This is a genomic window from Paenibacillus sp. J22P218 (assembly GCF_056269195.1).
The window spans coordinates 173,014-230,684 of sequence record NZ_JBWDNL010000005.1 but is presented as its reverse complement, the minus strand read 5'-3'; the positions used below and the strand labels follow the sequence as shown (position 1 = coordinate 230,684).

Genomic DNA, 57,671 nt, shown 5'->3' with positions numbered 1-57,671 from the left:
ACCGATCGGCAACAAATAAAGAAAGCCCTTCCGGGTCTTCTCTACCTCGTTTCCTACGTAATGGTAGCCTTCACCGGAGGTAACATAAACGATTTCTAGATAAGCATGATTATGCTCTCTCAGTTCGAAGCCTTCCTCGTAACGGTTCAGAAAGAGCGGGAAGTTCCCCAGAAAGTGTTCCGAGAAACCGGAAAAATAAGTAGGAGGTTTTTCAGCCCTTTTATTTTTATTTTCGGAGATAGGATTGTCATGATTACCCATGCTATTTGTCACTTCTCTCTGTTTTATGTTGAATTCGCCTATTATACAATCAATTGCAGAATAGCGAAAGGGGTTAGCGATTTATGAAGACGCAGACGCATGAACAAGGGGCAACGTGGATATGGTATCCCGGGGATTTTGAAATTCGGTTGCACGAGAAAATGTCCGTTGCGCGCAGGGCGCGCGGCGCTTCTTACCCAGCCTATTGGCGGCTGGACAGGCATTATTCTAACATAAGGTTCCGTTATGTATATGATCTCCCGCAGGAAGAGCGAATCGATATCGTGTCCGAAGGAACGTTCGCGCTCTACCTTGACGGGAAGGACAATTACCGGTCCAATCGATCCTCTTTTGTACTCCCGGCTGGACGGCACGAAATTTCAATTACCGTGTTCAACGATACCGAGGCTCCGTCATTATTCGTGAATGGCGACCATATACGAACGAACTCTTCTTGGGAGGTGACTTCCTATCAAAATGAATGGCTGTCTGCTGGTTCCTGGATATTCAATTCTCCGGACACTCCTCCATCTCAATTTCGATTGGCTTTGTCGGAGCAGAAACCGATTAGCTGCGAAGAGGTCGAAGGGCATTCATTGCTGGATTTCGGCAAAGAGACGTTCGGCTATCTCCAATTTCATAATCTGACGGGTACAGGAAAGGTGAAGCTCTCCTATGGAGAGTCACTAGCTGAAGCGTTATCGCCGGAGGAATGCGTGTTAATTGACGAGTTCGATGCAGCAGAGGCGATGACGCATGCGGAGAACGGAATACTTACGCTTGAGGAAGCAAGGGCATTCCGTTATGTTTGGATTCAAGCTGATGAAGATGTGATCTGGGAGAACGTTTCGATGCTCTATGAATATGTGCCGGTGACCTACCGGAGTTCCTTTGAAAGCTCTGATCCGAAGTTGAATGAAATATACGAGATGGCCCTATACACGCTGCATCTTAACACCCGAGAGTTCTTTCTCGATGGTATCAAACGCGACCGCTGGGTTTGGTCAGGTGATGCGTACCAGGCTTTCCTCATGAATTATTATAGCTTTTTTGACTTGGACGTAACGAAAAGGACGCTGGTAGGTTTAAGAGGTAAGGATCCATTGACGATGCACATCAATACGATATTGGATTATTCGTTCTACTGGTTCGTCTCCTTGTACGATTATTATCTTTACACGGGCGATTTTGAATTTATACGGCAAAACTATGACCGCGCCGTAACGCTGATGGACTTTTGCTTGAAACAGAGAAACGAAGAAGGATTAGTGGAAGGACGCCCGCAGGATTGGGTATTCGTGGATTGGGCGGACCTCACCAATACAGGGGCTGTCAGTACGGAGCAGATTCTGCTCGCTCGCGGGTTGGAAGCGATGAGTCATTTTGCAAAGCTTATTGGAGATGCTGCCGCAGCCGCTTCTTACGAGACTTTTGCGGCAGAAATGAAAGAAACGACGCTTCGTCTATTTTGGGATGAGGAGCTCGGAGGATTGCGGCATCATCGGGTAGACGGAGTGACCATGCCGACATTGACGAAGCATGCCAGCATGTTTGCGATGACTTATGGCTATTTGAACGAGGAGCAGACAAGCAGCGTCATTCGCAACGTCATGTTAAATCCGGACGTGCCGCGGATTCGAACGCCTTATATGAGGTTCCACGAGTTAGCCGTCATGTGCGAAAGTGGCGAACACGATTACGTGCGCAGGGAGATGCTGTCCTATTGGGGGGGCATGATCGAATTAGGCGCTACGACATTTTGGGAAGAGTACGATCCAGCCTTGTCCGACAACGAGCATTACAGCATGTACGGAATGCCGTATGGAAAGAGCCTATGTCACGCTTGGGGAGCCAGTCCCATCTATTTAATCGGAAAATATTTTCTTGGCGTTCGTCCGACCGCGCCTGGTTACGCCGAATTTATCGTGGAGCCGCATCTTGGCGGTCTGAAGTGGTATAAGGGGAAAGTACCAATCGCGAATGGAGAGGTCGAGATTGAAATGAATGAACAGCAAATTCGAGTTCGAGCTTCGAATGGTCAAGGTTTGCTGAGATATCTGAAGAATGAGCAAGCACAAGAGATCTCGATTCCTGCAGATGGAAGCTGGGTCCAAGTCGAGATTTAACGACTAATACCTCCATAAACATGTTTGAGGGCTCGGGCATACCAGTTCAGCTTTAAGAAAATAGAGTAGATGTTTGTTATTATGAAACGTTAATACCCTGGAGACTTTCGGTCAAAGGGGTATTTTGTCGTTTCTATTCATTTGTAGAATCGGAGTGGATTTGACGTGGAGAAGGTATCCATTTTCCATAAGCTTGTGCTTTGCTTTACTATCGTCATCACGCCTTTGATTATTGTCGGGGTGGTCATCAATAAGATGGGGGAAAATACCGTTCGCGAGAAAATAGTGGGCAGCATGGAGTCAAAGATCGAGTTTCAGTTGATGACGCTTGAAAGAGAAATCGAACACATTCAAAACTTACAATATCAATTCGTCAATAATGCAGACCTGCAGAGGCTCGGAGTTATCGGGCGGGAAACGGGGTTTGACTGGGTACAAGAAGTGTTGAGGGTACATCATGAGCTTCAGCTAATGGAAAATTCAAGTCCGTACATTCGGAATATTAGCGTCCACATACCCAAACTAGGTGAAACCTTGTCCACCCTTCATTACTCTCAACCGTTATTAGTGGATGAATACAACGCGATAAGGTTCTTGACTTCCGGTCGAACGGCACCAATATTTCATTGGAATAACCGATTGTTTCTGGTTCTAAGTTTCTCGAATCCGCCGTTGCCAGGTCGAGATCCCGTTTACATCGTAACCGTAGAGCTTGATAAGGACGAAATCGAGAAGCATTTGCTTGGCGCAATGAACGCCCCCAATGAACATGCGTTATTGTACAGCTTGGCGGATAACTGGACAATATCAGACTCGGGCAATGCCGAAGCAGAAAGCGTTAAGAGGTATTTAATAAACCAAAATGTACGGGATAATCAAAAATCTTATTACGAGGGTTTATCCGTCGATAAGATCAAACACGCACTGATCTTTAAGTCCTCATCCACGCTACAGATCGGTTTTGCGATCTATGTATCGGAGAAGCAAGCATTCGGCTCCTTAAATACGTACCGAGAATGGTTTTGGATTTTGGGCGGGCTTGCTTTGCTTGTTATCGTAGCTTTTTCCAGTTGGATTTATAAGGCCATTCATCAACCCATGACCAACTTAGTCCGTGCTTTCCGCCAGGTAGAGAAGGGAAAGACGGAGATTCAAGTTCACTACGATCACAAAGATGAATTCCGTTATTTATACGGCCAATTCAATAAGATGACTGCGAAATTGAATACCTTGATTCATGAAGTGTACGAACAAAAAATTCGTGTTCAGAGCGCAGAGTACAAGCATCTGCAGTCTCAAATTAATCCGCATTTTCTATACAATACTTACTTCACGCTTTACGGGTTGTCAACCATAGGCGATCTGGACAATGTCTCGCGGTTCGCCAAATTGATAGGCAGCTATCTTCAATTTATTACTCGACAAGGAAACGGCGAGGTTCCTATGAAAGAAGAGATCATTCACGCAAAAACCTATTTGGAGATCCAAAGCATGAGATTTGCCGGACGGATTGAAACCGAGTTTGCATCGTTCCCAGAGGAGCTTGCCGAATTAAACGTTCCCCGATTGATCGTTCAACCGATATTGGAAAATGTTTTCGACCATGGATTGGAAGACAAGATAAGCGACGGATTGGTTCAAGTTCGATTCTATGAGACTCGCAAACATTTCGTCATTTTGGTCGAGGATAATGGCGAGGCATTGACAGACCTCGAATTGGAAAATTTAAAGTCCTATATAACGAATGAGTCAGATGCACTCGAAATGACGGCATTGCGTAACGTACACCGTAGGTTGCGGCATAAATTTGGTCATGAAGGCGGCTTGCTCTTGTCCAGAAGCCGGCTCGGCGGATTAGCTGTAGAACTATGCATTCCCATTAAGGAGGTCGGTGATGATGTATAGAATTTTGATCGTGGATGACGAGAGGATGATCGTCGACGTTCTATATCAGTGGATCACGGAGATGACTGCTTCCTATGAATTTGAAGTCTTGAAAGCCTATTCTGCGGGAGAAGCATTGCGGTTAATAGAGTCTGATGGTGCAAATGTCGTCTTATCCGATATTCGAATGCCAGGCATGTCGGGTATTGAGATGCAGAAAGAAATCAGACAGAGCTGGCCGCATTGCAAAATCATTTTTTTAACAGGATATTCGGATTTCGATTACGTGCAAACGGCAGTCAGACAAGGCAGTACGGATTACGTGCTCAAGAGCGAGGGGAAAGAGCATGTCATTGAAGCGATCGAAAAAGCCATACATGAAATCGCGGAGGAATCCAAGCTCAAACATATATTAACTCGAGCGGAGGCTAATGTTAAACAGGCAATCCCTCTATTGCAGAGAGATTATTTCCTCCATTTGATTCATGGAAACTTCCCATCGGAGAACAAGAGAGCGGGAAGATTCCAAGAGTTGCAGATCTCTTTGCATCCGGATCAGCCCCTCTACATGTTGTTGGGGCGAGTGGATGACTGGCCTCCCCATATTTCAGCCTACGACGGGGATTTGTTGCTTTACGCGGTAACCAATATTTTTGAAGAGTATCTGTCGCCAGTGCTTCGTTACCATAACGTAATCGATGATAAAAAAACATTGGTATGGTTTATCCAGCCCCGATCCATGTCTCTATTAAATCCAAGTGAAGTATGGGAGAACACTTATATTCAATTACAAGGGATTCTTGAGAATGTACAAGCCTCCTGCAAACAGTACTTAGATTTGCCTTGTTCTTTTATCATTGGCAGCGCCCCTGTTCAATGGGAGGCGGTCTCCTTGAAATACGATGCGTTAAACGCTCTCTTCGGATTCGGCTTTGGCATGCGGAAGGAGGAGATATTGACCGATCAGATGCTAAGCGATTCGGATTCCCGCCGAATAAACAACAGTCTTGAAAACCCAAAAAGGCAAAAGATAAAAGAGCTTCAAATGCTGCGAATTTTTCTGGAAAACGGGCAAGGAGAGTCTTTCTCCGACTTGTTCCGGATTGCGATGTCGGATTTGGAGAACGGAGATAAGGATGTCGGTATTTTTCTTGAAGCTTATTATGTGATCCTCTCTATTCTGTTAGCTTACTTGAATCATTGGAATCTTCTGCCGAATCCAGCGTTCTCCATGCAGGTCAATAAACTGCTCCAATATCGAGTCGATCAATCATGGCCGGATATGAAGGAGCAGCTATTAGAGCTCGCAGAAATGATTTTCGCCAATAGAAAGCTTGAGCAGAATAGCAATACGAATGCGCTTATTAGTCGAATCAAAGGGTATATACGCGAGCATTTGGATCAAGATTTGTCCCTCACGAGATTATCGCAGATCGTGCATTTCAATTCCTCCTACTTATCACGGTTTTACAAACAGATGGAAGGAATCAACATCACGGATTATGTGGCGGAACAAAGAATGAAAAAAGCTAAAATTTTGCTGGAAAACACCGAGATGATGATCAATGAAATTGGTTCCTCCGTTGGTTTCGACGAAGCAAGATCTTTTACGAGATTTTTCAAAAAAATGGAAGGTTTAACCCCGCATGATTATCGAGAGCACGTACGAAGCAAGAAGTAAAATCGGGTCTAGTTGAGTAAAAAGATGTTCGTATCCCGTTAAAAAGGTCCAATCTATACTAGAAACGTAACCGATCAAAACGAGATTCAAGGGGGAAAAGCAATGGCAAAACCAGGGTTTAACAAAGCAGGCGGAGCGTTACTTTTGGCAGCGATGATTGCTGTCAGTGCAGGATGCAGCAATGGATCATCGAAAAATCCGGCAGCGACGAGTGAAGCAGGTGCAACGCAAACGCCTGCTCAGTCAAACAACGATGCATCGGGTCCCTTCGGAAAATACGATCCTCCGATCGAGTTGAGCAGGGTATTTATTTCCGGGAGCAACATGAAATTTCCGGAAGGCGATTCTATCGACAACAATGTTTGGACGCGCGGCTATGAGCAGGATCTGGGCATTAAGATGAAAGTATTATGGTCTGTCGATCAAACGCAGCGGGATCAAAAAATGAACGTGGCAATTGCTTCAGGCGAATTGCCCGATATTTTCGCTGTAAACGGAAAAGAACTTAAGCAACTTGTCGATGCGGGGGCACTCGAGGACTTGACATTGGCATATGAGGATTACGCGGCTCCCTTCACGAAGGAAACGTTCCAAAGAGACGGAGGAGCTTCGCTGAAGGCTGCCACGTTTGATGGTAAGCTTATGGCCATACCGCAGACGGGCCATAGCGGGGGTGGTTATGATTCCGTTCCGTTGCTTTGGATTCGTACGGATTGGCTGCAAAAATTGAACTTGCCGGAACCGAAAACGATGAAGGATCTTCAAACGGTTGCGAAAGCGTTCGTCGAACAAGATCCGGACGGAAACGGCAAGAAAGATACTTTCGGTATTGCCATCAATAAAACGCTGTTGAACGACGGGTTTGCTTCTTTCGACGGATTCTTCGACGGGTATCATGCCTATCCGCAAATTTGGGTAAAGGACGGCAGCGGTAAACTCGTTTATGGCAGTACTCAGCCCCAAGTCAAATCAGCTCTGCAAGCGCTTAGAGATTTATTTGCCGCCGGTGCCATCGATCCCGAATTCGCCGTGAAGCCAAGTGATAAGGTAGCTGAAACGGCCGCTTCAGGAAAAGTAGGGATTAATTTCGGATACTTCTGGAACGCCGCATATCCGCTTAATCAAACCATCGAGAAAGATCCTAACGCCGAATGGATGCCGTTCCCTCTCGTTTCGGTTGACGAAAAACCTGCACTTTCTCAATTAAATAGTCCGGTAACCGGCATGTACTATGTCGTCAAGAAGGGTGTGAAGCACCCAGAAGCGGTAGTGAAGCTGCTGAATTATTATCAAGAGAAGATATTTGGCGAAACCGGAAATATGCAAATGTATCATACGAGCGAGCAAGAGATCAATCTATTTGAAACGGCAGCCGTCATGGCCGATCCAATAAACAAGAATCTTAACGCATACCATAAAGTTGTAAAAGCATTGGGCGACAAAAACACTTCGGATATGAATAATGAAGAGTTGAATTACTACCAAAGAACGACCGAATATCTCGCAGGCAAAAAGGAAAGCTGGGGCTTGGCTCATATATTCGGCGAGAAGGGGACCTATGCCGTAATCGATGGCTATATTAAGAACAATCAAATTATTCCGAACGAATTCTATGGTCCTCCTACGCCGACGATGGTTGAGAAAGGCGCGACATTGTTGACGATGGAGACGACCACATTTACAAAGATCATTATGGGTGCCGCTCCAATCGAAGAGTTCGATAAGTTCGTCAGCGATTGGAACAAACTTGGCGGAGACGAGATGACAAATGAAGTCAACGCTTGGTATATGACCACGTCCCAATAATATTCAAACGTCGGGAGAGGGGAACTTCCCTCTCCTTTAACGGAAGGAGAGAACCGCATGAATGTACGAAAAAAAGAATTACAACTTCATTTGATGATCCTTCCTGCCGTTCTCCTTGTGCTTATTTATAGCTACGGTCCTATAAGCGGCACCTATATTGCCTTTCAAAAATTTACACCTCTAAACGGTATTTTTGGATCGGAATGGATTGGCCTAGATAATTTCAAATATGTAATGTCCATGCCTGACTTTGTTCAAGTACTCGAAAATACAATAATCATCGCATTTATGAAAATAACGGCTGGATTGATCATTCCTATTATTGCTGCACTTCTACTGAACGAAGTAAGATTAGCAATATTTAAGCGCACCGTTCAAACGTTAATTTATTTGCCGCATTTTATGTCTTGGGTTATTTTGGGGGGAATCATGATCGATATTCTTTCCCCGTCTGAAGGAATTGTAAACTCGGCTTTAAAGGTTTTTGGACTGAACCCTATCTTTTTCCTTGGAGATAATTCGTGGTTTAGATTCGCATTGGTTACTTCGGATGTATGGAAGGAATTTGGCTTTGGAACAATTGTCTATCTAGCGGCATTAACAACGATTAATCCGGCATTATATGAAGCGGCGCTCGTAGATGGGGCCGGCAGATGGAAGCAAACCTGGCACATCACGCTGCCCGGGATCGTCCCGATCGTCATTCTGATGGCAACGTTAAGTTTGGGAAATGTGTTGAACGCCGGATTTGATCAGGTATTCAACTTATATAGTCCTATCGTTTACGAGTCCGGAGATATATTGGACACTTATGTATATCGATTAGGTTTAGTGGACGCTCAGTACGGAGTGGCTACCGCAGTCGGGTTATTTAAATCCGTAATTTCTTTAATATTTATTACGGGCGCTTACGGACTTGCCTACCGCTTTGCGAATTACAGAATCTTTTAGAAGGGCGGTCAAGCAATGGTTAATCATTATTCGATAGGCAGAAGGATCTTTATTGGTTTCAATTATATCTTTCTCGCTGTTGTTTCTTTTCTCTGTGTTTTTCCCGTGATTCATATTTTGGCTGTTTCGTTAAGCTCGAGCGATGCGGTTTCGGCAGGAGAGGTTACGCTGTGGCCCGTAGATTTCTCGATTAGCTCTTATGACTTTGTGTTGCAGAAACCGGAGTTTCTTCGATCTTTGGGAGTGACAGTCAAACGCGTCATACTTGGGGTACCGATCAATATGGTGCTTTCCATTATGGCCGCTTATGTATTGTCAAAGAGACAGGATGAGTTTCGATATCGCACTTATTATGCATGGTTCTTCGTGCTTACGATATTGTTTAACGGCGGGCTTATCCCTACGTTCCTCGTTGTCAAATATACAGGGCTTCTAGATACCATTTGGTCTCTAATTTTACCTACTGCTGTCCCCGTATTTAATGTCATTCTGTTGCTTAATTTCTTTCGAGGACTTCCTAGAGAGCTGTCCGAGGCGGCATTCGTCGACGGAGCCGGACACTGGCAGACGTTGTGGCGCATTATCGTGCCGACATCCGTTCCTGCTCTAGCGACGATTTCATTGTTTTGCGTGGTTACGCATTGGAACCAATGGTTTGAAGGTTTGATCTTTATGAGATCGGCCGAACACTACCCGCTGCAAAGTTATCTGCAAACAATAGTCATTCAGCTAGACGTACGAGCGATGGGACAAACGGATTTCAAGATGTTGCAGGAGATCTCAGACCGGACTGTGAAAGCCGCTCAAATTTTTTTAGGGGCACTGCCTGTCCTACTTGTTTATCCATTTTTGCAACGCTTCTTCGTTCATGGAATGACGATGGGAAGCGTGAAGGAGTAACAAAAGCACAGATGAGTCGGAACGAAAATTTTAAGAGCAAAGCGATTCTCCATAGAAGCAGAATAATATTGAGGACTAATAGTACTTGTTTAACTAGAATCTATAATAATTCAAAAAGTGCTTAACGTTGCTAACGCCAGGTTAAGCACTTTTTTGGGGTTTTTCTATTACTCAAGTTTAGGATGACAGGTCTCGCTCATCGTTCCATTAAAAACTTATTTCCGAATGGGGAAGCATATTTTACGGACCGGCTGGATGCAAGAGAAAAGTATAAAGTTGTTTACTCGTAATAAATGGCATCATAAGGAAAATCAAGTTCCTTCATACGATATTCTTTTGGCGTCATGGACATATACTCGCGAAAAACTTTGGCGAAATAGCTGGACTGTCGAATCCGCACCGTTGGCCAGGATGCGTTATTTGAACTTATTATGTTTGGATAGCCGATTTGAACGTAAGAAGTCAGAAAGAATAGGAAGGAATAGAGAGAGGCACCGAGAGGTGCCTTTTTTCTATAAGGAGGGGGATAGACATGGAAGAATTTAATGTGTGCTGAAGCTGCAATATATAACAATTATTGATGGCTAGAAAAAAAAACGGATGGTAATCCAAAAAAATGACAGGCTTTTTCTTACAATGAAAGCGTTTATACTAGAAACGATATAATTTATTTCAAGACGTACCATTGAACCAGTCAACGTAAAATTGGATTTAAATTTACATATCACAGAGCAATAAGTTGATTGATTTCGAAAAAGGAGTGATGAAAATTGTCGGATCAAGTAAGTGTAGGTTTAATTGGATATGGGTTTTCCGGAAGAGTATTTCATGCGCCAGTTATTGAATCGGTTTCTGGACTCAGGCTTTCTAAAATTGTTGAGAGGAAAACTGAATTGTCGAAGAAACGTTATCCATGGGTCGAGGTAGTTCGGAGCGTAGAGGAGTTGTACAGTGATCCTACTGTAGATCTCATCGTTGTGACAACACCAAGCACAAATCACTATGAATTTGCACAAGATGCGCTGAGGGCTGGGAAACATGTAGTTGTTGAAAAGCCATTTACAGCAACAAGCCAAGAGGCAAAACAGTTAATTAAGCTTGCCGAAAGCCAAAGAAAGATTCTAAGTGTTTTTCATAATAGACGCTGGGACGGTGACTTTTTGACCATCAAAAATATTGTCCAGCAAGGATTGTTAGGTACGATTACGGAATGTGAGTTTCGCTGGGATGGTTTCGATCCAATTATGGCATCCGATAATTGGCGAGATAAATCTGGTCCTGCAACAGGTGTATTTTACGACTTAGGAAGCCACTTTATTGATCAAGCGATTCAGCTATTTGGTGTTCCGGCAACAATAAGGGGAGACATTCGCGTCACCCGATTAGGCGGAATAACAGATGACTATTTTGACGTGATTCTTGGGTATCAAAACAATTTGAAGGTTGTACTAAAATCGTCTCGGATGGTACGCGAACAGAGCCCAAGGTATGTGATCTATGGAAACAAGGGGACATTCGTTAAATATGGAACAGATCCTCAGGAGGCTGCGCTTATCGCGGGTAAATCTCCTAAAGAGTCGATTGATTGGGGAAGAGAATCCCCAGAATGGTGGGGGAAAATAAACTCTTCACTTGGTGATTTGCATATTAAAGGTACAGTCGAGACAATGCCGGGATCATATATATCCTACTATGAGAATGTATACAAGCATATCATGGGACAAGCTGAACTGGCCGTGAAGCCTGAGGAAGGATACTGGATAGTCCGTCTGATCGAGTTAGCTTACAAAAGCCATATAGAAGGATGTACGATCAGAATAGGGGATGAGTTGAATGACTAATACGAAAACAATATTCCCGTTTCGTGCTGCGTTGAATGCTTCGACATTATTTCCTTATAGACTTAATGTTATTGAACAGGCTAAGGTGACTTCTGAAGCTGGTTATGAAGGTATAGAGTTATGGGTAAAGGACATTGTCTCATATCTGGACGCTGGTGGGACGCTTAAAAAGCTTAAGGAAGAGTTGGATAGATTAGATCTCGAGTTTGTGAATGCGATTGCCTTTTTTAAATGGTGTGACAAAGATAAAGTGACGAGAGAGATTGGGTTAAGGCAGGCAGAACATGAGATGGAGCTGCTTGCATCTCTTGGATGTAGGGCAATCGCTGCACCTCCATTCGGTGATGTTAAGGGATTGGTATTCCCGGATCTCGCAGAATACTTTTCAGAGCTTTTGGAGGTTGCTAGTGGAATAGGCGTAGAACCTTATCTTGAGTTTTGGGGGCGCGCTGAATCATTGAACACACTAGGTCAAGCGAAAAGCTATATTGATTTCCTGCCTGGAAGCAAACTGCTGCTCGATACATTTCATATGTATACAGGTGGAAGTGATTTCGATCAAATTCGATCGTTAAAAGCAAATCAAATTGGCATTGTTCATGTGAACGATTATCCAAAGATTCCTTCGCGTGAGCGAATTCATGATGGTAATAGGCTGTTTCCAGGCGAAGGGATTGCTCCATCGGCCAAGCTAGCAAATGACCTTTACAGTATTGGATACCGGGATTATGTTTCTCTAGAGCTATTTAAAGATATTTATGAAAAACAAAGTGCCCTTGAGACAGCTAAGGCTGGTTTGGTTGCTATCAAAGCAGCATATAGCATTTAAATAAACAGAAGCCCCCTTACTGCGTTTGCATACATTCTGCAAAGACACTAGTTACATTGCCCCGCCTAAAATAAAGATAACGAATCTAAAGAATTGGAAATATACATCGTACATTTGTCAGCCGTATAGTAGAGCTAACAAGTGATTAACTAAATAACTTTAAGTAAGGTGAGGGAGCATGCCGGTTAAGCAATCATTAATCAACGAAGCGGAATTATTGAGGCCCGAATTGAATGAGTTATTGGTTCTGCCAAAACATGTGGTAGAAGTAGTTCGCAATGAAGAAGCATTTCAGGGCTGGAGCACCATAACGGTAAATGACATAGAAGAACTCTATTCAAGGACATTAGGAAAAAACGAGTCTATCACGGTTGATTTCGGTGATCATCTTGTAGGTTATGTATCCTTTGCGGTGGAGTCGCAAGGGAGCCCACCTGATGCACCGTTGAAACTTCGGTTAGTATTTGGAGAAATGCCATCTGAAATAGGGGAGCCATTTCAGGAATATGAAGGATGGCTAAGTAGTTCGTGGTTGCAAGAAGAAATATTATTAATAGACGTTTTGCCAGGAGTCGTACAATTACCTAGAAGGTATAGCTTTCGTTACGTAAAAATTGAAGTTATCGATTCTTCACGGAAATACCAAATTCGTTTCACCGATTTGCGGTGCACCACGGTAACCTCAGCTCGAGTTTCGAATGTCCTGTCATTAGATAATGATTTGCCTGATGATCTCAAAATCATGGATCGTATTGCAATTAAGACGTTGCAAGACTGTATGCAGACTGTTTACGAGGATGGTCCAAAGAGAGACAGGAGATTATGGGTTGGTGATTTACGCTTGCAAGCACAAGCCAATTACCTAACATTTCGAGACTGGAGACTGGTTAAACGCTGTTTGTACTTATTTGGAGGTATGACCCATTCTGATGGATTAGTGGGAGCATGTGTATTTGAAAAGCCAATGCCGCATGTGGACGATACTCGACTTCTTGATTATTCCATGTTATTTGTTGGCTGTTTACATGATTATTTCGTCGAGACATTGGATATGGATGCGCTAAGAGCACTATGGCCAATTGCTTTTAAGCAACTTGAGCTAGGTGTAGAGCAATTAGACTCAAATGGAATCATATTAGAGAATTCAGAGATATCGTATTTTATTGATTGGCAAGATAAATTAAACAAGCAGGCATCTGCTCAAGCCATATTGCTTTATACCCTAAAACTTAGTTTAAAGTTGGCACGCGCTTTAGGAAATATTGATGAAGAGCAATGGATTGTGAAATACATTGAGATTGTTGCTGAGGCGGCTTTAAAACAACTTTGGGACCCGGAGCTCGGATTGTTTATTAGTGGTTCCGATAGGCAAGTTTCTTGGGCTTCTCAGATATGGATGACGCTTGCTGAGGTAATGCCAAGTGGAAAATGTTCAGAGCTATTTGACAAGATGTTGCTGAATCCACCTGAGATTGGGATGAATACGCCATATATGTATCATCACTATATTGAGGCGTTGTTTGCTTGTGATAAAGAGGAAGAAGCATGGGAACAGCTTCGAGCGTATTGGGGAGAAATGGTCGCAGATGGTGCGGATACGTTCTGGGAATTATATAACCCACAAGATAAAAAACTCTCTCCGTATGGAAGCAATATCATTAATAGTTACTGCCACGCGTGGAGCTGTACTCCGACATACTTTATTCGTAAGTACTGGCCGAGGGGCAATAAATAACTGAAAGGATACTCCTGGAAGAGGAGTATCTTTTTCGTTTATGATTCCATTCTCACGAAAAATCTCACACAAAAGGCGGTGCTGAATAATGCGATTCATGATGAATTTATTCTTGTCGATGCGCATTTTCCCAAAGCTCCTGTTTACTTTTCTTATTATCGTTGGGCCGATTTACTATATCGGTCTTACGATGAATAAGCAAGGAGCAGAACATATAAGAACTGAAATTGGAAATTCTTTAGTGTCTCGAGTGAACCTTTATATGGAGATTCTAGATGTTGATTTTGACAAAACGATTCGTTTGATGCAGGAGTTTGTTAACGACGATGACCTATTAGATTTAAGTGCGGCTTGGGAGGTAATGTCGGATATCGAACGTACGGAAGCGACACTGAGAGTAGAACAACGTCTGAATTTATTGCAACAGTCCAGTACATTTGTAACCACAGCTTTTGCAATGATTCCGTCGATGAATCGAACGATAACTTCAGGCCCCTCTACTATTGAAGATTTAAATCAAGAACAATTCGAAGCATTATGGAAAAGAAAAAGTGTGTATAAGTCCCCTTTTTTAGAGTGGAATGGACGAATATTCATCAGTGTGCCATTTCCCGATGCTGGATCGGTTAAAACATCGTTATTTCTAGTTGTAGTCGAAGTTTCACGCACCAGGCTGGCTAGTGCGCTTGAAAAGTTTACGGACGAGGAAGGTGGCGCGGTGTTATCTGGCAGACGAATTTCATGGACAGTAGCTGGTGCGATCGGTGAGGGTAAGGCGCAAACTTTCGTCGAGCATTTTGAAAACATTGATAATGTAATGGCCACCGAAGCCCAGGTACGAACTATCGTTATTGAAGGTAAGCCTTATATGTTTGCACAGAAAGAGTCAGAACTTTTGGATGTGACGTTAAGCATGTATGTGCCTTCCCAAGAGATCGAGAAGCCGTTGCTCGATTATAATAGATGGCTCTTTATTTTGTCGGCAATATCTATTGGATTAGTTCTAACATTCTCATATAGCATTTATCGAATGATCCACAAACCACTGAAATCATTGATTTATGCTTTTCGTAGGCTTGAACAGGGCAATTTTAATGTCAGTTTGAAGTATTCCTTAAAAGATGAGTTTGGTTATTTATATGAGCAGTTTAATGCAACCGTAAGCCAGTTGAACATCCTCGTACACGAGGTTTATGAGCAACAATACCGAGCGAGACTCTCGGAGTTGCGCCACCTTCAGTCGCAAATCAATCCGCATTTTCTATACAATACTTATTTTCTGCTTTATCGAATGGCTCTAAGGAAAGACTTTGATAACGTTGTACCATTAACCAAGCATTTAGGGGATTATTTTCAATACATTACTCGAGACGGAATGGATGAAATTCCATTTGTCCATGAAGCCAACCATACAAAAACGTATATGGAAATTCAAGCGATTCGCTTCGAAGATCGTATTCAATCAGCCTTTGATGAGATACCGGAGAGTGCAGAGCAAATAATGGTACCAAGGCTGGTGCTCCAACCGATTATTGAAAATGCGTATAAGCACGCGTTAGAGAAGAAAGAAAAGGATGCGAGATTACATGTTAAATCGGAAATTAGAGATCAAGCATTAATTATAACCGTTCAGGATAATGGTGAGCAATTGACGGTTCAGATGCTTGATGAACTTCGATTGATGTTAGAGCAATCGGAGGAAGCAGCGGAAACGACAGGCCTTAAAAATGTTCATCGGCGACTTCGAATTAAATATGGCGAACGAGCCGGTCTTTTACTCCAACTTGGGAAAAACGGCGGGCTATGTGTGGAAATCATCATTCCTATAGAGGGGGAAACTTAATGTTAAAATTACTCATTGTTGATGATGAGCCATATACCGTAGATGGGTTGTTGGACATGTTAAGCGAGGTGGAGGACTTGTCACTCGATTTATACACGGCAACATCTGCAAAAGATGCGATAGATAGGTTGACGAGAACGCGAATTGATATTGTCATTAGTGACATCCAGATGCCCGGTATGGATGGGTTGGAATTGCAACAATGGATTGCTGGGCGTTGGCCGAGATGCAAAGTTATTTTTCTGACTGGTTACGGACAACTAGATTACGCGCAACGGGCGATTCGCGGGGGGAGCATCGATTATATTTTAAAAACCGAAGGGGATGAAGCGATAGTTAGGAGTGTGCAAACGGCAATCCAATCTATCCAAGAAGAATCAGCCAATGATCAGTATTTGCTTCGAGCAAAAAGCCAATTGCAACAAGTGCTTCCTGTATTAAGGAAGGAATGGTTTTTTGAATTGGTTGATAGTAAAGTGGATGCCCGAGTCCCTGGTCAAGCAAAGTTCGAACAATTGAGAAGTGAATTATCTGCTGCAGAATCTGTGTTGTTAGTTGGTGGGCGTGTTGATCGATGGAGCGACGGAGATGGATATCATCAGCAGGCTTTGCTTCTATACGCTATACAAAATATCGCGGAAGAGTATCTCTCTCATGTTCGCATGATGTCGGTAATGTTAGAAGGTTCGGATTTTATTTGGTTAATTCAACCTCAAACTTCTTCTATATCAGAAGTTGATTGGAAGGATACGATTGCATATGTATTGGCATCAATGGAGAGTATTCAAACTGCCAGCCGCACCATTCTTAAATTGCCTATCTCATTGATCTGTACTGGAACTCCTGAGGATTGGGATGTACTGGGTGCTGCCTATGATCGTTTGAAACAAACCATGATATTAGGGCTTGGTAGCGGAGAAGAGATGTTAATTTCTTATTGTAGCGGAGATATAAACACATTTGGTGCAGAAGGCTACCGACGAAGTATCGCCGATCTAGGCAGAAGCCTTGAGGCCAATCATGAAGAAGATTTCCGCCGGATCGCCGGACACTTATTTGAGCACATGCCGAACCGACTGGGGCTGTACGCCCAGATCTATTTCGGCATCGTAGTGTTACTACTGGAACAACTAAACAATCTTACAGACTTCAATGATCTGGTAGATGGAAGAATACGAAAACTGTTAGACATCGACGCGCATCGCTCGAAGGAGGAGGCTCTAAAGCTTCTTTTAGAGACAGCCGCCTTGTTGTTCGAGCGACGTAGATCGTTACAAGACGAAAGAACGAATCGAGTTATTCAAAAGTTGAATCTTCATATCAGAGAAAATTTGTTCAATGATTTATCGTTGGATGCGCTTGCTGATCTTGTTCATATGAATGCATCCTATTTGTCGAATTTATATAAGCAATGTACGGGTAAAAATGTATCGGATTATATTGCAGAACTTCGAATAGAAAAAGCGAAGGATATGTTGACCAATACGCCGCTAAAAATTCATGAGATAGCAGAAATAATGGGTTTTGGTGCCGCGCCTTATTTTACAAGGTACTTTAAACGACATGTTGGGATTTCACCGCAAGAATATCGTGGTTAATAAAGAAGTTGCAAAAAGAAGATAAGAAACCTAAAGACATGGAAATATACGTGAAGTGGCCTCCTATTTATACTGAAATTGTTAGAAGTATTACACATTCCAATAAGAAAAAGGGGAGGCAAAAAAATGAAAATGAGAATGAAAAAGGCAACATTCTTCGCAGCTTTGTTGAGTGTATGTTTAGCAGTTACCGCTTGCTCGGGCAACCCAGAGCCAGGAAACAGTTCAGGTAATCAGAAAGAGACACCTCAAAGTACGGACAAACCAATTGTAGAGGTTGATCCGTATTTTGGAAAGTATGATCCACCGATTGAGGTGACCTCCGTTCGGGTTATCGACACTCCAAAATTTGTTGAGGGTGAGGACCTTGATAATAATATTTGGACTCGCACCTTGTCTGAACGTTTGGGAATTAAGGTGAATAATCAGTGGGTTGTTAATGGGGAACAGGGTTCGGAAAAAATGAATGTTACCCTTGCTTCAGGCGATTTGCCGGACTTCTTTTCTGTTAGTACTTCACAGTTAAAACAACTGGTTGAAGCTGGAGAACTTATGGATCTATCAGAGTTGTATGAGAAACATGCGACTCCTCTAGTGAAAGGGTTCTTGGATGAAGCTACTAACTCGCTGGCTTCCGCCACATTTGATAGTAAGCTAATGGGTATTCCGCAGCCGGGGGGAACAATCGATGCAGCACCTGTATTGTGGATTCGGAAGGACTGGTTGGAAAAACTAAGCTTAAATGAGCCAAAATCAGTAGATGATGTTTTGGCGATTTCTGAGGCTTTTACGACAAAAGATCCAGATGGAAATGGTAAAAACGATACGTACGGGCTTGCACTGATGAAAAATTTATACGGTAACTTTGGCTCGATTGAAGGTTTCATGAGCAGTTACAATGCTTATCCACATACTTGGCTTAAAGCGGATGACGGGACAGTCGTGAATGGTAGCATTCAACCTGAGATGAAAACAGCGTTGACTGCGTTACAAGAATTGTACAAGAAAGGACAAATTGATCGCGAATTTGGCGTTAAGGACGAAGTCAAAGAAGGCGAGTTGGTGGCCTCCGGTAAATTAGGAATGACATACGGAGCGTTCTATTTATCTCTAGATGCTATGAAGGCTAGCAGGGCCAATGATCCTAATGCTGACTGGGTACCTTACCCTATCGTGAACACGGAAGGTAAGATCGCAAACTTAACTATCCCTTCCTTGGTTGTGAATAGTTATTATGTCATTCGTAAGGATGCCAAAAACCCGGAAGCATTGTTCAAGATGCTGAATTTGTACGCCGACATTCAATATAATTCTGAAACCGCTCCAGAAGTGAAACAAGCACACTGGGATATTAACGGTATTCAAACATGGGTGTATTATCCTTTCCGGATTGCTCCAGCTAGCCCGAATTATGGTTTTTATAAAGCCGTGGTGAAAGCCTTGGACGAAAAAGATACTTCAAAGTTAGATAATGAAGGACGAATCATATATGAGCACAGCTTAGCCATGGAAGAAGGTAGGGGGACAGTCGATGACTGGGCATACGATCGTGTCTTCGGACGGGAGAGCTCTTATGCGGTAATTGATCGCTATCTTCAAGAAAAAGTACTGATACCTGGTGTGTTTTATGGTATGGACACCCCTACGATGACACAAAGGAACTCAACATTGATCAAAATGGAAATTGAAGCATTTACAAAAATCATTCTAGGTGATTCTTTGGACACGTTCGACAAGTTCGTCAGCGACTGGAAAAAGGTCGGTGGAGACCAGATTACGAAGGAAGTAAACGAGTGGTATCAATCGAAATAGACGGTTAGAAGCGAGGTGCTGGGTTCTGCCTGGCACTTCGCCTTTAAGAGAGGAGTTCTTTATGGCAATAAAGAAACGGAAAAAGCAATGGCCGCTTCATTTGATGATTCTACCGGCTTTATTGCTAGTAACTCTATTTAGTTATGGTCCAATGTTCGGTATCGCGATTGCTTTTCAAAAGTTTATCCCAGCACGAGGGATAGCTGGATCTGACTGGATCGGTTTGGATAACTTTAAATATGTCATGGATCTGCCAGATTCATTCAGAGTACTTCGGAATACAGTCTTAATCTCGGCTATGAAGATTATTGCCAACTTGATCGTACCGATCACGGTTGCATTGCTGCTAAATGAGATTCGCAAAGAAGCATTTAAAAGGAGTTTTCAAACGCTAGTTTATCTGCCGCACTTTTTATCATGGATTCTGCTCGGAGGAATAATAATCGATATATTATCACCGACAACCGGTATTGTTAATCAATTTCTAGGCTGGTTGGGCATTAAACCGATTTATTTTCTTGGCGATCGAAGTTGGTTTCCTTTCGTTTTAGTAGGAACAGACACTTGGAAAGAATTTGGATATAATACGATCGTTTATCTCGCTGCCATTACAGGAGTCAATCCTTCGCTTTATGAAGCGGCGATTGTAGATGGAGCGAGTCGATGGAAACAGACGATAAACATTACAATACCAAGCATGACCCCTATTATCGTGCTTCTTTCGGTTTTAAGTTTAGGTAACGTTTTAAATGCAGGATTCGATCAGGTGTTTAATCTCTATAGTCCGCAAGTTTATGAGACCGGAGATATTATTGATACTTTCGTATACCGTATTGGCCTAATTGACGCACAATATTCGGTTGCAACAGCGGTTGGATTATTTAAGTCGGTCGTATCGCTCGTCTTTATTCTCGTTTCCTACCTGCTTGCATATCGCCTGGCTAACTATCGAATTTTCTAGAGGAAGGAGAGTCAGACGTGGTTGAACATTACTCTATTGGCCGAAAAGTATTCAACGGTTTTAACTATACATTTTTAATTATTTTATCCTTCTTATGCCTTTTTCCGATTATTCATGTGTTGGCCGTTTCTTTTAGTTCAAGTGAGGCGGCGGCAGGTGGGTTGGTTAAGCTTTGGCCAGTCGATTTTTCTACAGCTTCTTATGAGTATGTGCTTAAACAAGGGAAGTTTTTAGAAGCTCTCCAAGTAACGCTACAGCGTGTTGGATTAGGTGTAGTAATCAACATGTTTCTAACGATACTCGTTGCGTATCCATTATCAAAAGAAGCGACTGATTTCAGATGGAGAACTTTATATGCTTGGATGTTTATCATTACGATTCTATTTAATGGCGGCCTGATTCCTGCTTATATGACAGTAAAGTATACAGGACTCCTTGACTCCGTGTGGGCTTTAGTTCTACCTGGAGCGGTACCTGTATTCAATATTATCTTGTTGCTTAACTTTTTTCGAAACTTGCCAAAGGAGTTAGAAGAAGCGGCGTTCATCGATGGTGCGGGACATTGGACGACAATGTGGCGGATTTTTGTGCCGTTATCCCTACCGGCTCTTGCGACCATTACTTTGTTTTCAACGGTCGGTCATTGGAATTCATGGTTTGACGGATTAATATTCATGAATCGTCCTGAGAACTATCCTTTACAGAGTTATCTTCAGACGGTTGTAGTTCAACAAGATTTATCGGACATCGCATCACAAAATCTAGCGCTGTTGTCCGAAGTTAACGATCGTACATTCAAAGCAGCACAGATTTTTCTAGGTGCATTTCCAATCTTGATGGTGTACCCGTTCTTGCAAAGATTTTTTATTAAAGGGATCGTGCTTGGCAGTGTGAAGGAATAGGAAGGAAGTTTTGTAGATGAAGAAAGTAAAAGCCGGCATTATCGGTTGTGGCATGATAAGCGGAATTTATCTGGAAAATTGCAAAACCCGTTTTGATATTCTAGACATTGTTGCAGTTGCGGATATTATTCCTGAACTGGCTCGGAAGCGCGCTGCTGAGTATAACGTGAACAAGGCCTATCAAGTGCAAGAACTACTTGCAGACCCAGAAATTGAAATCGTCATTAATTTAACAGTGCCGCATGTTCATACAGAAGTCAATTTACTCGCTCTGAATGCTGGTAAACATGTATACACGGAAAAGCCTTTTGCGTTTTCGCGCGAAGAAGCTGATCTGGTTCTCACACTCGCTAGAAAAAAGGGGCTCCGTATTGGATCCGCTCCTGACACATTCCTGGGAGGTGCATTGCAAACATGCCGTAAAATAATCGACGATGGTTGGATCGGTAAGCCTTATGCAGGTACAGGCTCAATTATTATGGGGCACGTATGGGATGGCATGCATCCCAATATTGGAAGTGTTTTGAAGCCAGGTTGGGATCCGCTCTTTGATATGGCACCTTATTATTTTACCAACATGATAAATTTGTTAGGTGCTGTAAGCAAGGTTTCAGGTTTTGTATCTAACGTGAGAGAGGAGTTATCAATTGTTAATCCAAAAGCACCGCATTTTGGTGAGACATTCCCGGTAGAAGCGTATATGAATACGGCAGCGGTTTTGCAGTTTGAATCAGGTGCCATAGTGACAATGCAATCTGCAAAAGAAAGTTTTGGCTATGTACCGAGGTTTGAAATTTACGGAACGGAAGGAACACTTTATGTTCCAGATCCTAATACCTTTGATGGAGAGATTCGACTATTACAGCCAAACGGAGCGATAAAGGAGATCCCTTACTCTCATGGATTTGTTGAAAACAGTAGGGGAGTCGGAGTTGCGGATATGGCTCATGCTATTCGATCCGGTCGACCTCATCGTGCCAGTGGAGATATGGCTCTTCACGTTCTGGATGTGACAATTGGTGTGATAGATTCCTGTGCTTCTGGTCAACACACAGTCGTTGAATCACCTTTTGAGCGACCATTGCCCCTTCCACTTGGGTTGAAGTTCAATTTGCTAGACGACTAAATATTCGATTAGGAAAGGAAGAGTTGTATTGGCACCTTCTATTGGGCTACAAACGTGGACAATTCGTCGTGAAATAGAACAAGACTATATCGATTCTCTCCAGAAAGTAAAAGTGATCGGTTATCAGGGCGTTGAAGTGGGTATGCCGCCAAATGGAGTTACTCCAGAACAATATAAGAATGAACTTCAGGATCTAGGTCTTCAAGCAATCAGCATCCATACTAGTATGGATGCTTTACGGGATAACTTGGATGAATTAATTCACTACGCAGAAACTGTTGAGAGCAAATATTTTGTTATCTCTCACCCACCTTTCGATTCTAGTCGGGCTGTAATTGATATTGCAAAGGAGCTAAATCAAATCGGTTATCGATGCCGAGGGAGAGACATTAGATTGTTGTACCATAACCATGATTGGGAATTTTCGCAGTTAGACAATATATCCGCCTACGATTTGCTCTTACAGGAAACAGACCCAGCACTTGTTCAAATGGAACTGGATGTGTACTGGGTAGCTAAAGCAGGTGAAAATCCAATTGAATACCTTGAGAAGCTTAAAGATCGTTGTCCGCTTTTGCATGTTAAGGATATGGAGGCAGGTGTAGAACAGTTTTTTGCAGAAGTTGGCGAGGGAATCCTACCTATGAGAAAAATCATTCATACGGCGTCGACTATTGGTACGAAATGGTTAATCGTTGAGCAGGATGAATGCAGAAAGTCTCCATTTGAGTGCATAAGTACTAGTTTTAGAAACTTGAAATCGTTAAGAGAAAGGATAGAAATAAATTAAATGTTTTATGGGATTTAACTTAATAAAGGGGGAATGTCTATAGAATAGCTCCAGTGGTTTACGCAAAAAAAAGGACATCAGTGTTGAGTCAGAACCGTAGATTCGAATCACGTTTTTTGAGTTTTAGATGAATCCATAAGCTCAAGGAGGAAAATATGTCCACTATTTCGAAAAAAATACTCGTAGGTATGCTTTCAGTTTCAATGGTCTCAGCTTTTTTTATGAACACAGCACCGGTATCAGCTGCCGGAGGGGGACCGATACAGATCGTATATAGTTCTTATAATGATAGTGACACCACAAACAGGCTCACACCACAAACAGGTAAAACATTTACTCCCATTAGCAATAGCACAGCAAACGGAATCATTACAATTGATCCGTCGATTACTTACCAACCATGGATTGGTTTTGGAGGTTCACTTGATAATGACACCGTTTACGAATTGGGACGGTTGTCGGCAACAGACAGGACCGCAGCTCTGAATGACCTTTTCAATCCGGCAACAGGCAATAACTATAATCTTATGAGAATCACAATGGGAGTTAGCGATTTTTTCCCAGAGTATGATGTTAATATTCTTCCTGATCATGGAGCATGGACTTATAATGATATGCCAACTGGAGAAACTGATCCAGATCTAACAAACTTCTCTATTCAACGTGATATTGATTCGGGAAAGATAGCGATCATGCAGGAAATTCTAGAAATTAATCCAGAGGTGAAGTTCGTAGCTGCAATGTGGTCTCCTCCAGCTTGGATGAAGGATAGTGGGACTCTCGAATGGGGGGGACATGTTAAGCCGGAGTATTATGAATCCTTGGCCAATTACTATGTCAAATTTATTGAATCCTATCGTGAGTTGGGAATTCCTATTTATGCGGTAAGTATACAAAACGAGCCATCAGTAGCCTATAAGTTCTCAACCACTCAATTCACAACTAGTGAGTATGAGACGTTTACACTAGACTTAATTGATGTTTTAGATGATAACGATTTGAAAGTGAAAATCTGGGGTCATGACGATAATGAGACCAGTGCTTACGATTATGCAAAGATACTCAACAACCCTGAAATTGCTCCGTATATAGACTCCTTTGCTTACCATAATTATTCACAATTCCCTGTATCGCAATCTACAGCACTTCATTACCAATACCCGGATACACTTTCGGGCATTTCCGAAATGACTCATGGTGCACCAAAGATCATGGAGTATATGAGAAACTTCATGAGCTATTACATGTCATGGATTACGTTCCGCGAGTTTATTAACCCTGGGCCTGGACCTGGCGTTTGGCAAGATGAGTATAGAGATCCGGCCGTTGATCCGGATTATTATAGCGATGTTCAGATCTCTTGGGCGGGTACTCCCGGCAGCAGTACCTATAAATTGAATGCTTGGTACTACCATTTTGGACAGTTTTCGCGGTACATTCAACCAGGGGCTGTTCGTATCGATAGTACCGGCGTCGTTGCCGATAATGTCTCAAATGTAGCATTCAAGAACCCAGATGGCACGATTGTCATTGTTGTAAGCAATCGTATAAACAATGTGATGAACTCCGTAGACATGAATACTCCAGCAAAAACAATCAAGATTATAACTCCAGACGGAGAGTTCACGGATACGATACCTGGAGATACAGTAGCGACCTATAAATACACAGCTACGACAGGGGAGTCTCTTGCTAAAAATGGATGGACAGCAACAGCTTCCCATACAAATGGAACATACTCTGCAACCCAAGCATTGGATAGCAATTTAGATACAGTATGGACTAGCGGCGCTAACCAAGCCAGCGGTCAAAACTTTACGATTAATCTTGGTTCTGCTCAAACATTCGATCAGTTGACTCTGAACTTGGGAAGATTTCCTGGTGACAAACCTGCAAGCTATCAATTATTTGTGTCGAGTGACGGCTCCAACTGGGGTAGTGCAATAGCTACAGGTTCAGGAAGCGCAAACCTGACAAATATTACTTTCAGTTCTCAAACGAAGCAGTATATCCGTATTCAGCTGTCCGGATCTGCTGCCAATTGGTGGACGATTGCTGACCTGTCAATATACAACTCTAACAAGGGACTTTTAGCTCGTAATGGTTGGACAGCAAGTGCGTCACTAACAGGCGGTACTAACGTTTCCGGAAATGCCCTGGATGGGGATTCTACTACAAGATGGGCTAACGGAGCTGCTCAAGCAAGTGGGCAATGGTTTAGCGTTGATATGGGGGCTGCAAAAACGTTTAACAAGATAGAAATTGATGCTGGACCTAACAATAGCGATTATGCTAGAGGCTACGAGGTCTATGTTTCAAACAATGGCACAAGTTGGGGGAATGCCATTGCAAGCGGGGTAGGTCTTGGGCAAAAGATCCAAATCAGCTTCTCAAATAAAACGGCTAGATACATTAAGGTTGTTCAGACTGGAACAGCTGCGTATAATTACTGGTCGATTTCCGAATTCCGAGTCTTTAACCAAGCTCCAATCCTGCTAAGCCGTTCAAACTGGAGTGTAAGCGGCTCTACTACTGGTAGTGGATCAACGGCAGCTAATGTATTGGATGGAAATACGACAACACGTTGGACAACGGGTACTACTCAAGTAAATGGTCAATGGTTCGAAGTGGATATGGGGAAAATTAATACGATTTCCGGATTGGCATTAAGTGTTGGAAGCTTTTTGGATAACTATCCTAAAGCTTACAAAGTTGAATTGTCGTTGGATGGCGCATATTGGTTTACCGCAGCACAAGGCGCTATACCAGAAGCAGAGAATAAAATTAGTTTCCCTGCTAATGCTGCAAGATACATTAAAATCACCCAAACTGGAACTGCATCGAGTAATTGGTCCATTACTGAATTGAATGTGTTCGGCGTAGAACAAGCACCTTCATTAGGAACAAGACTCAATAATGCCGGTTGGACTGCGACAGCTTCTGCCAACAGCGCAGAGGCCTATCTTGCACTTGACGGCAAGTTGCAAGAGCCAAGAAATAATCCATGGGTATTTGGTGGAGGCGACGTAGTAGACGATGCTTCATCACGTTGGACTTCTGGGGCATCGCAGAGTGGCTCTGAATGGTTCAAGGTAGATCTAGGAACCACTCAAACTTTCAATACGGTTGAAATAAATAATGGTCCGTATGTTGCTGATTATGCCGGGCAATACAGAGTATACGTTTCAAATGACGGTACCAATTGGTCACAAGTAGCTAGCGGAGAAGGATACGGTTTAGTTACCAGGATTAAGTTCCCGACAGTGAATGCAAAGTTTGTGAGAGTTGATCAAACAGGAACAGCCGGAACCTGGTGGAGCATAGCTGAGTTGAATCTTTACTTGCAATAAACAAAAAGCTTTTGCAATTGAACAGGCATCCTCTTGACGGAGGATGCCTGAGATCGTATGTAGGTATTATTGAATGGAGGGGAATAATTTGAGTTGGAATCTAAGGTCGACAGAAGTTCGTTCAGGTAAACCATTTGCCTACTTTATCTTAGCAGCAATAATATTATTTGTGAGTTATTGGCCAACAGCCGAACGAGTAAATGCCGAAATGGGGACGAGTGACTTTCTTAAAGCAAATGGTACAGTGATCCGCAATCAATCAGGTATCGGAGATATTGTAAACTTAAGAGGGACTAACTTGGCATCGTGGATGCTGCAGGAGGACTGGATTTCCCCGCTTGGTGAGTTTGCATTAGAGAGAGATGGCTGGAGTGCCTCCGCATCTGTTAACACAATAGAAGCATCAAAGATGATAGACGGAAATGAAGCAAGTAGATGGAGCACGAATACTGCGCAAACAAGCGGACAATGGATTCAGATTAATCTGGGTTCAAAGCAGACATTTAACAAAGTTTATTTGGATGCAGGGCAAGGTACAAGGGATTATGCGGTTAGCTACAAAGTTGAGGTTTCTAATAATGCTACTCAGTGGAACGAAGTAGCAAGTGGCTTGGATCTAACTGAAAATGAGCATTATCTAGATATCCGATTTATTCCCCAATCCTCACAATACATTAAAATAACTCAAATCGGCAGCAGTTCAACAAAATATTGGTCAATAAGCGAGATTAATGTTTTCTCTATGCCTGTAACTAGTAAAGTCGGATGGAGTGCTACAGCTTCAGATACATTGACTGGAACTTCAGCAGCACAGGCAATAGACAATAATTTAACGACAAGATGGAGTTCGGGAACAGCCCAAAATCCAGGTCAGTGGTTTCAGGTTGACATGGGCAAGCTTCAGCAGATTGGAGGGTTAATGGTCGATACCGGGGCAATGTATGCATCGGACTTTTTTAAGGCTGCTAGCATTCAATTTTCTGCGGATGGAATCAACTGGGATCACGCAACGGAAATAGAAGGAGCTAATAATCGATTAACTGTAGTTTACTCTGGTGGGAATATTCGTTATTTCAGAGTGACATTGACGGGAAGTTCTACTAATAGCTATTGGTCTATAAGTGAAATCTCTGCCTTTTCCTCAGGTGAGTTCAATAAGGAAGGTTGGACAGCAACTGCATCTTCTACTACATTGAATTCATCTGCAAACAATATGCTTGATAACGATAAGACAACAAGGTGGAGTAATGGTCAAGCACAGTCAAATGGGCAATATGTTCAGGTGGATATGGGAGCGTTGCATACTTTTAACCAAATCGTAATGGACGCAGGTTCTAATTACTCTCAAGACTACCCAAGGAATAGCAAAGTAGCAGTCTCGAAAGATGGTATCACGTGGTCCCAAGTAGCCGAACAAACCGGGGCTTATCAAAAGGTAGCGATAAACTTTCAAGTCGTATCCGCTAGGTACATCAGAGTGACTCAGACAGGAAGTTCCTCTAATAGTTGGTGGAGTATCGCAGAATTTAATGTTTATCTCAATTCGGATGATTATTCGCTTCGAAAAAATTTGACTGCTAAGTTTGGATCCTCTACAGCAGATGACTTGTTAATGGATTTTAAGGATTATTGGATACAGGAAAGTGATCTTGATTCTATCCAATCGATGGGCATGAATGTCGTTCGTGTACCTGTTATGTGGTTAGAGTTTATGAATGAGGATGGAACGTGGAAGTCAGATCCATGGGCGAAACTAGACTGGCTTGTAGAACAATGTTCGATACGCAACATTTATGTCATTTTTGATTTACACGGTGTACCAGGCGGCCAATCAGGCGGGTGGTCGACAGGCGGGCAAACAGGAAGCAATAAAATATGGACCGAATCATGGTACCTTGATAAGACAGTGGATCTATGGGAGGGAATTGCTAATCATTACGCAAATAATCCAGCTGTCGCCGGATATGACTTAGTGAATGAACCAGTAAATGATGTTAATCCCAATGTAACGATTCATTCTGTATATAATACGATCTATCAAGCAGTCAGGGCAGTCGATCCAAACCATATTATATTCATCGAAGCTTTTTTTGGCTGGAATGATATAGTCCCCCCAACGACGTACGGCTGGACGAATGTTGTTTATGAGACTCACCACTATAACGGAAATAATATATATGACTGGAATTCTCAAAACCAATTCATCGATACTTTGCTACAACAATTGGCTGATTATCAGTCTGGCTGGAATGTACCCGTATATGTAGGTGAGTTTAACTTTTGGAAGTACGAGGACCTCTGGCATAAATGGCTCGTAGGATTAAATGCATTGAATATTTCATGGACCAATTGGTGTTATAAAGTAAGAATCGACGGTAACAATTGGGGCTACTACGACACGAATTATAGGCTGGCACCGATCATTAATAATGACACTGTCGACTCGATCCGTACAAAGTGGAGTAGGTTCGAAACAACAAATTTTAGAACAAATACAGATCTAATAAACTTAGTTTCAAAATATACATCAGGGAATGCTTCTACAGAATATCTTGATGTTGTTGCACTCGATCGGACAGGTTGGACCGCTTCAGCATCTAATCATTCATTATCGGCTGGTAATGTATTAGACGGCAATTTCGGAACAAATTGGCATACGGGGGATTTGCAATCAGACGGACAGTGGCTGCAAATTAATATGGGTGAACCCAAACGTTTCGAATCGATAAATTTGGATGCCGGTACTGGTAATAAAGATTATCCAGTTGAATACCAGGTACAGGTATCAAATGATGGAACCAACTGGAACACAGTGAGAATTGGAAAAGGTTATGGCTATAAGATGGTTATTCCTTTTGCGCCTCAATATGCTCAATACATCAGAGTTAAGCAAACAGGTGAGAGCGTATCTCATCAATGGTCTGTTCAGGAGCTATTCGTATATTCAGCACCTGAACTCAGTCGCAATGGGTGGAGTTCATCAGCATCTTCGGTTCTTACAGGAGAGGATGTGGATTATGCCTTAGATAGCAATAGAATTTCTCGTTGGTCGACAGGTCTTGCTCAAACGAGTGGGCAGTATTACCAAATAGATATGATGGAAAATAGAAAAATAAACAGCATTATCCTGGATACAGCTCTTTATTCATCAGATTACCCAAGGGGATTTCGGGTGGACGTGTCGATCGATGGCAGCACATGGTCAACCATTTCTGCCGGCACTTGGAATGAGCCCGTATTGCTTGTATCATTTCCAGTTCAACAGGCTCGATTTGTTAGAGTTGTACAAACTGGAAGTTCCGTTAATAGCTACTGGTCTATTGCTGAGTTTAGAGTTTTTGGGGAAGTAATTTGATAAGAAATACGTGCAGACTTGATCTGCACGTTTTTTTTGTTAAAACGAAAAAGGGGGGATCCCCAAAAAAAACGGAACGAATCCAAAAAAATCTCACTTATATTAAATTGGATGAACAGGTAGGATGTAGCTAATGCCTTAAGTAAAAAATTTATCTCATTTTGTACGCATCGTTGGAATAAGGGTATTATGAATAATGAGAGTTTATGCATCATGACGTCGATAAGGAGCATATATGAGGAATTGGTCAAATGGACTTAGAAATGTATTTCGCTTTCGAAAAATACGAAGCCGTTATCTCGCAACAATGATTCTTTTATCCGTGCCCCCTTTGTTTTTGCTCGGTTTCATTTCCTTTAACGTCGCCAAACAAACCATTATGGAATCGAACACGCAAACGAATCAAGACCATCTGAGAACCTCGAGCGAAGTTGCTGATTTAACTTTTCGTAACGCTATAAATTTAAACCGCTCTATCATTCTTGACGAAAGTATTCGCGATAACTTAAGGTTCCTCAAGGATACCTCTTCGCTAGTTAGCAAAACAGAGGTTAAAAATCAAATGATTAATGAGCTGCAAAAAATCATAAACAATGGTTTTATTAATTCAAGGTTTGTGGACTCCGTGTGCTTGCTTGATCTTAATAATGAGATTTATTGTTTAGGTCGTTCGGATAGGACAGGCATTTATAAAGGAGATAACAAATCTTGGGAGATTCAGAAGTCCGAATGGTATCGAAGAGCTACAGAAGGTAACGGAAAGGTCATTTTCTTTAGCGAGGATGTTTTTCAAGATTCCTCCAAAACATTTTCTACGGTTAAACTGTTTCGGGATTCGAGCAGCTTGAGCGGAGAACCGATTGGTATGTTAATCATTAATATTTCAAAATCCATATTTGATTCTTTCTTCACTGGTAGCCAAAAGTATGGGGGAGAATTTATTGCGCTTGATCATTCACAAGAAGAGATTGAAGTGGTCAAGCCTCCCCGAAGTAAAGAACTACAAGATGTGTTACAGAGTGGATCGGGGGATGTAGTTGAAGATTTTAAAAAGTTAGGTTATTTGACTGTCACGTATCGAAATGAAACGACGGGGTGGTCGTTTATCCACTTAGTGGAAGTCAAAGAATTGCTAAAGGAATCGAATATTATCGGAACGGCGTCTGCCATCATCGCATCTTGTATCGCCTTTGTCGCGATAGCCATATCGTATGTCATTTCTGGCAGCATTACTCGTCCGTTACTTCAAGTGAAAAAAATGATGGTTGAATGGGCTCGAGGTCAACGGGAATTCAACGAAACATTTGAACATGACGAGGTAGGGGCAATAGGTGAGACCTTCAAACGTATTACTGCTCAGAACAGAGAATTAAACGAGAAATTAGTCCATACCGAGCTACGTGAAAGAGAAGCGGAGTTAAAAGCACTTCAAGCTCAAATTAAACCTCATTTTCTATACAATACTTTAGACTCCATCTATTGGATGGCCAAGCTAAAGAAATATGATCAAGCTGCGGAGATGACCCTTGCTCTGTCGCAGAGCTTTAAGCTGAGCTTAAATAAGGGGAATGATACCTTAACGGTATCCAAGGAGCTGGAGCATATCCATCACTACATGACGATTCAAAATATAAGATATAATAACCGCTTCGAATATGTGGAGGACATTGAACCTTCCATTAAAGCGATGCAAATCTTGAAACTGTTACTTCAGCCGTTAGTCGAAAACGCCATTTATCATGGACTAGAACCGAAAGTCGGCAAAGGAACCATTACGCTCACAGGTAGTCGAGATGGAGATTATTTGCAGTTCGTCATTGAAGATAATGGCGTGGGCATTGATGATCTAGCAAAGATTAATGAAGGATATGGACTGCGCAATGTGAAAGATCGTTTGAAGATGTACTATGGAGCAACAAGCTCGATGCAAATAACGAGTCATGTTAACATGGGTACGCGTGTTGTGTTAAGGCTACAGCTTGGAGGGATAAATGATGCTTAAAGCAGTTGTATTCGATGATGAATATATTGTGATTGAAGGTTTACGTACAATGATTGATTGGTCTAGTTATGGAATCGAGCTTGTTGAGACAGCTACGGATGGAATTGCTGCTCTTAACTGTTTTCGTGAAGTGCAGCCTGACATTGTATTCACTGATATTAGAATGCCGGGAATGACTGGCTTGCAATTAATAGAAAAAATAGCAGAAGAGAAGCCGGACACTTACTGTATTGTGTTCAGTGGATTCAATGAATATGAATATGTGAGAAACGCAATTCGCTTAGGGGTTATTGATTACCTAGAGAAGCCGATTTCCATTGAAAGTATTGAGCAGGCTCTTCTTAAGATTCTTCAGCATGTGCAGTCAAAGAGAGATCAAGAAGTGCTGAAGCAGCAGCTACAGGAGACTCAAAGCGAAATTCTTGCAAAATTAACACTTGAGCTTCTTAATGGAAGCATGGAGCAATTGCCAAGATGGAAGATGTTATTAGGGTCTGATTCTGACCATTTCGTAAGCAGTACCGTAGTTAAATACGTTGAGGGTTACGATTTGAAAGATCTACCAGATTGCCAAGTGGTTATAACGCAAAAGGGGGAAGAGCATTTAGCCATTATCCTCCATTGCAAGCATCCTTCATCGGAATATTGGGAGAATCTCAAAACAAAGTTTGATTTACTTCCATATGGAATAGGCAGTACGTATCCTTATGTGGAGCAATTGGCAAAAAGTTATCATGAAGCACAAAAAGCGTTTGCTCTGATATCAAATGACCCTAATAAGCATGAATCGATTGATCGGGCAAAGTCTTATATTGAACAAAATTTCAAACGAGACTTATCTTTGAACGAAGTGTCTGATTATGTCAATATGAATTCGACTTATTTGAGTGTGTTGTTCAAGGAAGTAGTAGGAGAAAGCTATATTAAGTTTCTCACTCGTTGCCGAATGGAATATGCCAAAGAGCTGTTGCGAAAAGGTACGAAGGTTAATGATGTTGGAGAAATGGTTGGATATCGCACGTATAGGCATTTTGCTGAGGTATTTAAAAAGTATACGCATCAAACACCTGGGCAATATAAAGAAGAATTGTAAACTGTGATTGTTCTTAATGAAGGGATCCCTTAGGGATCCCTTTTTCTGTATAACGATTTCTAAAAAAAAAATCGGATATAAATCCATAAAAAATGACAGTCCCTTTCGCAGGATGTAAGCGTTTATACTAAGAACAACAGAGAACCCGGGCTCTGTTATAAGGAACCATAACATTGAATTGTCAGGGGGAAACAAGTTTGAAAAAGAATAAGGTTCTTCTTATGTTAACGGTTTGCACAGTATTGGCGGTCAGCGTTCTTTCCGGTTGCGGGAAATCGAATAATGAGAGCAACAATACAGCTACAAACGGCAATGCTACAGACAAGCCTGCCGAGAAGGTTACGATCTCGCTACTAACGGACAATACGCAGGATTTTGTTAACGTATCAAAAGCTGTAATCGACGCGTTCCAAGCAAAATATCCGTATATCACAGTAGAACATGAAACACGCCCACCAGGTTCGGAAGGTGATAACTTTGTAAAAACGAGGTTCTCGACTGGTGACATGAACGACGTGTTCTTCTATAATTCCGGTTCATTAATGCATTCACTTAATCCGGAACAAAATTTTCTTGACCTTACGAATGAGCCGTTTATGGAAAACGTCATCGATTCGTTTAAACCCACGGTAACTCTTAATGGAAAGCTTTTTGGAGTGCCGGCTGGTTCTACGATGGGCGGTGGCTGGTTCTATAATAAGAAGGTTTATGCTGAACTTGGACTAACCGTGCCGACGACTTGGGCGGAATTGATTGCAAACAATGACAAGGTCAAAGCGGCAGGGAAAATACCTGTAATCGGCACATATAAGGACAGCTGGACGACACAACTCGTTGTGTTGGGGGACTATTATAACGTACAAGCTCAAACCCCAGCATTTGCTGATGATTATACGGCTAACAAAGCGAAATACGCGACGACGCCTGCAGCATTGAGAGGATTTGAAAAGTTGCAGGAACTTGGAGAGAAAGGGTATCAAAACGAGGATTTCCTGGCGACGACTTATGATACGGGATTGAAAATGCTTGCTGAAGGTCAAGGAGCTCATTACCCGATGCTAACTTTCGCTATCCCAGTGCTTGAGCAAAACTTCCCTGATCTTATGAACGATATCGGCTTTTTTGCCCAACCTGGCGATAGTGCTGAACAAAACGGTTTGACGGTATGGATGCCTTCTGGGGCTTATATATCTAAACAAACTGACCATCCCGAAGAAGCGAAATTGTTCCTTGAGTTCTTGACTACACCTGAGGGAATTGCTGCATGGTCTAGCGCTTCCAAGCCTGTAGGGCCATGGGCGGTAAAAGGTGTTGATGTAGGTGATGACGTGGCTCAAGTTGTCAAAGACATGCTTCCGTATTTTGAAGATAACAAAACGGTTGCGGCATTGGAGTTTGTAAGTCCAATTAAAGGACCTAACCTTCCACAATTCACAGTTGAAGTCGGAGCAGGCATCAATACAGCACTAAAGGCTGCTCAAGGCTACGATAAAGACGTAGAAAAACAAGCGCAACAATTGGGTCTTGAGGGCTGGTAACAATACGAAGCAACGAGTCGGCCCTGCAAATATGCAGGGCCGACTGATTACAACAAGAAAAAGGAGATGGATGGGATGCCTAAGATACTGAAAAGAACGTACTCCTATACGTTCCTTATCCCAGCGGCAGTTATTTACTTGGCGATTTTTATTGTGCCGACGATCATGTCGTTTTTCTTTAGTCTGACGAGATGGACATTGTCCGACTGGGAATTTATCGGCCTACAAAATTATAAAACTTTTTTTGAAGAGACGGCATTGCGAATCGGATTTAAGAACACACTTATCTTTGCCGTTGTAACCTGTATTTTGAAAGTAATTGGTGGCTTGTTATTAGGTGTATTCCTTACTTCTAAGATCCGTACCAAAAACTATTTAAGATCGGTCATTTTCTTCCCAACTCTGGTAAGTACAATTGCTGTGGGTATTGCTTTCAGCCAGATGATGCATCCCTCGCAGGGCTTAATTAATAAGGCGTTAGGCCTTATCGGAATAAATGGACCTGATTGGCTTGGAGATACAAGCATTGCTCTTCTTTCCGTTGCATTCGTGGATGTATGGAAAGGTGTTGGTTTCGCTACTGTTATTTTTATTGCGGGCATATTGTCCATTCCTGAGGAATATTACGAAGCCTTACAAATTGATGGGGGCAACGGATGGAACAAGTTTTGGAGCATTATCGTCCCGCTAAGCCGTCCTGCGATGAATACGGTCATCATCCTATCTTTCATTGGAGGACTTCGACAGTTCGACCTGATTTGGGCGATGACTAAAGGCGGACCTGGATTCTCAACTGATGTGATCGCGTCCATTATTTATAAACAATATATTTCCGGTTTCTTTGGTTTATCGACAGCCGGCAACGTTCTTCTATTTTTATTTGTGACTATTCTCGCGTTCCCGCTGCAAATGTACTTGAATCGTAAAGAGGTGGATCTATAATGAAAGGCTTCAAACAACTATGGGTAGAGATTGCAGCTGTCGTTATGACCATCCTATTATTTTGGGTCCCCCTCTATTTCGTCATCGTAAATGCTTTGAAGAGTCCGCAAGAAGCGGCATTAATGAATATGAAGTGGCCAGAAAAGATTCACATTTGGGACAATATTGTTGAAGTCGTTCAAGCTAGGGATTATATGCTGTTCCGTGCTTTCTATAACAGTACATTGATTACGGTGATATCTATTGTTATTTTAGTTGTCATATCTGCAATGGCAGGATTTGTCCTGCAAAGAAGGACCGATAAGGCGACACCTTTTATTAACTTTTTCGTTTTCGCCGGTCTTATCATTCCACCTGCTGTCGTACCAACGATCTGGGTACTACAGGAACTAGCGCTCTTCAAAACGTTAACAGGCATCGTTGCTGTAGAGGTCGCGCTCGGATTCCCGTTCTGTTTAATCTTATTCCGTGGTTTTATGGTAGGCATCCCGAAGGAAATCGATGAAGCAGCCGTTATGGACGGTTACAATAAATGGCGGTTATTCTTTGGAATTATCCTTCCGTTGTTGAAGCCTGTAACGGCAACGGTTGTTATTACACAGTCCGTATTTATTTTCAACGATTTTACGAATCCGCTCTACTTCTTCCCAGGAGCAGATAATGCCACAATACAGCTTACATTGTACAATTTCACGAGTCAGTTTGTATCCCAATGGAACTTATTGTTCACGAACATTTTGCTGATTACGCTTCCGTTGCTAGTGCTTTTCGTTATATTTAACCAAAAAATCGTAGCAGGCATGACAGCAGGCTCCGTAAAAGGCTAGCCCATGTCGGAGGGGAGATAGAAAGATGGAGAAACCATGGTTGGAGAAGCAGAAGAGTGTAGAAGAGAGAGTAGCACTCTTGCTTGGCGCAATGTCAATAGATGACAAGCTTGCGATGATGCACGGAGGCAGTCCAGCTCCGGAATTGGGGATTCCTGTAATCAAATTAAGCGATGGCCCTAGTGGCGTAACTAGCGGAGAAGGTGCCAACTCTCCGGGTACGCAAATGCCCGCGCCAATCGCTTTAAGCGCCACCTTTAATCCCGAAACAGCGCGCGAATATGGAACGGTACTAGGAAAAGAAAGCAAGGATCGAGGAGTTACAATTTTGCTTGCCCCTACGGTTAATATCGCAAGATCGGCGCTTAACGGAAGAACATTCGAAGCGAGTGGGGAAGACCCTCATTTGACTAGTGTTATGAGTGTTCAATTCGTTCAAGGTGTCCAGCGGCAAGGGGTTATTGCCAACGTGAAACACTATGCGGCAAACAATCAAGAGACGGATCGATTCTCGCAGAACAGTATAATCGACGAACGTACGCTTCGCGAAATTTATTTGCCTGCCTTCGAAGCGGCGGTTGTTGAAGGCAGGGCAGGTACCGTGATGGCATCCTATAACAAGATTAATGGGACAGCCGGTACAGAGAATCGCGAGCTTCTTACTAATATATTGAAAAACAATTGGGGCTTTGACGGATTTGTCATCTCGGATTTTCTTGCTACTCAAAGTACGGTAGAGGCTTTGCAAGCGGGACTAGATTATGAGCTTACTTTGCCTTTTAAGCGGTACTTTGGCGAGCCTCTAAAGCAAGCGTTGCAGAACGGTCAAGTCCTTATCGATAAGATTAATGAGGCAGTAGGCCGCATTTTAGGGACGTTGTTCGCTTTCGGGCACTTTGATGTAGTTCCAAACTTGGCGACTTCCCTGCACCCTGAAGCATCCCTGCGATCAGCACTGGAGTCTATCGTCCTGTTAAAGAACGAGGATTCTATACTGCCTCTTAGCAACAATCAAAAGATAGTTGTTATTGGTCAAGCTGCTTCTGACAAAATGATTGCGTCAGGAGGAGGCAGCGCACACGTGGTATCGGGATCGACTGTAAGTCCAATAGACGGAATCTCGAAGATGGCTGTGGGTGGGAATATCAGGTATGTTCCAGGCACTACGCCAATCCCCGCCGGACCGAAGTTCATGTACGGCTCGCCGAACGAGAATCTTACTGTTCCCGCCGAAGCTTTCGAAAACGGCCTAGTTGCGGAAATATATTCGTCAAGTGATCTTACAGGCGCCCCCGAGCAAACGGAAAACTTTGCGAATCTAGATATCGTATGGCAATTCGGTCCCCCACCGCCACGATCCGCGAAGTGGAAGGGAAGAATTAAGCCAGGCGTGACCGCACTCCATACTTTTTATCTCCCCTCATCGGGTGCGAGCCGTCTATATATAGCTGGAGAACTCATCATCGACAATTGGGAACAGCAAAATTTCTACGGATCTGGCGTAGCAAAGCTCGATGAAGGGAAGCTTGTAGACATCGAGGTGCACTTTAGTTCTGAAGGTGCGCCTCCGGCGCTACCGTGTATCTCTCTGCAGTGGTATCCGTCCACCGATCAAGAGCTCATTAGCGAAGCAGCAAAAGCGGCTTCTGATTCGGATATCGCTATCGTGTTTGTGAATGATTTTATGACGGAGAACTACGATAAGCCGAACCTATCGTTACCAGGATCCCAAGATAGGCTTATCGAAGCAGTGGCTGCTGCTAATCCAAATACGATTGTCGTGTTGAATACGGGGGGGCCTGTTCTTATGCCATGGGTAGACCGGGTGAAGGCTGCAATGCAACTATGGTATCCGGGGCAAGAAGGCGGAAACGCCATTGCCAAAGTATTGTTTGGTGATCACAATCCATCAGGTCGTCTTCCGGTTACATTCCCTGCTGCAGAGCATCAGGTTCCAGCGTCATCCGTAGGGCAATTTCCCGGTGTAGGTCTGAGCTCCGTCTATTCGGAAGGGATGATGGTAGGGTACCGTTGGTATGATGCCAACAAGATTACTCCGTTATTCCCGTTCGGTCATGGATTATCGTATACGACGTTTGCTTATGAGAACCTGGAAGTAGAAAAAAGTGAAGGTTTCGTGACAGTCAGGCTTCGAGCGAGAAATACAGGAGAGCGGGCTGGATACTGTGTCCCTCAGCTTTATTTGGGATTTCCTGAAGGAAGCGGTGAACCTCCGAAACAACTGAAAGCATTTAAGAAGGTTTACTTAAATGCAGGTGATTCGGTTGATGTCGAATTCGAGGTAGGACGCCGCGCGTTCTCAATTTGGTGTACGACTACGAATCGTTGGGTAGTTCCGAACGGAACGTATTCTATATTAATTGGTCATTCGTCTACTCATATTACTTTGGAGCAAAGGCTGGAACTGACTGGACATGACAAATGAGAGAGGGGGGAAGCCAAGTGTCCGCGATACAGGTTAATAATGAATTTGTGTTAGAGGCTGAACGTCTGAAGCCTAAGCTGCTCGAAGGTCAAGTAGCGCCAGTAGCGGTCGTGGAAGCGATAGCGGATGATTGTGCTTTTCAAGGATGGCAGATGAAAAGGGTCGATGAATATAAGCATCTATCGAATCGGTCATTCGGAAAAAATGAAAGCATTACTCTAGATTTCGGCGATCATCTCGTCGGATACGTATCCTTTCGGGTTGAATCGGTAGGTAGTCCCCCAGACGCTCCATTAAAATTAAAGCTGATCTTCGGAGAGATGCCTTGCGAGATTGGGGAATCGTTCGAAACCTATAATGGGTGGCTCAGCAGCTCTTGGCTGCAAGAGGAAACGTTATTTATTGATGTGCTTCCTGCAATCGTACATTTACCTCGAAGATATTGCTTCCGATATTTAAAGGTTACAGTTCTCGATGCCTCAAGGAAGTATAGCGTACGTTTTTCCGATATCCAATGTACAACCGTGACATCGGCGGACGTAGAGCAGGTTGCTCCACTTCCTGCTCACATGCCTGATGATTTGAAGGTCATGGACCGAATTGCTATTAAGACCTTACAGGATTGTATGCAGACCGTTTACGAGGATGGACCAAAACGCGACCGTAGATTATGGATAGGAGATCTGCGACTTCAAGCGCAAGCCAACTACCTAACCTTCCATGACCGGGATTTAGTTAAACGTTGTCTATATTTGTTCAGCGGGATGAAACTATCTGACGGTTCAGTGGGCGCCTGCGTGTTCGAGAAACCGGAGCCTCATGTCGATGATACACGGTTATATGATTACTCGCTATTTTTTGTATCCTGCCTTTATGATTATTGTATGGCAACGCAAGACCTTGAAACAGGATTGAAGCTATGGCCAACAGCATTCGAGCAACTGAAATTGGGTGTCTCTCGTCTGGACTCGCGCGGCATCGTTATTGACGATCCGTCTTGGTGGTGCTTTATCGATTGGCATGATGATCTGAACAAGCAGGGACCGGCGCAAGGGGTATTAATTTACGCATTAAAGCAAGGGCTCGGATTGACTAAAATACTAGGTCGCCCAGACGAAGAAGAGTGGATCACCGAACAAATTAAATTTGCTACGGACGGTGCGTTGTCGCAGCTGTGGGACTCGAAACACGGCGTATTTGTAAGTGGTGCCGATCAACAAGTTTCGTGGGCAACGCAGGTGTGGATGACGTTAGCACAGGTGCTTCCGATAGAAAAAAGTTCGGAATTATTTGACCGTCTGCATGCGAATCCGCCTTCGATAGGCATGAATACGCCGTACATGATGCATCATTATGTTGAGGCCTTATTTTCATGCGGACAAGACACGAAGGCTTGGGAAGTTATCCACTCTTATTGGGGTGAGATGGTGAAGGACGGAGCAGATACATTCTGGGAGTTGTATAACCCGGCGGATAAAAAGCTTTCGCCGTATGGTAGTAATCTCATTAATAGCTATTGTCATGCTTGGAGCTGTACGCCAACTTATTTTATCCGTAAATACTGGGTTTAGTGTTTCTTTGAAACATGTCGGAACCTCATGTTTAATCAGCGTCAGATTGGACTTTGTTAAAGCTCTAGTCTGACGCTGTTTTCTTCTTTAGTTAGAAAAGGTGATTTTCAATCGTGGACACCTACAAATAGAAGCCCGCTCGTTGTCCATTTCTTCGCATACAAATCGTAGACAATAGCGGGATTATAACCCGAATAGTCTGCAGCCACGCAATGAACATAATTCGCCCCTTGCTCAGCGGTACGGTACCGAAACTACTGTCTGAATTCTACGGAGCATTCGGTAGCAAATACGACTAATGCGTGTCGACAATATTAATGGTTGAGACTGCTGTAGCGAAAGAGACTAAGTCGGATAAAGAAAATGTATATACCTCAGAGCCAACAGAAGAACAAGCCTCGGCAATTGAACCTTTAATCACCAAAGCAGGGGGTCTTGGCGATACCAAGGAGGCTATCGAGCAGGTTCTTGGAACAAGTGAGAATGAAAAAGATGATTTGTTCAGCTCATATCAAAATAATACAATTCTCATAATGTATGCTGAAGATGATGTGACGAAGAAAAATACAGCTAACAACGTAACCTTGTCGTTTGAAACTACGGATTCACCTCGGCGGACTGCAAAGGAAGCATTAAATGAGGTTTCCACGATTATTCCGAGTGATGCGGTCATAGTCAAGGAATATACTGCTGATGTGGGCCGTGATGTCGTTCAGTATGAGAGTGAAGCTCTTGCTTTACAGATGAAAGGATACTATGATTTTGCTACGACACTCGATCCGGAGTCAAAACCTGGCACCTTCATCGTTGTATATAAGCACGATGATGAAGGAATTTTCTCGGGTGTGGTTGGGATAGGGAGTAATCCATAAGATTGAGTTAAGTGAAAACAACCCAACGATACATGCATTCGATACTAGTAATCGCCTGTTTAAACTAACGGGAGACGTCACCGTTTTCGTCGAAGGTGTTATTGAGGGTATAAGTGCAGAAATGGCTTTCTAAGCCATGTATCGTTTTACTCTGAATTGATAAGCAGAGAAGCCAGTCAGTAGAACTTTATCACTACAATCCATGCAGAAGATTAAAAGAAGTGATCTTATACCTCCTCGGTAATGGATCATTTCTTTTTTATATAATATAACTTTTCTAAATTTAAACAGATGATTATATAGGTGAAAGTATAAAATATTCGATAAAGGATATTTCTGTAAAATTAGGAGGAGAGTCTATGAAAGAAAGCTGACTGTCATGCTTGTTAGCGCTCTCGGTGTGATGTCAGAGGGTGGCTGTTTTGTTGCGGATGCAAAACTGATCCGGATATGGGCACAGCCATCGGTAAAGACTGCACTTGATCATGGTTTGCTACAAGGCCGAGGCAATAACCGATTTTTTCCTTTGTCAGAGGCGACACGTGCGGAGGCAGTGACTCCGATCTTAAACATGTTTTACAAGAAAACAGGTTCGATCAGTTGAAATCAATAATTTGCATAACTCCGAATCGGAGAGAGCTTTTTGAGAAGCGGGCAGCTAATGGTGTAGGTGCACCGACGATGAAGACTCTTTAGTGAAACCCTTTTGAAGTATTCGTCCTGAGAAAGCTGCTGCTGATGTTGTTCAAACGGGGGCATGTTCAGGTTTAATTTCGTAATTAAATAGTGTCAAGTTCATAAGACGGTCGATCTCCATATATCGATCGTTTTTGTTTACGATGGGTTCAATAGTTCTAACCAATCAAGGATTCAACCCGATGTATACTAATAGTACTTGTTTAACTAAAATCTGGATGCAAGAGAAAAGTATAAAGTTGTTTACTCGTAATAAATGGCATCATAAGGAAAATCAAGTTCCTTCATACGATATTCTTTTGGCGTCATGGACATATACTCGCGAAAAACTTTGGCGAAATAGCTGGGACTGTCGAATCCGCACCGTTGGCCAATGTCCTGAATGGGGATATCCGTCGTGCGGAGCAAGGCAATGGCTGCTTCCACCCGGCGTTCTCTCAGATAGACAAGAGGTGAAGTTCGACCGGCTTTCTGAAATAGCCGACATAAGTGCGATTTATTCATTCCACAATGCTCGGAGAGCGTATCGAGTGTGATCGGCGAAGCATAATGTTCCTTCATGAATTTTTTTGCTTTCTCGACCGTAGAGATTGAGTTAGCGCTAATTTCATTGCACTGTTCCCCGCTTGTTCGGACAAGCGTAAGCATCCACTCATAGACGCGAGCGGACAGCGCATATTTGTCCGTCACCTTCTCCTCACTTATGATGCGTAGAAGCTCCCAGAAGCCTTGAATCAATGGAGAGTGCGTCTCTCGCCGGATGACGGGGCCCTCTTGCTCTAGTACAAGATCCCAGATACGGTTGGCTTCTTCACCGCGGATATTCAGCCATATGATTTCCCACGGTTCATGGTCAATTGAGTAGTAGTAACGGTGAATGCTAGGAACTTTGACGAGAAAACCTGTGCCCTTGGGCAGAGGATAGCAGCGTTCCCCGTACTCCAAATAGCCCTGACCGCCAATTGTATATTGAAAGATCACATGACCGCAGTCCGGGCGCTCGTCGCCTGCAAAGCTGTATCCGGGGCTGATAATGTTCTGCCAGCCAATGGAGTCGAGTGTCAATATTGTCTTATCGTCATTACGAAATGCATAAGCAGTAGAAGTAATCATTATTATTTCCTCCCGAACAGATAAGTCAATTTTATTATATTTTATATCACTAAATTGTGATTGTCATCCCCCAGCGCTAACGTTAAGATCGTGATAGAAAAAGGAGTGAACAACATGATAAATGAGGAACAGGTAATCAGCCTGCTGCCTGACGAATATTGGTGGGGAGGACGCGCAGCGGACGGGCGCAGCATGCCCTACGGCAACGAGCTGTTCGAAGTGGATTTGGCCTCCACCGACAAAGGAAATCAAGCTTGCCCCTTGCTAATCTCAAACAAGGGCAGGTTTGTCTGGAGCGAAGAACCATTTTCGTTTCTATTCGAAGACGGATATTTGAAGGTTGTGGGGAATGCCGGAGAACTGATCTCCGGTGAGGGATATGAAACATTAAGAGGAGTATATCGATATGTATCTTCTACCTTTTTCCCGTCTGTGCCTGACATTCCCGAACCGCTACTATTCACGGCTCCTCAGTACAATCTGTGGATCGAGCTATTGTACGAGCCGACGCAAGAGAAAGTACTCCAATATGCCCAAAGCGTGATTGCTCACGGAATGCCTCCGGGCGTGATCATGATCGATGACAATTGGCATGGACCTTACGGAACATGGAGATTTGATGCTCTTCGTTTCCCCGATCCGAAGGGCATGGTGCAAGAGCTGCATGTCTTGGGTTTTCAAGTGATGCTATGGGTATGCCCCTTCATTAGCCCTGATTCCCGGATGTTCCGTCAACTTGAACCAACGGGTATTCTGCTTAAGGACCGGGAAGGTTTGACGGCAATCCGCAAATGGTGGAACGGTTATAGCGCTGTTCTGGATTGTACCAATCCGGATGCGGTGAAATGGATGCTAGATCAGCTCGATTACTTGCAATCGGAGTATGGAATCGATGGCTTTAAGCTGGATGCTGGCGATATCGAGTTCTATGAGAATGATGATAACAGCTTCGTGCCGACTACCCGGAACGGGCAATGCGAGGCATGGGCCAAAGTAGGGTTGAAGTACAGATTGAACGAGTATCGCGCTTGCTGGAAGCTTGCGGGGCAGCCTCTCGTTCAGCGGCTGAAAGATAAAAACCATGAATGGCAGGGGAACGGGCTTGATGCCCTCATCCCTGACGGACTTGCGCAAGGCTTGCTTGGCTACGCCTACACATGTCCCGACATGATCGGGGGAGGCGAATTTATGAGCTTTACCTCCGCAAAGTTAGATCCCGAGCTGTTTGTACGTTACGCCCAGTGCTCCGCGCTCTTCCCGATGATGCAGTTTTCAGCGGCACCTTGGAGGATCCTGGATGACGAACACTTGAGGTATTGTATAGAGGCAGCACAATTGCACGCTTCCTTTGGAATGGAGATACTGAATCTTGCCAATGAATCCGCCATCTCGGGGGAGCCCATACTGAGACATATGGCATATCAATTTCCTAATGAGGGGCTGGAAACGATTTTGGATCAATATATGCTGGGTCATTCGCTTATGGTTGCGCCAGCCCTCCGGAAGGGAGAGAGAACCCGCCAAGTCGTATTTCCCTCCGGCTCTTGGCTCGGTGACGACGGCAGCGTGGTAGAAGGACCGGCAGTACGGCATATTGACGTTCCGCTTAGCAGACTTCCGTGGTTTAGGATGTGTTGAACGAACATTTTGATTGCATATATAAAATATCGGGAATTTTGTCCGGTGCTGTTAAGGGATAATTTGAAAGGAGCCAATCATGATTCCTTCTTGGAAAAATATGTACACACAAAAGGAACCGCGTTCGAGGTACTATATAGGACCGACCCGAGTCGTCTGGCAATCGGTCGATCCCCATTCAAAGATTGAATATCCTGAAATATTGTTGGAGGGTAGGGACGGGCAATCCGTTCATGACTCGGCAGTACAGAAAACATGCGTGATGCGTCATTCGGGTTCTATTCCCGGAATACTTCTCGACTTTGGAATTGAGCTGCATGGAGCCGTGCAAATTTGTCTTGCAATGGGGAGTAACGCCGAGAAGCTCGGAGCCAATCTGCGTATCCGGTTCGGGGAATCGGCCATGGAAGCGATGAGCGAGATCGGCGGCGAAGGAAATGCAACGAATAACCATGCCATAAGAGATAGCGAGTTCAAGTTCAGTTACATGGGAGCCGAAGAGATCGGAAACACCGGCTTCCGATTCGTAAGGATCGACTTTCTGGATGAAGGACATGAGGTGCAATTGCTGAGCGTCAGAGCCGTGGCCGTCATGCATGACATTGAGTACAAGGGAAGCTTCCGTTGCAATGACGAATTGTTGAATCGGATATGGGAGACAGGAGCTTATACCGTGCACCTCAATATGCAAGACTATTTGTGGGACGGCATTAAGAGGGATCGTCTGGTTTGGACGGGGGACATGCATCCGGAAACTTCAACGGTTCAGGCCGTGTTCGGCTATCATGACGTTGTGCCGCGAAGTCTGGATTTCATTCGGGATACGAACCCGTTGCCGAGGTGGATGACGACATTTCCCACCTACTCCATCTGGTGGCTTCTAGTGCATCACGATTGGTATATGCATAATGGAGACCGCGATTATCTGCTTGAGCAGAAGGATTACATGGCAGGGCTGCTTCGACAACTAGCGGATTACGTAAGCGAAGATGCAATTGCAGACATCCCGAATCCGTTTCTGGATTGGCCTTCATCTACGAATCCCGAAGGAGTGTCAGCGGGCGTCCATGCCTTGTTTATATGGTGCATGGATGTGGGCGCTAGGTTGATGGAAGGGATGAGCGACTTAGAAACGGCAGACTTGTGCCGAGGGACAGAAGCCAGACTGCGAACGGTTACTCCGGATTGTAACGGAAGCAAACAAGCCGCCTCCCTGCTCGTTCTCGCGGGGATGCTCGATCCAAAGCAAACGAATCAAGAGGCAATAGCGCCGGACTCCCCTAAGGGATATTCCACCTTCTATGGCTACTACATGCTCAAAGCCCGTGGAGAAGCAGGCGACATTGCAGGCAGTCTGGAAAGTATTCGCACTTATTGGGGCGGGATGCTCTCGCTCGGAGCGACGACGTTCTGGGAGGATTTTGATATCAACTGGTTGAACAACGCCGCGCGAATTGACGAGTTGACTCCGGAAGGAAAAATCGATGTCCATGGCACTTACGGAGGCTATTGCTACCAAGGCTACCGTCATAGCTTATGCCATGGTTGGGCATCGGGTCCAACTGCTTGGTTATCCGAGTATGTGCTTGGCATTCTTCCGGTGGAGCCCGGGTGTAGGACGATTCGTATCTCCCCGCAGCTTGGGGATCTGGAGTGGGCGGAAGGAACGTTCCCGACCCCGAATGGAATCATTAAAGTGAAGCATATGAAGCAGACAGATGGTTCTATACTCTCGGAGATTGTAGTGCCGAATGGGATTACTGTTTTAAAGGACTGAATAAGGCTCACCTTAAAGTAACGGGATAATTAACCAGTTGCTTTAAGGTGATTTTTTTGGTCAAAAAAAGATTCCAGATCAAAAATTACCCCAATGTACTTTTCTGAATCTACTAGGTGACAGGCCAGTAATTTTCTTGAACATTCTGCTGAATACAGCGATATCTTGATATCCAATGTCTAGAGCAATCTGCTGAATGGAGTTATTCGTATGCACCAGCAGATGTTTAGCTTTATTTATCCGATATTGAGTAATTAGGCTAAATGGAGTCAAGCCCATTATTTGCTTAATTTGTCTTGTTAAATAATCGGACGAGAAATGAAAACGAGTGGCTAATTCCAAGACCGTCAAAGGCTCCACATAATGCTGTTGGATGTAAGCAATAACATCATGGATAGGCTTGTTAGCTTCTTCTGTTACAGTTCCAGAGTTTATTAGTCGTTCGTTACTTACTTCTACATTAAAGAACTGTAAGATACGGTAACCACTAGGGTGTCGTTAAACCCATATAGAATCTGTTTTGTTCAGAAAAGCAAACGGAATTTTCCATTGACTATCTATTCATTTTCATCGTTAATGGATAGAGACGAGTACGATGTTTCGTGCTTTGCGTTTTTTAAGCGCTTACAAAACAGAAGTGGGGCGGTTGGTTTAGATGGAGCAAAGGGGTAACAAGTGGAAACCAACTTATTGGATACAAAAGATCATACAGAAGTATAACGACTTGAAGCTTAAACATAAATTCATGTTCGCTCTACTCCTGTTTATGTGTCTAGTTTGTAGCGTCAGTTTGCTAGCACTGAATTATTCCTACAAATCATATGACGAGCAACTATACAAGCAACTGTCCCAAGTCTTAAATCTATCGTTGATTGATATCGAGAACAATATAGAGAATGTGGAGAAGCAATCTTTAGATATGGCATTCGATAGAAGCAATCAGGAACAACTGGTGAAAATAAAAACGACCGTAGGAAATTACGAGAAGTATAAAGTACTCCGGAATTTCACGAATAAAATAGAGCTATACAGCACGACGGAAAAGAAAATTTCATCGATAAGTTTCGTTGATCCAACTGGCTACGATATCACGATAGGCCGCGATTTGCGAGCGCTTGATGAAGCTCAAAAAAAGGAGATCATTCAGCAAGCGTTAGAGCAGAAGGGTGGATTGATCTGGCTTGAACCGACTGAGACGCGCCCTTATTTAATCGCCGCAAGAGAAATCATGTCGATTACCAATCCCATATTGGAGCCGCTTGGCACCTTATTGTTTCAAATTAATCCAAACGAATTATTCAATCAGCATTTGAAAGCATTGCCCTACGATAATACGGAGTTTTTCGTTTTATCGAAGCAGCGGGTTGTGTATGCGCATAGCTTACATCTGGATCTAGACCTGGATCAACAACAAATGCAGATTTCAGGTAATCAAGGGTATTCGATCAAGAAGATAGCGGGCAAACCTTATTTTATGGCCTATGTCACCTCTGACCGGTTGGACTGGACGTATGTCAGCGTTCTCCCTTACGATCAGATCTTCAAGCACAATATTCAGTTACGTAACCTCGTCATCATGATCTTCATCGTCTTATTCGTTATCGCGATCTTCGGAGCGTTCTGGTTATCCAGATCCGTCACTAAGCCGATCGAGAAGTTAACGAAGCAAATGACGATTGCAGAGAGAGGGGACTTCGATATAGCGGACTTGGAATGGAAGTCCAATGCCCGGTCAGACGAGCTCGGATACCTTCAAAAACGGTTTTATATTATGATCAGCAGAATAAACGACTTAATTGAAGAGAACTACAACAAACAGCTGGTCATTAAGGAGACCGAATATACGGCGTTGCAAGCGCAAATCAATCCGCATTTTCTGTACAACACGTTAGGATCGATCAATTGGCTGGCAAGGGCGAACAACCAAGAGTCGATTTCCATGATGGTGGAGTCGCTGAGCGTATTGCTTCGTTCATCCATAGGAAATATGGAAGCCGTTATTTCGATTCGTGAGGAAATCCTTATACTTGAGCACTATATCAATATTCAAAAGGTTCGCTTTACCGATCAGTTGCAATTCAATGTCGAGATTGAAGAAAGCTTCCAAGATTACCGGATTCCAAAATTAACGTTGCAGCCCATCGTAGAGAATGCAATCCGACATGGTATGGAAAATATGCTTGGCGTGTGCAATATCACGGTATTGGCGCAGGAGGAATCGGTAGAGTCCGGGTTCATCGTATTAACGGTCATTGACAATGGGCCGGGGGTTGAAACGGAGATGCTGAATAAGATGCGTAAGCATGAGGTCGAACCGAAAAGAAAGGGAATCGGACTCAGAAATATTCATGAGCGACTGAAGATTCTATTCGGCGAGCCTTGCGGCCTGGATTATGAAAGCATTCCGGGAAAAGGGATGAAAGTTCGCATCACTATTCCGACTAGGAGTTGATGGACATGTATAAAGTACTGCTCGTGGATGACGAACAACTCGTCAGAGACAGCATTTCCAACTTGATCGATTGGGAGAGACATCAGTTGGTGTTATTAGGTGCCGCAAAGAACGCCTTTGAGGCAATCGAACAAATCCAAGCGCAGCAACCGGATATCGTCATTACGGATATTAAGATGCCGGTCATGGATGGATTGCAACTCATCCGCAAGGTGCGAGCCATATATCCTTCCATAATCTTTGTTGTGCTATCTGGATACGGCGAGTATGAATATACGAGTCAAGCGATGGAGCTGGGCATCCGGCATTATTTGCTTAAACCAACCAACGAGAATAAGATTATTGAAATCGTTAGCGCCGTTAAGGAGGAGCTGGAACATAAACAGAAAGAGGAGCAATTTATCCAGAGCTTGGAGAGCAAGCTGAATAAGACGCTTCCGTTCGTGAAGGAACAATTGTTAAGGGATATTGCCGTTACGGGCGTATATAGCAAAAGTGATTTGGATTACTTCGCGGAATTATTCGACATCTCCAAACAAATGTTCAAGGTTGTTCTCATCATGTTCGATAAACCTTGCGACTACATCGAGAAGTTCGCGTTAAAAAATATCGTAGATGAGATTATTACGGAAGACAAAATATTTCTGAGCACCATAATCGAGAATTGCGTACTGTTGCTGACCAAGGCGATAGACCTGCAGGATATTTCCGAATACCTGAATCGGACAAGACAGGTATACGAGAATTATTACAAAATAAATCTCTTCATGGCCGTAAGCCAAGAAGGGGCGGTTACGAATATTCGTTCGATGTACAAAGAAGCCCAGGAGTGCTTGAAGTATCGCTTCTATATAGAAGATGGCGGAATCATTACGATCAATGATATCGATAGTAACAGAAGAGAAAGGCATCAAGACATTCCGCTAGCCTTCGAAGGAATTGCATCGGCGGTCCAATCCGGTCGAGTCTCGGATCTGGAAGTGCTCTTGGAGGATCTATTCGTTAGATTTGAATCCGAGAAGTTAAAAATCAACGAAATCAGGGCGTATGGATTGGAGTTATTTCTGAACATGATCAGAAATAGCCGCGAAGAACTTCTTAGCAAGCAAATTCAGAACGTGTCCAAGTTTCAGGAGTTCGATTCCAGCCATTCGTTATTCGGATTCTTGAAATCGTTCGCAAGCGAAATCGCGAAAGAAAATTACGAGAAAACAATCGATAAGCAGAGTTCTCTCATCCAGTCGGTCAAAGAGATTGTGCAGAAGAACATCGGCAACCCGGATCTTTCTCTTAAATGGATTGCGAACGAGCTTCTATATATGAACGAAGATTATTTGGGTAAGGTGATTTCCAGGGAAACCGGCGGAAGATTTTCGCAATACGTATTGAGTAAAAGAATGGAGCTCGCCCAGCATTTGATCGTGAGTAGAACTGAACTCAAGATTTCCGAAATAGCCGGAATGACAGGTTTCTCGGAGGACGCACAATATTTCAGCAAGGTATTTAAGAAATACACCGGCTTCGCGCCATCCGAGTATAAAAAGAATCTAGAAGACAGTCGAAACTAGTTGATTTCGACTGTTTTTTTCAATTTCCAACTCGGATATTTCCATTCTTCGTATGAAGAGAGGATGTTAGGATGATTATAGAGGTTAATCCTCTCTCATTCACAGGCCTGTGATTGGCGGACTGACAGCGAAATTATGAAAGGGGTTACGTCGCAATGAAGAAAAGCCGTATTCTGATTCTATTAACCCTCATGCTGAGCACAGTGGTTTTCTCGGCATGTTCAAAGAATGACAACAATACCAGTCCTTCCGCAAGTCCACCCGCAAGCGATGCTTCCTCATCCACAAGTGAGCCAATTGCTACCGCAAGCGCTGATCCGGTCAACTTGAGAATGACTTGGTGGGGGAATCAACCGAGACATGATGCGACTAACAAAGTTCTCGAACTGTATTCAAAGAACAATTCGAATGTGACGTTCTCGCCTGAATTTTCCGGATTCGATGCGTATTATGACAAGCTTACAATGCTGGCGGCAGCAAATAACATGCCTGATGTTTTCCAGTGGTATGTGGGCAATGATCAATATTTCCAAAAAGGTCTTGTAGCACCGTTGGATGAATACGTGGAAAGCGGCCTAATCAATACGGATAATATTGCGCCGAGCGTCGTGGACACGGGAAGACTGGATGGAAAATTGTATGGGATTTCGCTCGGTATTAACGCGAAAGCCATGGCGGTTGATCCGGTCATCTACGAGAAAGCCGGTCTGACCGTTCCGGAGAACGGCTATGCGACTTGGGAGGATCTGGAGAAGGATCTTGTGAAGATCAAAGAAGTAACGGGGGCATACGGCGGTAATGACCTGATGGATCTCAACAACATGCTGAGCTATTATGCCAGACAATATGGTCAATACTTATTCGATGAATCCGGCCTTGCCATTGACGAGGCAACATTCGTTAACTATTACACGCTGAAATTGAAATTGATGGATGAAGGATTGATTCCGCCGGTCGATGTGATTCTGACATCTAAAGGGATCGAGGATTCCGAGCTCGTTAAAGGAACAGCGGGCATCGCCTTTACGTATTCCAGTCAGTTCGAGCAATTGGAGAAAGCGGCAGCCAGGCCGCTCAAGCTAATCCCGCCTCCGGGCCCGAATCAAGAGAAGGGACTTGATGTTAGACCGGGACTGCATTTCGCAATCTCCGCCGATTCGAAGAATAAAGAAGAAGCCGTCAAGTTCATCAACGCCTTCGTGAACGACTTAGAGGTCAACAACATTCTGAAAGGCGAACGAGGCGTACCGGTTTCATCGGCGGTGCGAGAAAATCTGCAATCGTCGTTGTCTTCCGCTCAACAACAAAGTTATAAGTACATGGATTACGTATCGGAGCATAGCAGTCCTGCGGATCCTAAGCTGCCAAGCAACTTTGCCGAAATTAACGAACTTCTTATAAGCTTGAATGAACAGATTCTGTACGGAAAAATGACACCTGCGGATGCCTACAAGAAACTGAAAGACGAAGCTGCCGTGTTGGCGGCCAAAAAATAAAATACATTCCGATATATCAGCCGGGTCAGCTACGATCCGGCTGGTGTAATCAAGATGGGGAATACACATGACAAAAACGCAATTGCTGAGACGTAAAATTAGCGACAATGAAAACTTGGCCGGTTATGGCTTCATATTGCCATGGATAATTGGATTCTTGGGATTGACGCTCATTCCCGTAGTCAGTTTGATCTATTTCGCTTTTACGGAATACGATCTTCTCTCGTCGCCCAAGTTCATCGGATTGGATAATTTTTCCGCTATTTTTCATGACCCGAAATTTTATCAATCTTTGAAAGTTACACTCAAATACGTCATCATTGCCGTTCCGTTGCGATTGATCGTCGCCTTGGGGGTTGCCATGTTGCTGAATCGCGGATTCAAGATGATCGGGACATATCGTACGTTGTTGTACATTCCTTCGATTATCGGCGGGAGCGTAGCGGTAGCAATCATGTGGGCTCGAATTTTCTCAAGAGATGGAGCAATTAACTCCGTCATTGAAAGCCTATTTGGCGTCGTGGTTAACACGTCATGGATTGCAGACCCCGATACGGCGATGTATACGCTGATTCTCCTTGCGGTATGGCAATTCGGCGGCGCTATGGTGATCTTTCTGGCCGGATTGAAAAATATTCCCACAAGCTATTATGAAGCAGCAGTCGTGGATGGGGCGGGAGCGTTTCAAAAATTCGTTCGTATCACCATGCCATTGCTGACACCGGTTATCCTCTTTAATCTAGTCATGCAGATGATCGGCGGGTTTATGACCTTTACCCAAGGTCTCGTAATTACGAATGGCGGTCCTCTTGATACTACGTTATTTTATCAATTGTACGTTTACAATAAGGGTTTTCTGTTCTTTGATATGGGGTACGCCGCAGCATTATCTTGCATTTTGCTCGTTATCGTTGCCGCATTAACAGCGCTTATTTTCCGATCTTCTACATCCTGGGTTCATTACGATTGAAAGGAACACAACCATGAACTTGAAGCGTAACCATTATAAAGCGATTCTGTTTCATTCCATTTGTATTCCCGCCGCGCTGATCACGCTCTATCCGGTGCTCTGGATGATTTCCAGTTCGCTTAAGGAGAGCGCGCGTGTCTTTGTCGAAGCCGGTTCTTTGATTCCTGATGGCTGGCATTTTGATAACTACGTGAGAGGATGGCGTGGTTTCGCCGGTATTTCATTCGCAGTTTTTTTCAAAAATACGTTCATCATTACAATATTGGATGTCATCGGAGCCTTGTTATCCAGTGCAATGATCGCCTATGGATTCGCTAGAATCCGGTTCAAATTTAAGAAATTCTGGTTTGCGACCGTTATCTTATCCCTACTGCTGCCAGGTGAGATTATCCGGATTCCGCATTATATTCTTTTCTATAATCTGGATTGGGTGAACACATTCTTGCCACTAATTGTACCGTCATTTTTCGGGAGTGCATTCTTTGTCTTCCTTATCATGCAATTCATTCGGACCTTACCTTACGAGCTAGATGAAGCTGCCAAGATGGACGGTTGCAACCGGTTCTCCATCTTCTACAAAATTATTGTTCCGTTGATAGTGCCAGTGTTGATAACGGCTGGAATATTCCAATTTTACTGGTCATGGGACAGCTTTATGGGGCCACTTATCTATTTAGGAACCCCTAAGCTTTACACTGTGAGCGTTGCCTTGCGTTTATTCGCGGACCCGAACTCTCAAACGGATTGGGGTGCGATGTTCGCCATGTCCACTTTGTCGCTCGCCGTTCCAGTAGCCATTTTCTTTATTTTCCAACGCTACATCGTGGAAGGTATAAGCACGAGCGGTATTAAGGGCTAACAAGCCTACATCACTAGGAGGTTTCTTCATGAGCGATTCATGTATTTGGCCCAGGCCTCGCTTGAACCCTTTACCGCAGCAAACCGGCAGTTTGATGGTTAACCAGATCAGCCTTAATGGTCCCGATTGGAAGCTCAATCTGAACCCTGAAGAACATGACTATGCTCTTGCCTCTGACCATTCGAGCTGGCAAGATACCGTCGTACCTTCGGATATCAAGGCAAACGAGTGTGAATATGCCTACTCCCGAATTATGCGTATTCCCGCGGAATGGCAACGACACAGGATCTTCTTAAGGTTCGACGGCGCTAATTGTTACGCACGCGTGTTCGTGGATGGCAGGTACGTCCGGGACCATTATGGCGGTTTTGTCAGCTGGGATTGCGAAGTTACGGATTTTGTCACCGCCGGGAATGAACATCAGCTAGTAATCGGTATGACCGACAAGCCGCAGGAAGTCAATCCGTTCCATCGGGGCGGCCTGATTCGGGACGTGACCTTATACGCCTTGCCCGAGACTTATCTGGAGAGGCTGCATGCCGATACTACATTCGACGCCGACTACGTGGATGCTACTTTGAGCGTCTCTGCCACGCTAGCTGGAGGAAGCGGGACTATAGCGCTAGCGCTGATTTCTCCGAGTGGGGAAGAAATGGCTTTGGATCCACTCGTCGGCGAGGCCGAGCGAGACTTGGCGGGGCGCTATGCGATTTCGAGACCAATGAAATGGGACAGCGAACATCCAAACCTCTACACGCTCACCGCTTCGGTAATCATAGATGGAATCTGTCAGGAAGTGGTGACGAAACCTATCGGCTTCCGCGAGATCGAGCGGCGAGGCAACGAAGTCTTTATCAACGGCGATCTTCTCAAACTCCGCGGAATCAATCGGCACGATATACATCCGGTTACGGGCCGTTCGATTACCCGTGAACTCGTGGAAGAGGACGTCCTTCTGTTCAAGAAGGCCAATATCAACTTTATCCGCACAAGCCACTATCCTCCTCGCCCGGACTTTCTCGATTTGTGCGATCGCTACGGCATCTATGTCGAAGACGAGATTGCGGTGTCTTTCCTAGGGTATGGCGTTTGGCATACGGAGAGCGATCCGGCTTATACCTCGCGTTATATGGATCAGTTCGCCGAAATGATCGAGAGGGATCGATCTCACCCGAGCGTGATCATCTGGTCGCTGGCCAATGAGAGCTATTGGGGCGATAACTTGTCGATGATGAATGCCTATGCCCGCGAGGAGGATCCTGGCCGGCTGACCATCTTCAGCTATCCGCTCACCCAGATGGAAGACGACGAACCGACCGACATTTGGAGCGTGCATTACGACAGATGGGACAGGACATTGACAGATTTGACGGATTGTCATCGGCGCAGTTATCGAGAACCGGCCAACTTGCCGGTGCTTCATGACGAGTCGACTCATATCCCTTGCTATGACCGCGCAGAGTTGCAGCGCGACCCCGGGGTCCGGGATTTCTGGGGAGAAACCATATACCGCTTCTGGGATCGTCTATGGGAGACAAAGGGTGCATTGGGCTGTGCGATATGGGCAGGCATCGACGATACGAGGGTGAAGGATCAAGCCTGGTCCTGGGGGATCATAGACGGTTGGCGTCGTGTGAAGCCGGAGTACTGGCATACCCGCAAAGCGTTCTCGCCCGTTCGATTGCCGGATCAGCCTCGAGCTCACGGGGACGGTATCGCGCTGGCTATCCGCAATTGGTTCAATCATACGAATCTTAGCGAGATCCGCGTCGGATGGAAACTGTCAGATGCCTCCGGAGAGATCCAAGGGCCGAACGTTCCGCCGCGGGGCGAGGGCTTGCTATTCATTCCCGCCTGCTATCGTGCCGGAGAACAGTTGGAGCTTACTTTCACCGATCCTTTCGGATTCCAGGTGGAGGAAGCGTCATATTCGCTGGATGCGTCCGAGCCTCGGTTGCCGCGCCTCACCGGCGGCGAGCCGAACATGGATCGCACGGAAGACGTTTTGCGGATCAGCGGCAGGCGATTCTCCTTGAGCTTCTCGACGCAGACGGGAATGATAACCGAAGGATACGACCGCAATAGGTTAGTACTCATCGGTGGTCCGGCTTTGAATCTAGTGGGGCTGGCGCTCGGTCCTTGGCAGTTGGACAAGATGGAAGCCGGGTTGGCAGATAGATGTGCCAAGCTGACGATCGACGGCGGTTACGGGAAAGTGAAGGTTCGCTTCGTGATCCGCATCGATGCGGAAGGGATGATGGAAACCGCTTATACGATTACGGATATGCCGTATCCAAGTCCGCGGGAGTTAGCCTTGACCAGCTCCATCACCTCTCATAGCGGCGGATATCAAGAGGTCGGCGTCTCCTTCGCGGTACCGAAGGCGTTGGACACCTTGAGCTGGCAAAGAAAAGGCTTGTGGAACGTGTATCCGGACTGGCATATTGCCCGTCTGGAGGGAGTGACGACCAAGTTTAATCCTCACGGCGCGAATATCGCAGACAGCCGCCCGGACTGGGACTGGCAGCTGGACGAGAAGGATTGGACGCAGTTCGGCAAATATGAAATTGGCCGCCGGGGCACGCGCGACTTCACAAGCACGAAACCGTCCATAATCCGAGCCTCTATGGAGAATGACGGGGCAGGTTTCACCGCCTTGTCCGATGGCAGCGATGCGGTACGTATGGAGTTGGGCTTCAATTCGCGCAATATCGTTTCGGATCGGAATCCGGCCGTCGTATACCAAGGGGATTGGATGAGACAAGACACTCGGCACCGCAGTTTAGGAGGCACGGAGACATATTCCTCCGCCTCGGGAGATTTCTGCGAATATACGTTCACGGGGACGGGCATTGCCTGGGTATCCAGCCGGGACGTTCTTTGCGGCACAGCCAAAGTTTATATCGATGGGGTGCTGATGGACGAGGCGGTAGATTTGGGCCTCAGCCGCGCGGGCAAACACCCCCGCGGGGTTCAAAAGCTGTATCGACAGGCGGTATACGCCATTGAGGGTCTGCCTATGGGCGAACATCGAATACGCATCGAAGTGACCGGTGAGAAGGCTCCTGAATCGAACAACAGCTACGTCAACATTGACCATTTTATCGTGCTGGACGGAGACGAGATCGGAGATACCCGATTCATGATTAATAGCGAGTTCAATTATCCGGAACTGTCTTGGGGCAACTATACTAAACCGCCTATTATCGTCTCTACCGGATTCACTCGCAAGGTTTACACGAGACTAGGGCAGGAATGAGGATGACTGGACGATGAATAGAGCTTGTATTTTCAACGGCGTTCCGTGGTTCGATCAGAATCGGGAGACTGTCAATGCGCACGGTGCATGCGTGGTGAAAGAAGGAGAAAACTTTTACCTATTCGGAGAATACAAAACGAACGATGTCAACAAATACATCGGCTTTTCGTGTTACTCTTCTCGAAACCTAGCGGATTGGCATTTTGAAGGCTTGGCATTGCCGCCGCAGGAACATGGACTTCTTGGCCCTGACCGGGTTGGAGAGCGGGTAAAGGTATTGAAGAGCCGCAAAACCGGCACCTTTGTCATGTTGATGCACACGGATAACTTGAAATATACGGATCCGTGCATTGGGCTTGCGACTTGCGATACGATTGATGGTACGTTTCAGTTCCAAGGACCGCTGCTGTTCGAAGGGGAACCTATCAGAATGTGGGATATGGGTACCTTCGTCGACGATGACGGAACAGCCTATCTATTGGTGCACGAAGGCGACATATATCGGTTAAGCGATGACTATCTGACCGCGGTGGAGAAGGTCGCGGACAATATTGCGCCAGGCGGCGAGTCGCCGGCCATGTTCCGCCATGGGGACCATTATTTCATGATGTTCTCCAACAAAACAAGCTGGGAAAGAAACGACAACTATTATCTTGTTTCTAAGGACTTGCATGGTCCTTGGAAAAAACAAGGGTTATTTTGCCCGGAAGGCAGCTTGACCTATAACTCCCAATGTTCATTCGTCTTTTCTCTAGAAGCCGACGGAAAGCCCGTACCTGTCTATATGGGGGATCGTTGGTC

General features: G+C 44.2%; 40 protein-coding genes (2 of these 40 only partly in view). 36 read left to right on the top strand and 4 right to left on the bottom strand.

The window, feature by feature from the left end; genetic code table 11:
- A protein-coding gene (locus AC0YN0_RS22070) for a helix-turn-helix domain-containing protein (protein ID WP_475823192.1) crosses the window boundary here: on the bottom strand, positions 1–261 show its beginning. 663 nt of this gene lie to the left of the window's left edge; only the first 261 of its 924 coding nucleotides appear in the window; the start codon lies at positions 259–261; its stop codon lies off the left edge, out of view.
- A gap of 83 nt (positions 262–344) precedes the next feature.
- Between AC0YN0_RS22070 and AC0YN0_RS22065 the strand changes: the two genes are divergently transcribed.
- From AC0YN0_RS22065 to AC0YN0_RS22040, 6 genes are all read left to right on the top strand, one after another.
- Positions 345–2,387: an alpha-L-rhamnosidase-related protein gene (locus AC0YN0_RS22065; protein ID WP_475823191.1), complete on the top strand. Its 2,043-nt coding sequence runs from the start codon at positions 345–347 to the stop codon at positions 2,385–2,387.
- Positions 2,388–2,552: 165 nt separating this feature from the next.
- Entirely contained in the window at positions 2,553–4,292 is a 1,740-nt protein-coding gene (locus AC0YN0_RS22060; protein ID WP_475823190.1) for a sensor histidine kinase, read from the top strand.
- Positions 4,282–5,952 carry a response regulator gene (locus tag AC0YN0_RS22055; RefSeq protein ID WP_475823189.1) on the top strand — a complete coding sequence of 557 codons (1,671 nt, stop codon included), beginning with the start codon at positions 4,282–4,284 and terminating at the stop codon, positions 5,950–5,952. Before AC0YN0_RS22060 ends, AC0YN0_RS22055 begins: the two co-directional genes overlap by 11 nt.
- Positions 5,953–6,054: 102 nt before the next feature.
- Positions 6,055–7,758 carry an extracellular solute-binding protein gene (locus tag AC0YN0_RS22050; RefSeq protein WP_475823188.1) on the top strand — a complete coding sequence of 568 codons (1,704 nt, stop codon included), beginning with the start codon at positions 6,055–6,057 and terminating at the stop codon, positions 7,756–7,758.
- 57 nt (positions 7,759–7,815) lie between these two features.
- Positions 7,816–8,709: an ABC transporter permease gene (locus tag AC0YN0_RS22045; RefSeq protein ID WP_475823187.1), complete on the top strand. Its 894-nt coding sequence runs from the start codon at positions 7,816–7,818 to the stop codon at positions 8,707–8,709.
- A 15-nt stretch (positions 8,710–8,724) separates the two neighbouring features.
- Positions 8,725–9,609, top strand: coding sequence for a carbohydrate ABC transporter permease (locus tag AC0YN0_RS22040; RefSeq protein WP_475823186.1), 885 nt, complete (start codon positions 8,725–8,727; stop codon positions 9,607–9,609).
- A gap of 280 nt (positions 9,610–9,889) precedes the next feature.
- On the opposite strand, the gene AC0YN0_RS22035 is transcribed toward AC0YN0_RS22040, so the two are convergent.
- On the bottom strand, positions 9,890–10,009 hold the full coding sequence (locus tag AC0YN0_RS22035; protein ID WP_475823185.1) for an AraC family transcriptional regulator: 120 nt from the start codon (positions 10,007–10,009) through the stop codon (positions 9,890–9,892).
- Between the two features lie 370 nt (positions 10,010–10,379).
- Here AC0YN0_RS22035 and AC0YN0_RS22030 point away from each other — a divergent pair, with 370 nt between their 5' ends.
- The 21 genes from AC0YN0_RS22030 to AC0YN0_RS21930 all read left to right on the top strand — a co-directional run bounded on the left by AC0YN0_RS22030 (position 10,380) and on the right by AC0YN0_RS21930 (position 41,646).
- Positions 10,380–11,450: an oxidoreductase gene (locus tag AC0YN0_RS22030; protein ID WP_475823184.1), complete on the top strand. Its 1,071-nt coding sequence runs from the start codon at positions 10,380–10,382 to the stop codon at positions 11,448–11,450.
- Positions 11,443–12,279, top strand: a complete 837-nt coding sequence (locus tag AC0YN0_RS22025; RefSeq protein ID WP_475823183.1) for a sugar phosphate isomerase/epimerase family protein — start codon at positions 11,443–11,445, stop codon at positions 12,277–12,279. The genes AC0YN0_RS22030 and AC0YN0_RS22025 overlap by 8 nt, the downstream gene beginning before the upstream one ends.
- Positions 12,280–12,457: 178 nt before the next feature.
- Positions 12,458–14,014, top strand: a complete 1,557-nt coding sequence (locus tag AC0YN0_RS22020) for an alpha-L-rhamnosidase-related protein (protein ID WP_475823182.1) — start codon at positions 12,458–12,460, stop codon at positions 14,012–14,014.
- Between the two features lie 88 nt (positions 14,015–14,102).
- Positions 14,103–15,857 (top strand): sensor histidine kinase, encoded by a 1,755-nt coding sequence (locus AC0YN0_RS22015; RefSeq protein WP_475823181.1) that lies wholly within the window; start codon positions 14,103–14,105, stop codon positions 15,855–15,857.
- Positions 15,857–17,455 (top strand): response regulator transcription factor, encoded by a 1,599-nt coding sequence (locus AC0YN0_RS22010; RefSeq protein ID WP_475823180.1) that lies wholly within the window; start codon positions 15,857–15,859, stop codon positions 17,453–17,455. The genes AC0YN0_RS22015 and AC0YN0_RS22010 overlap by 1 nt, the downstream gene beginning before the upstream one ends.
- Positions 17,456–17,581: 126 nt before the next feature.
- Positions 17,582–19,267, top strand: a complete 1,686-nt coding sequence (locus AC0YN0_RS22005) for an extracellular solute-binding protein (protein ID WP_475823179.1) — start codon at positions 17,582–17,584, stop codon at positions 19,265–19,267.
- Positions 19,268–19,328: 61 nt separating this feature from the next.
- The gene (locus tag AC0YN0_RS22000; protein ID WP_475823178.1) at positions 19,329–20,228 is read left to right on the top strand and encodes an ABC transporter permease; all 900 of its coding nucleotides are present in this window, start codon (positions 19,329–19,331) and stop codon (positions 20,226–20,228) included.
- A 17-nt stretch (positions 20,229–20,245) separates the two neighbouring features.
- Positions 20,246–21,130 (top strand): carbohydrate ABC transporter permease, encoded by an 885-nt coding sequence (locus tag AC0YN0_RS21995; RefSeq protein WP_475823177.1) that lies wholly within the window; start codon positions 20,246–20,248, stop codon positions 21,128–21,130.
- A gap of 16 nt (positions 21,131–21,146) precedes the next feature.
- Positions 21,147–22,256, top strand: coding sequence for a Gfo/Idh/MocA family protein (locus AC0YN0_RS21990; protein ID WP_475823176.1), 1,110 nt, complete (start codon positions 21,147–21,149; stop codon positions 22,254–22,256).
- Between the two features lie 28 nt (positions 22,257–22,284).
- Positions 22,285–23,046, top strand: a complete 762-nt coding sequence (locus tag AC0YN0_RS21985) for a sugar phosphate isomerase/epimerase family protein (protein WP_475823175.1) — start codon at positions 22,285–22,287, stop codon at positions 23,044–23,046.
- 155 nt (positions 23,047–23,201) lie between these two features.
- On the top strand, positions 23,202–26,396 hold the full coding sequence (locus AC0YN0_RS21980) for a discoidin domain-containing protein (RefSeq protein WP_475823174.1): 3,195 nt from the start codon (positions 23,202–23,204) through the stop codon (positions 26,394–26,396).
- Between the two features lie 88 nt (positions 26,397–26,484).
- Positions 26,485–29,751: a discoidin domain-containing protein gene (locus AC0YN0_RS21975; RefSeq protein ID WP_475823173.1), complete on the top strand. Its 3,267-nt coding sequence runs from the start codon at positions 26,485–26,487 to the stop codon at positions 29,749–29,751.
- Between the two features lie 235 nt (positions 29,752–29,986).
- Positions 29,987–31,753, top strand: a complete 1,767-nt coding sequence (locus tag AC0YN0_RS21970; RefSeq protein WP_475823172.1) for a cache domain-containing sensor histidine kinase — start codon at positions 29,987–29,989, stop codon at positions 31,751–31,753.
- Positions 31,743–32,846 (top strand): response regulator, encoded by a 1,104-nt coding sequence (locus AC0YN0_RS21965; protein ID WP_475823171.1) that lies wholly within the window; start codon positions 31,743–31,745, stop codon positions 32,844–32,846. Before AC0YN0_RS21970 ends, AC0YN0_RS21965 begins: the two co-directional genes overlap by 11 nt.
- 221 nt (positions 32,847–33,067) lie before the next feature.
- Positions 33,068–34,384: an ABC transporter substrate-binding protein gene (locus tag AC0YN0_RS21960; RefSeq protein WP_475823476.1), complete on the top strand. Its 1,317-nt coding sequence runs from the start codon at positions 33,068–33,070 to the stop codon at positions 34,382–34,384.
- 75 nt (positions 34,385–34,459) lie between these two features.
- Positions 34,460–35,326, top strand: a complete 867-nt coding sequence (locus AC0YN0_RS21955; RefSeq protein ID WP_475823170.1) for a carbohydrate ABC transporter permease — start codon at positions 34,460–34,462, stop codon at positions 35,324–35,326.
- Positions 35,326–36,153 carry a carbohydrate ABC transporter permease gene (locus AC0YN0_RS21950; RefSeq protein ID WP_475823169.1) on the top strand — a complete coding sequence of 276 codons (828 nt, stop codon included), beginning with the start codon at positions 35,326–35,328 and terminating at the stop codon, positions 36,151–36,153. The genes AC0YN0_RS21955 and AC0YN0_RS21950 overlap by 1 nt, the downstream gene beginning before the upstream one ends.
- Positions 36,154–36,178: 25 nt before the next feature.
- Entirely contained in the window at positions 36,179–38,599 is a 2,421-nt protein-coding gene (locus tag AC0YN0_RS21945; RefSeq protein WP_475823168.1) for a beta-glucosidase, read from the top strand.
- A 17-nt stretch (positions 38,600–38,616) separates the two neighbouring features.
- Complete coding sequence (locus AC0YN0_RS21940; protein ID WP_475823167.1) at positions 38,617–40,170, top strand: alpha-L-rhamnosidase-related protein; 1,554 nt, start codon at positions 38,617–38,619, stop codon at positions 40,168–40,170.
- A gap of 317 nt (positions 40,171–40,487) precedes the next feature.
- A complete protein-coding gene (locus AC0YN0_RS21935) occupies positions 40,488–41,042 on the top strand; it encodes a hypothetical protein (RefSeq protein ID WP_475823166.1) in 555 nt (184 codons plus the stop codon).
- Between the two features lie 379 nt (positions 41,043–41,421).
- Positions 41,422–41,646 carry an S-layer homology domain-containing protein gene (locus tag AC0YN0_RS21930; protein ID WP_475823165.1) on the top strand — a complete coding sequence of 75 codons (225 nt, stop codon included), beginning with the start codon at positions 41,422–41,424 and terminating at the stop codon, positions 41,644–41,646.
- 335 nt (positions 41,647–41,981) lie between these two features.
- Here AC0YN0_RS21930 and AC0YN0_RS21925 read toward each other — a convergent pair whose 3' ends face one another.
- The gene (locus AC0YN0_RS21925; RefSeq protein ID WP_475823164.1) at positions 41,982–42,851 is read right to left on the bottom strand and encodes a helix-turn-helix transcriptional regulator; all 870 of its coding nucleotides are present in this window, start codon (positions 42,849–42,851) and stop codon (positions 41,982–41,984) included.
- A gap of 114 nt (positions 42,852–42,965) precedes the next feature.
- Here AC0YN0_RS21925 and AC0YN0_RS21920 point away from each other — a divergent pair, with 114 nt between their 5' ends.
- Both AC0YN0_RS21920 and AC0YN0_RS21915 read left to right on the top strand, forming a co-directional pair.
- A complete protein-coding gene (locus AC0YN0_RS21920; protein ID WP_475823163.1) occupies positions 42,966–44,489 on the top strand; it encodes a glycoside hydrolase family 31 protein in 1,524 nt (507 codons plus the stop codon).
- A gap of 79 nt (positions 44,490–44,568) precedes the next feature.
- The gene (locus tag AC0YN0_RS21915; RefSeq protein ID WP_475823162.1) at positions 44,569–46,266 is read left to right on the top strand and encodes an alpha-L-rhamnosidase-related protein; all 1,698 of its coding nucleotides are present in this window, start codon (positions 44,569–44,571) and stop codon (positions 46,264–46,266) included.
- A 78-nt stretch (positions 46,267–46,344) separates the two neighbouring features.
- On the opposite strand, the gene AC0YN0_RS21910 is transcribed toward AC0YN0_RS21915, so the two are convergent.
- Positions 46,345–46,641: a helix-turn-helix transcriptional regulator gene (locus AC0YN0_RS21910; RefSeq protein WP_475823475.1), complete on the bottom strand. Its 297-nt coding sequence runs from the start codon at positions 46,639–46,641 to the stop codon at positions 46,345–46,347.
- A gap of 280 nt (positions 46,642–46,921) precedes the next feature.
- Between AC0YN0_RS21910 and AC0YN0_RS21905 the strand changes: the two genes are divergently transcribed.
- The 7 genes from AC0YN0_RS21905 to AC0YN0_RS21875 all read left to right on the top strand — a co-directional run.
- Positions 46,922–48,718 (top strand): cache domain-containing sensor histidine kinase, encoded by a 1,797-nt coding sequence (locus tag AC0YN0_RS21905; protein ID WP_475823161.1) that lies wholly within the window; start codon positions 46,922–46,924, stop codon positions 48,716–48,718.
- Between the two features lie 5 nt (positions 48,719–48,723).
- Complete coding sequence (locus AC0YN0_RS21900; protein WP_475823160.1) at positions 48,724–50,286, top strand: response regulator transcription factor; 1,563 nt, start codon at positions 48,724–48,726, stop codon at positions 50,284–50,286.
- 155 nt (positions 50,287–50,441) lie between these two features.
- Positions 50,442–51,782: an ABC transporter substrate-binding protein gene (locus AC0YN0_RS21895; protein WP_475823159.1), complete on the top strand. Its 1,341-nt coding sequence runs from the start codon at positions 50,442–50,444 to the stop codon at positions 51,780–51,782.
- 67 nt (positions 51,783–51,849) lie between these two features.
- Positions 51,850–52,752, top strand: a complete 903-nt coding sequence (locus AC0YN0_RS21890) for a carbohydrate ABC transporter permease (protein ID WP_475823158.1) — start codon at positions 51,850–51,852, stop codon at positions 52,750–52,752.
- Positions 52,753–52,765: 13 nt separating this feature from the next.
- A complete protein-coding gene (locus AC0YN0_RS21885) occupies positions 52,766–53,611 on the top strand; it encodes a carbohydrate ABC transporter permease (protein WP_475823157.1) in 846 nt (281 codons plus the stop codon).
- Positions 53,612–53,639: 28 nt separating this feature from the next.
- Complete coding sequence (locus tag AC0YN0_RS21880; RefSeq protein ID WP_475823156.1) at positions 53,640–56,870, top strand: glycoside hydrolase family 2 protein; 3,231 nt, start codon at positions 53,640–53,642, stop codon at positions 56,868–56,870.
- A gap of 13 nt (positions 56,871–56,883) precedes the next feature.
- Positions 56,884–57,671 carry the 5' portion of a family 43 glycosylhydrolase gene (locus tag AC0YN0_RS21875; protein WP_475823155.1) on the top strand. It continues 478 nt past the right edge of the window, so only the first 788 of its 1,266 coding nucleotides appear in the window; its start codon is at positions 56,884–56,886; the stop codon falls past the right edge of the window.

Coding starts and splice junctions, on each gene's coding strand:
- AC0YN0_RS22025 (WP_475823183.1), top strand. CDS start 11,443: ATGACTAATACGAAAACAATATTCCCGTTTCGTGCTGCGTTGAATGCT.
- AC0YN0_RS21885 (WP_475823157.1), top strand. CDS start 52,766: ATGAACTTGAAGCGTAACCATTATAAAGCGATTCTGTTTCATTCCATT.
- AC0YN0_RS22015 (WP_475823181.1), top strand. CDS start 14,103: ATGCGATTCATGATGAATTTATTCTTGTCGATGCGCATTTTCCCAAAG.
- AC0YN0_RS22045 (WP_475823187.1), top strand. CDS start 7,816: ATGAATGTACGAAAAAAAGAATTACAACTTCATTTGATGATCCTTCCT.
- AC0YN0_RS22000 (WP_475823178.1), top strand. CDS start 19,329: ATGGCAATAAAGAAACGGAAAAAGCAATGGCCGCTTCATTTGATGATT.
- AC0YN0_RS21950 (WP_475823169.1), top strand. CDS start 35,326: ATGAAAGGCTTCAAACAACTATGGGTAGAGATTGCAGCTGTCGTTATG.
- AC0YN0_RS21920 (WP_475823163.1), top strand. CDS start 42,966: ATGATAAATGAGGAACAGGTAATCAGCCTGCTGCCTGACGAATATTGG.
- AC0YN0_RS22050 (WP_475823188.1), top strand. CDS start 6,055: ATGGCAAAACCAGGGTTTAACAAAGCAGGCGGAGCGTTACTTTTGGCA.
- AC0YN0_RS21895 (WP_475823159.1), top strand. CDS start 50,442: ATGAAGAAAAGCCGTATTCTGATTCTATTAACCCTCATGCTGAGCACA.
- AC0YN0_RS21890 (WP_475823158.1), top strand. CDS start 51,850: ATGACAAAAACGCAATTGCTGAGACGTAAAATTAGCGACAATGAAAAC.
- AC0YN0_RS21970 (WP_475823172.1), top strand. CDS start 29,987: ATGAGGAATTGGTCAAATGGACTTAGAAATGTATTTCGCTTTCGAAAA.
- AC0YN0_RS21905 (WP_475823161.1), top strand. CDS start 46,922: ATGGAGCAAAGGGGTAACAAGTGGAAACCAACTTATTGGATACAAAAG.
- AC0YN0_RS22005 (WP_475823179.1), top strand. CDS start 17,582: ATGAAAATGAGAATGAAAAAGGCAACATTCTTCGCAGCTTTGTTGAGT.
- AC0YN0_RS21990 (WP_475823176.1), top strand. CDS start 21,147: ATGAAGAAAGTAAAAGCCGGCATTATCGGTTGTGGCATGATAAGCGGA.
- AC0YN0_RS22040 (WP_475823186.1), top strand. CDS start 8,725: ATGGTTAATCATTATTCGATAGGCAGAAGGATCTTTATTGGTTTCAAT.
- AC0YN0_RS21980 (WP_475823174.1), top strand. CDS start 23,202: ATGTCCACTATTTCGAAAAAAATACTCGTAGGTATGCTTTCAGTTTCA.
- AC0YN0_RS21935 (WP_475823166.1), top strand. CDS start 40,488: ATGGTTGAGACTGCTGTAGCGAAAGAGACTAAGTCGGATAAAGAAAAT.
- AC0YN0_RS21925 (WP_475823164.1), bottom strand. CDS start 42,851: ATGATTACTTCTACTGCTTATGCATTTCGTAATGACGATAAGACAATA.
- AC0YN0_RS21945 (WP_475823168.1), top strand. CDS start 36,179: ATGGAGAAACCATGGTTGGAGAAGCAGAAGAGTGTAGAAGAGAGAGTA.
- AC0YN0_RS22020 (WP_475823182.1), top strand. CDS start 12,458: ATGCCGGTTAAGCAATCATTAATCAACGAAGCGGAATTATTGAGGCCC.
- AC0YN0_RS21930 (WP_475823165.1), top strand. CDS start 41,422: ATGCTTGTTAGCGCTCTCGGTGTGATGTCAGAGGGTGGCTGTTTTGTT.
- AC0YN0_RS21880 (WP_475823156.1), top strand. CDS start 53,640: ATGAGCGATTCATGTATTTGGCCCAGGCCTCGCTTGAACCCTTTACCG.
- AC0YN0_RS21965 (WP_475823171.1), top strand. CDS start 31,743: ATGATGCTTAAAGCAGTTGTATTCGATGATGAATATATTGTGATTGAA.
- AC0YN0_RS21960 (WP_475823476.1), top strand. CDS start 33,068: ATGTTAACGGTTTGCACAGTATTGGCGGTCAGCGTTCTTTCCGGTTGC.
- AC0YN0_RS22010 (WP_475823180.1), top strand. CDS start 15,857: ATGTTAAAATTACTCATTGTTGATGATGAGCCATATACCGTAGATGGG.
- AC0YN0_RS21955 (WP_475823170.1), top strand. CDS start 34,460: ATGCCTAAGATACTGAAAAGAACGTACTCCTATACGTTCCTTATCCCA.
- AC0YN0_RS21915 (WP_475823162.1), top strand. CDS start 44,569: ATGATTCCTTCTTGGAAAAATATGTACACACAAAAGGAACCGCGTTCG.
- AC0YN0_RS22055 (WP_475823189.1), top strand. CDS start 4,282: ATGATGTATAGAATTTTGATCGTGGATGACGAGAGGATGATCGTCGAC.
- AC0YN0_RS22065 (WP_475823191.1), top strand. CDS start 345: ATGAAGACGCAGACGCATGAACAAGGGGCAACGTGGATATGGTATCCC.
- AC0YN0_RS21900 (WP_475823160.1), top strand. CDS start 48,724: ATGTATAAAGTACTGCTCGTGGATGACGAACAACTCGTCAGAGACAGC.